Here is a 57,671-nt window from a genome sequence, read left to right as displayed (position 1 = left end):
CCGTGCCCGCCGGCATGGCTGCGGCCCGCTCCAGCGCAGCCGCCCAGGTCCGCTCCAGCACCGTCCACGCCGCACGAAGACCGTCGGGGTCAGCTGCGCGTCTTTCGGCGCGGCCGGGAAAGCGGCGGTTCAGTTCGGCCTCGACAAACGGGACGACGTCGACGCCGTTGACCAGCAGGGCGTCCCCGCCATCGAAGAGCCACGGCGCATCGATCTCCGCCCCGGCCACGTCCACCCCGCGCAGCACGGCGCCGGACAGGTCGGAGCGGACAAACCGGGCTCCGCGCAGGTTCACGTCGGTGAATTCTGCGCCCCGGAGGTCATCGGACTGACTGAAAGCTGCCATGGCAGCACTCTGCCACGCTTGGCCCAGCAGCGCAGCAGCAGCAGACGGCGTTGTCAGCCGCGACCACCTAATACCGTCTGCAAGTTACCGAACGACTCGGTCCCTCCGTTGCGGGGCAGGGCCGACGACGGCTTCCCGGTCGCCCGGGGGAGCATCGGGCGTGCTGACGGAAGCGGCGCGGCCGGCACGGCGGCCCTGCGCTCAGGACGTTGGCCGGGTGCCAGCCACCCATCTTCCGAAGGACTAAAGCGGTCCATAATGGCCACATAAGCTTCGGGGACCCCTCGCGCTGGTGACGGGGTGGCGCGGCGTTCAAGGGTCCCAGGTGGCCGCCCCGGCTGGGCGCAAGGGGCAGTCACGGCCTCCGGACAAGGATTCCGGAGACCGAAACCGGGGGGCAACGCCATCCCTGCGCTCATCAACGCACTGAAGGGAATCATCATGCTCAAGGATTCAAACATCGTGGCTGTCCTCCCCGCGAAGGACATCAACAGGGCGAAGGAGTTCTACCGGGACAAGCTGGGAATCGAACCCGACGAATCCATGGAGGACGGCAGCCTCAGGTACAGCTGCGGCCAAGGAACCCGCTTCCTCGTTTACCCGACGGATAATGCCGGGTCGGCCAAGAACACCCAGATGGGCTGGGAAACGGACAATCTCGAAGGCGAGTTGGAGGAACTGCGAGGCCGCGGTGTCGTCTTCGAAGACTACGATTTTCCCGGGCTGAAGACGGAGAACGGCATCGCGACGGGAACCTGGGGGAAGGCAGCCTGGTTCCTGGATAGCGAGGGCAACATTATCAACATCGCCCAGCGCGCGTAGGCCGGAGTCGGGCTCCGATCAACGACGCAGGGCATCGCAGCCGCCCGCAGCAAAGGCGAAGTGATCCGGCTTCCGCGACCCGGCCGGGAGCCGGATTCAGCTGGCTAAGAGAGACTGCGATGTCTAGGCCGCCGAGGTTGGGATGACGGGTCGGCCGGCCGTGAGCCAGGCGTCGGCGCTGGAGGGCGCTACCCGCACGCTGGTTCGTCTCTAGTTCCCGCCGCGCACGTGCCGGTGGTGCAGCTCGTAGCTGTCGAGCACATCGGAAGAAGTGGCTCCCGAATGGCCGAATTTGCCGCGCAGGACGTCCGCGAGTGCGTCCAGCGACGCGTGGAGCATCCGCCCGGCGAACTGGAGTTCAGAGCTCTCGCTGAGCTGCGCCTGGGACGCCAGTTCCTGGGCGTAGGCCACCGTGGCGGGTAGGGAGCCGCGGGGCTCGACTTCGCGAAAGTAATACGTTTCATGGAACGCCAGCAGATCGATGCTCACCGACGCCACGTTTCCGGCCATTGACTCCAGCAGCCCGGCAGCGTGCCGGGGTTCCAGCGACAAGACGCCACCCGGACCCGCAGCCTCCCTAAACAGGTTCAGCTGGTGGGCGAGGGTCCGGCGGCGGTTCAGCGCCGGGTACGTCTGCAGAATCCACGTCACCGTTGCCGTCAGCAACCCGAAACCGGTGACCGCCTGGAGTGCCACGACCAGGCGGAGCAGCGGATGCGCCGGGACGATGTCGCCGAACCCCACGGTGGAAAGGGTGACCAGCGAGATGTAGAGCGCTTCGGCGAAGTCGCTGTGCTCTGGAACCCCGGGCCCGGGCACAAAACCGTTCGGCAGGTGGGGCAGATAAATCAGGGCCCAGCCGATAGCCGCCAGGCTGGCCCACATGCCAATGACAGCGGCCATGGCCAGAGGTGCGGCTATGAAGGAACCCCGGCCCCGCAGTTTCCTGGACACCAGCCAGAATCCGCGCATGATCCCCCGGCCCACCGGACCAGTGCCGTGCGGGTAGAGGAGCGTACTGAAGACGTCGATAAGCATCAGCAGAATCAACCCGGCCCCCAAAACCGTCAACAGCATGCCTTCAAAGTCCATGCCTCATCTTAGGGGCGGCACCTTAAGGTGTCATTCGCCTCGACGCGCCAGATGCCCCCTCGTCGTTCGCGGTGGAAGCTTCAGTCAGCGAGAAGTCGTGGTTCTGGCGTCACCCGCTTCGTGTTCGGCCGCGGTGTCATCGTCGCAGCCCGGGAAGCATTCGCCGATGACCCAGACACGTTCCTCGAACGTCTGGCCGTTCCTGTAGAGGCTGGCGCCGAAGAGTGAGACGTGGACCAGAACCGAGCTCTTGCAGCCATGGAAGATGCCGCGAAGTTGACGGGCAACTGGATCGCAGGCAAGGCCAACACTGTCGGAGAAGGCGTCGCAACGAGCGCTGTGGTAGCGGGCGCCGTGGTGGTCGGTGGGCGGGTCTGAGGCCGGTAGCGAGGAACTGGTCGAGAAGTAACCCCGGAGGTTAGTGGGCTGCGGGTCGTCGGCTATCTCCTGACTAATCCGCTGCCTAAGTTCCGGTCGATGGTGCGCCACGGCGGGAGCGGACCTCCACGCAAGAGATGTCAGTCGGTTGCTATATGGTCTGTAAATGCCGCACTCAATCCTGTCCAAAGGTGGAAATTCGACTCTGCCAGCACACACCGGCGAAAGACTGTCAGTTGAGCTTAAATGGCAGTCTTTGAGTTCTAATTCTGATGTTGACCTTTTCCTGGTCATGGTCGACGCTGGTGGGCGCGTCCCTTCCAATGAGGCAGTCGTTTTCTACAATCAGCCGCGATATCTCGAGGGCGCGGTTGAATACCTCGGCAGGACATCTGCGCGGGCTGACAGCCAAGAACATTCAGCATCGATTTCGCTGGCCCAAATCCCTGCCGTTGTTCAGCGAATCGCAATAGCGGCCAGCTTGGATTCTCAGGAACAGGTCCTGGGCCAGTTGGGAGACCTGCGCCTGTTCATAAAGTCGCCTTCCGGCGTTTCCTTCGAAGTGCCGGCAGCGGATCTGTCGAATGAGAATGTGGCAGTAATAGGCGAAATTTACCGCAGGAACGGCGAGTGGAAGATCCGCAACGTCTCGCAAGGATGGACGGGTGGTCTCGAATCCTTCCTCGAACAGCATGGGGTGGCGCTGGGCGGTGAGGTTTCACCGGATCCCGCGCCCGATCACCCACGCCGGGAACCTGACAGCCACCGTATCAATGACCTCCATGACCTGGAACACCGGATACGCGAAAAGGAGGCGGTGCTGAGAGAACTCGAATCAGCGATTATCGAAACCCGGGAGATCAAGCTCCTCCAGGATCTAGGCATCTACGAGTTCGCGCACCCGCTGGATGACGCAGTTGAATATAAGGATCGCCTGAACCTGTTGCGCGCCAACGTGAAAGAAACCGCGAAGGAGCGGGGCGTGACGGGCGCTGCAAACTGGGCAGTTAACGGGAGCCTGCAAGACGGTGCCCGGATGGTTCGCGAGCAATGCCGGCTGATGCTGCGCGCCTACAATGCCGAAGCCGACAACTGCATCCGGACAGTCCGCAGCCACAACCTTGAGCCGGCCATGGCAAGGCTGACTCGGGCGAAAGAATCCATCCAAAAACTGGGCCGCAGCATGGCCATTCAGATCACAGGGGAGTATCACGAGCTCCGTCTCGCCGAAATCCAGCTCACAGCGGACTACCACCTGAAGGTCACCGAAGAGCGGGAGACTCAGAGGGCCATCCGCGAGGAACTCCGTGAACAGGAAAAGGTCGAGCGGGAGCTCCAAAAGGCCAGGGAAAAGTTCGAAAAGGAACGCGACCAATATGAAGCGGCCCTGCAGATAGCGATCAGTAGCGGGGATGCTTCGGCCATAGCCATGATGCAGTCGCGGCTCGAACAAGCCGAACACAACCTTCGTGATATCGAAAACCGGGAAGCCAATGCCAAGGCCGGCTACGTCTACGTCATTTCGAATCTCGGTGCCTTCGGCGACCAGATTGTGAAGATTGGCATGACCCGCCGCCTTGAGCCAACGGAGCGAATCCGTGAACTCAGCGGCGCGGGGGTCCCGTTCCTCTACGACGTTCATGTTCTATTCTTCAGTGACGACGCCGCCGGTCTGGAGGGGCAACTGCACCGCGAATTCGAGGATCGCCGCGTCAATCGCGTCAACCTGCGCAGGGAGTTCTTCTACGCCACTCCGCACGAGGTCCGTGAAGCGGTGCGACGCATTGTCGGGGCCACAACACTCGAATTCAGGGAAGAAGCCGAAGCCTCAGAGTTTCGGCGCAGCATTTCAATGTCCAAGGGGGACTAGTGGGATTTAGAAAGAGCACGTCGTTCAAGGTGATGCCCGGAGTGCGCGTCCGGGTCTCCACTCACGGAGTCGGCACCTACGTGGGCGGCCGCAAGATTTCGCCCAGAAAGGTCCCAGCTTCGCCAAGGACGGGTACTGCCAGAACGTCGACGACGGCTCCGGCGCAGGCGCCGGTCCGGCCAGGGATGTTCGCGCCGAAGGAGGAGAAGGCCCTTTTTGCCTTTCTCTCCCAGCCGGATGCCTTGAACCTAGAGGAGACCGTGCTGGCACACCCGCAATACGCATTGCTCGGAAACGCTTTGCTGGGCCTGCGGCACCTCATCCACGGACAGACGGACCGGGCTGTCGAGTATCTCCGTGCCGCGCTCTCCCTGGACGGAGAAGTGGAATCGCACGCATTCACCCGGAAGTATCTCTCCAGCTACCGGCTGACGCTCGGCATCGCCGGCGGCGTCTCAGTGGAGTTGCCACTTTCGCACGATGCCGTGACTCTCGCGCTTGCCGAAGGGCTGCAGATCCAGGGTCAGACCCGGACCGCTGTGTACTACGTCGAGGCTTTGGATCCGAGCTATCCCGCCTTGTTGAGCCTGGCTGACCTTTATGTCGAACTAGAAGACTGGCATGAGGTTCTTCGACTCACCAACGGCTTCGGCGTCGATTCCGAAATCACAGCCATGCTTGCCATCTTCCGGGCCAAATCACATCTGGCACTGGGTGAACTCGTCGCAGCCAAGGAATGCATCAAGCCGCTGACGGCGAGCAAGAAGTACGGGACCGGATTGCGCTTTCAGGCCTTGGCTATGCGCTCCGAGATCAGTCTGACAGAGGGAGCATTCGCGCGCGCCACGGCGGACCTGGAGAAGATTCTGGCCGAAGACTCCAGCCTCCCGGGCCTTCGCGAGGCGCTTGCCCGGATCCAGCGGCGCCAACAGGAAATCGAACAAGATAAATCCGATGCCATCCGGCAGAAGGCACGCGCTGCGGAGCAAAAGCGCGAGGAGGCCGAGCGTGCCAAGGAGGAGAAGCGCGCCGAAGCGGAGAGAGTCCGGGCAGAAAAAGCAGCCGCTAGAGATCGGTTGGCAGCCGAGCGGGCAGCCCCGAAGCCAGCCCTGCAGGCGGCCGTCATCGATCTGTCGTTCGATGAGGACGCCGACATTTCCGATGAGCCGGAATTAGCTCAGCCCGAAGCGGGGGGACTTGTGCCCGGCTTCTATCCCGACCCACAGGAAGTGGCGCCGTTCAGGTATTGGGACGGTTCAGCGTGGACGTCCCGAATCAGAATGAAACCGTAAGGAGTGTCGCCGGCCTGACGCGACCGGACTGACTGGCTGGCTTGCAAGGGCCGTCCACGTTCCTGAAGAAACGTGGACGGCCTTTTGCCTGCCTCGAGTTTCAGCCCCGCAGCACCCACGCCGCGTCGTTCCGCTGCAGCCAGCCGTCCTCGGTGAGGGGCGCGGCGCTGAGCAGCACGGAACCGGTGGGCAGCTGCACCGGTTCGCTCCCCATCGCGACGGCGACGAAGAAGTCCGCGCTGCGTTCGCAGATCAGCAGGTTTCCGGCCTCAACGCGCCAGGTGCCGCCGTCGTCCGGGCCGAAGACCTCGTTGTTCCACAGCAGCCGGCGCAGCCGTAGCGCGTTGGTGACCAAGGCAAGCGACGACGCCGGATCCTGCTGCTGGAGCTCGATCGCGTGCGTGCCCCATCCCGCCGGAATAGGCAGCCACGGCGTTGGTGACTTGACGGCCACAGTTTCGGCCCGCGAGAACCCGTGGCTCAGTGCCGCGTCCTCCGTCCACGGCAGCGGGACGCGGGCACCGTCGCGGGAGACCCCGCCGCGGGCCCACATCGGATCCACCCGGGATTCCATCGGGACGTCGACCTCAGGCAGTGCGAGCTCCTGCCCCTGGTAGAGATACGCCGGGCCGGGCAAACCCAGCAAAGCCACCAAAGCGGCCCTGGCCCGCAGGGCGCCAACATTCCCACCACCAAACCGGGTGACGGACCGGACGATGTCGTGGTTCTCCAGCGCCCACGTCGGCGTGGCGCCGTGCAGCAGGCGGGCAGCGTCGAGCTCGTTCCCGACGGCGGCCCACGCCTCCGGATCCCAGCCGAGCTTGACGAAGGCGAAGGCGAAGGCCTGCTGCATTTCATCGGCCCGGGTGTAGCGGGCGGCGCGGGCAGGTTCGAGGTTGACTTCGCCTACCAGCAGGCGGTGCGGTTGATACTTCTCGGCGAGGGTGCGCCAGCGGCGGTAGACCTCGTGGACTTCTTCCTGGTCCGAGACCTGCGGGTTGGACCGCAGCCCGTCCACCACTCCGCCGGTGGAGGGCGAGTCCGGCAGGCCGTCGGCCTTGAACAGGGCATGCGCGACGTCGATCCGGAGGCCGTCCACGCCCTTGTCGAACCAGAGGCGCAGCACGCCGTCGAAGTAGTCGCCGACGGCGGGGTTGCGCCAGTTCCAGTCCGGCTGCTCGGGGGAGAAGAGGTGCAGGTACCAGTCGGTGTCCGTCCCGGACCCTGGAACGGCTCGCCGTTGGGCCGCATGTGTGCTCTCGCGGCCGCCGATAGGCGTGGTCCCGGGAGAGGCCTACGACGGCGGCGCGTGGGTTCCAGCCGAAGGGACCCAGGAGCCGGAGTCAGCCGAGGTGAGCCCCCGCGTTCATCGGTAATCGGGTTTGTTGTGATCGGCCAGCACAGTGCTGCCGCCAGCCCACCTCGTGCCGCACGTCGGGCACTTGATGTACCACTCGTCGTTTCCGGGAAACTCGATCATCTCGCCCACGTCCTCACCGCTCGACGGGCACCACGCCTTCATGTCCTCCTCCTTTTGGAGGATCGCCTCTTGGATCATTATTAAGTCCAGGTCATCGTCGTCTCTGATCATGGTCGCGACCATACGCTGGGTGACCGACATCCAACCTCCGGGGCCGCCGCGGTCTGGACGGAACCGCCGAGGTGTCTGAGGTGGCTGCAGACTCCTGCCGGGAAGCGGACCCGCCCGGCGTGCCTGATTCCTTCCCGGCCCGCCGGGCTGACTAGCCAGCCACCGCCGCCTTCGCCGCCCGCGAGGCCTCCATCCACTCGCTCAGCCACGGGGCCCGGACGCTGGAGGTGATGCGGCAGTCGGCCACGAAGGTTCCCTTCGCGCCGGCATCGATCCAGTCCTGCAACGCGGACAGGTCCGCCAGCGAGCGGATGATCGCCGATTCGGCACCAAGCGCTCGAGCGACGCCGCTGAAGTCCACCTCGGGGATCAGCATGGGCTTGTCGGTCAGGCCCTGGGAGCCGTACTGGTGGATTTCGGCTCCATAGGCGGCATCGTTGTAGATCACGACGACGGCGCTGCTCGCCGCGCCAATCAGCGATTCGAGGTCGGACAGGCCCATCAGGAAACCGCCGTCGCCGGAGGCCAGCACCAGGGTGCGGCCGGCCTCCACCGCGCGGGCTGCCCCGACGGCGCTGGCGAGGCCCAGCCCGATGGTCTGGTAGGCGGTCCCCACCATCACCAGGTCCTGCGGCCGCGGGATGCGCCAGTACATGGGTGCCCAGCCGAGGAAGTGCCCGCCGTCCTGGACCACCGTGCGGCGCTCCGGCAGCACGTCCTCCAACGCGGTGGCCAGGGAACGCGGGTCCAGCCGGCCGTCCGCGGTCTCCTCGGAGCCCGGGTGGTGGGCCGGTCCTTCGGCCAGCCGTTTGCGGGCTTCCGCGCGCCACGCTCCGCCGCGGCCGGCGTCCGGCGAGGCCGCGCCCTCAAGCGTCCGCAGGAGGTGTCCGGCCGCGGACTTCGCGTCCGCGCTGACGAACGTGTCCACCCGCGGGTGCGTCGGCTGCAGGGCGGTGTCGATCTGAATGACGGTGCTGTCCGGGCCGAGCAGGTGCCCGAACCGCATGGTGAAGGCGCTCAGGCTTGCCCCGGCCACGAGGACCACATCGGCCTCACCCATAATCCCGGCTGCGGTGTCCGTGCCGAAGCCGCCCGCCACGCCGAGGTATCCCTCGCCTTCGAGGAGGTTGAGCGCCAGGGCGGTTCCGGCGGTCACGGCGCCGAGCCGGTCGGCGAGCTCCCGGAGCTCCGGGGCGGCTCCGGCGAGGTGCGCGCCGCGGCCGGCGAGGATCAGCGGCCGCTTCGCCCCGGCGAGCAGGCGGGCTACCTGCCCAAGGCCGCCGTCGACGTCGTCCGTCACCATCCGTGCCGAGGGTGCCGGAAGTTCCTCGTCCGCAGCCTCGAGGGCCGCGAGGTCGTAGGGGATGGCAATCACGACGGCGGTGCGCTTGGTGAGTGCGTACTCCACCGCCTGCCGGGTGATGGAACCCGCGGCCTCGCGGGTGACGGTGAACGTGGCGGCGCCGAGGCCTGCGGCGATGGCCGCCTGGTCCACGTCCCAAGGCCGGGCGCCGGTGGTGGGGGCGTCCCCGGTGACCAGCACGACGGGGATCTGCGCCTGGACCGACTCGGCGAGGGCGGTCAGTGCATTGGTGTAGCCGGGGCCGTAGGTGGTGGTGCCCGCGGCGAGACGTCCCGACGTCCGGTAGTAGGCGTCGGCCGCGGCGATGGCGGCGCCTTCATGGCGGACCGCGGAGAAGCGGAGGCCCAGCTTTTCCGCGGCGTCCAGGAAGTAGACGTTTCCGTTGCCCATGACGCCGAAGAGATCAGTGAGATAGCTGCTGAGAATCTGCGCCACGCGGCCGGACACGGTGAGAGTAGTCATGCAGGAATCTTGTGCGCTGGTCCCCAGATAGGCAAGGGGGTCAGGTTTGGCTAGGAGATTTGGCAGGCACCAGATGCTCAATTGAAAATATGACCAATTGTGCCCTGCGTCACCCGCACTTAGCCGGCAGCGCGGGGCTCCTGCTCGGAGAGCCGGCTCAGCAGTCCGTCGTAGCGGGGCGGCATGAGTTCCAGCACGGAAATGGCCGTGCTGGTCCGTTGAATCCCCTCGATTTCCAGGATCTGGTTGGTGATGCGATAGAGATCCGCCGTGCCGCGTGCCACCACCTTGGCCATGAGGTCCGCGTCGCCGGTCGTGGCGTGCACCTCAATGACCTCCGGGATCGCGGCGAGCCCGTCTTCCACCGCACCTGTCCGGGTCTGGCTGATGGACAGGGAGAGGAAGGCCATCAGTTCATAGCCGAGTGCAGCGGGATCCAGTCGACGGCTGAAGGAGCGGAGGGCGCCGCTGCGCTCGAGCCGTGCCAGCCGGGCGTGGACCGTGTTCCGTGCGACGCCGAGTGTCCGGGAGAGTGCCAGGGCGCTGGCCTCCGGATCCTTATCCAGGGCCAGGATGATCCTGCCGTCGAGTGAATCCAGGGTGCGGGGGTGCAGGATGGTCATATTTTCACCAGAGACAGTTGAAGTTGAGCAGAAGTCCCAATGGGTTGAGCGTACCTTGCATTGTGGGCGGAGTCACAACCATGATCAGTCCTCATGACCCGTGATCAGCTCCGCACCGCACCGGACACCGCACGCCCCACCCTTCGTGGCGCCGTGTCCGGCCTCCCGCCGTATGTCCCGGGCCGGCGCAGCGCAGGCACCGACATTGCTGCCCTTGCCAGCAACGAAAGCCACTACGAGCCGCTGCCCGCTGCCGCCGCCGCGGTGGCCGCAGCGGCCGGTACCATGAACCGCTACCCCGACAGTGCCGCCGTCGAACTCCGTGAACGGATCGCCAGGCACTTCGGCGTCACCGCCGGAGAGGTCGCGGTGGGACCCGGCAGCGTGGGCGTCCTCCAGCAGATCATCACCGGCTTGTGCGATGCCGGGGATGAAGTGATCTTCGCGTGGCGCTCCTTCGAGGCGTACCCCATCCTGGTGGAGCTGGCCGGCGCCCGGCCGGTCCGCGTTCCGCTGGACACCTTTGAGGGCCACGACCTCGAGGCCATGGCCGCAGCCGTCACCGCCCGCACGAAGGTGATCCTGCTCTGCACCCCCAACAACCCGACCGGCGTGCCGATCAGCCACGAGCGCATCGAGGCCTTCCTGCGCTCTGTCCGTTCCGACATCCTTGTGGTGGTCGACGAGGCCTACGTGGAGTACGCCGAAGCGGGCAGCGGCCCCGATTCCCTGGCGCTCTACCGCCGGTTCCCGAACGTCTGCATCCTGCGCACCTTCTCGAAGGCCTACGGCCTCGCCGGCCTGCGCGTGGGCTACGCCGTGGCGGCGCCGGCCATCGCCGAGGGACTGCGCCGCACCGCCCTTCCCTTTTCGGTGAGTGCGCTGGCCCAGAAGGCTGCGATCGCGTCGCTGGACGCCGGGGACGAGATGGAAGCGCGCGTGGCGGCGGTCAAGCAGGAGCGCGCCCGGATGGCCGCGCAGCTCGAAGCCCAGGGCTGGAAGCTGCCGCCGAGCCAGGGCAACTTCCTGTGGATCCGTGCGGATGAGAGCCTCCAGGCAAGGCTTGTGGATGCGTTTGACCGCGCGGGAATCATGGTCCGGGCCTACCAGGGTGACGGGGTGCGGATCACCGTTGCCGGCCCCGCCGCCAACAACCGCGTGCTCCGGGTGTTGGAAGCCCACGCAGCCTAGGAACTTATCGACCCTTATCAATCCGTTCCACAACCAGAGGATTCCCCATGGAACAACAGACAAAGACGTCTGGCCGCCCGCTCGGCGCCGCACTCAAACCCCGCCAGCTCACGATGATGGGCCTGGGAAGCGCCATCGGTGCGGGACTGTTCATCGGCTCCGGGGCCGGCATCCAGGCCGCCGGACCGGCCGTGCTGATCTCCTACCTGGTGGCCGGCACTCTCATCATCCTGGTGATGTGGGCCCTCGGCGAGATGGCCGCAGCCAACCCGGACAGCGGAGCCTTCTCCGTCTATACCGCCAAGGCCTACGGGCCGGTGGCCGGTGCCACGGTGGGCTGGCTCTGGTGGCTGCAGCTCGTGGTGGTCATCGCCGCCGAAGCGCTCGGCGCGGCAGGCCTGCTGGCCACCATCTTCCCGGTCCTGCCGGTGTGGCTGATGGCCTTCGTGTTCATCGTGCTGCTCACCGCCGTGAACCTCACCAGTGTGAAGAACTTCGGCGAGTTTGAGTTCTGGTTCGCCCTGCTCAAGGTGGCAGCAATCGTCGGGTTCCTTCTGGTGGGCGCAGCCCTGCTCTTCGGCTGGCTGCCGGGAGTGCAGTCGCCGGGCCTGTCCAACTTCACCGGTGCCGGCTTCGCACCCAGCGGTTTCGCCGGGATTGCCACAGCACTGTTCGTGGTGGCCTTCGCGTTCGGCGGCACCGAGATTGTCTCCGTGGCGGCAGCTGAGACCGCCGAGCCGGCCCACAGCGTGAAGAAAGCGGTCCGCACAGTGCTGTGGCGCATCCTGGTTTTCTACATCGCTTCCATCTTCATTATTGCGGCAGTGGTCCCCGTGGGTTCGGCAGGGCTGAAGAGTCCGTTCGCGGCGGTACTGGACGCCGCCGGCATGCCCGGCGCAGCCACCGCCATCACCCTGGTGGCCGTGGCGGCACTGCTCTCCGCGCTCAACGCCAACCTCTACGGCGCCTCCCGGATGGCGTTCTCCCTCGCCGAGCGGGGCGACGCGCCGCGCCTGCTCGCCTCGGTGTCCAAGGCACGGGTCCCGGTTATCGCAGTCCTGGCCAGCGTCGCCTTCGGCGTTGTCACGGTCGGGCTGGAGCTGGCGTTCCCCGATCAAGTCCTTCCCGTCCTGCTCAACATTGTGGGCTCGACCTGCCTGCTGGTGTGGACGTCCGCGCTCCTGGCCCAGCTCGCGCTGCGGCTCCGCGCCGACCGCGAGGGGACGGAGCTTCCCCTGCGGATGCCCGGCTTCCCGGGGCTCACGGTGTTTGGCCTGGTGATCCTCGCGGCGATCTTCACGGTGGGCTTCATCGGCGAGGATTCCCGTCCGCAGCTCCTGAGCACGTTCGCACTCGTGGCGCTGCTGGCGGTGGCGAACTGGCTGCACCAGCGGAGGAAGGCTCCGGTTTTTGTTGACGCTTCAGAGGATGACAAGCAGCCGGCGCTCGTCGACTAGTTCACTCGCCTGAACCGACACGCGGCTTCGGGGCACTTAACGGCGCGTCCGGTCTTGCCGGGCGCGCCCTTCATCGAGGAACGGAGGGCCCCCACTTCCCCGTTGCGGTATCACTTATGGGCGTTCTGAGCCTTTAGAGCAGCTACAAGTGATAGCGCAACGCGGTTCGTGGACGGCACTTCGGGCGGCCGGTCAGCTCAGTCGCGTAGCACCCACGCGGCGTTGTTCGGCTGCAGCCAGCCGTCCTGTTCCAAGGGCGCGGCGCTGAGCAGCACGGTTCCGGCCGGCAGTTGCACCGGTTCGCTGCCCATCGCGACGGCGACGAAGAAATGTTCGCCGCGTGTGCAGATCAGCAGATTCCCGGCTTCGACGCGCCAGGTGCCGCCGTCGTCCGCGGTGAAAACGTCGTCTGCCCAAAGTTTTCGGCGCAGCTGTAGCGCGTTGGTGACCAGCGCCAGCGACGACGCCGGGTCCTGCTGCTGACGTTGGATCGCGTGGATGCCCCAGTCCGCGGGGACCGGAAGCCAGGGCGCTGATGTCTGAACCGCCGCGGCCGGTTCAGCCAGCGAGAAGCCGTGGTTCAGTGCCGAGTCCGCGGTCCAGGGCAACGGGACGCGGGCCCCGTCGCGGCAGACGCCGCCGCGGGCCCACATCGGATCCACCCGGGATTCCATCGGGACGTCGACCTCAGGCAGTGCGAGCTCCTGGCCCTGGTAGAGATACGCAGGGCCAGGCAAACCCAGCAAAGCCACCAAAGCGGCCCGGGCCCGCAGGGCGCCAACATTCCCACCACCAAACCGGGTGACGGACCGGACGATGTCGTGGTTCTCCAGCGCCCACGTCGGCGTGGCGCCGTGCAGCTGGCGTGCGGCTTCGAGGTCGTTCCCGACGGCGGCCCACGCCGCCGGATCCCAGCCGAGTTTTACAAACGCGAAGGCAAAGGCCTGCTGCATCTCGTCTGCCCGGGTGTAGCGGGCGGCGCGGGCAGGTTCGAGGTTGACCTCGCCCACCAGCAGGCGGTGCGGCTCGTACTTTTCGGCCAAGGTGCGCCAGCGGCGGTAGACCTCGTGGACTTCCTCCTGGTCCGAGACCTGCGGGTTGGACCGCAGCCCGTCCACCACCCCGCCGGTGGAGGGCGAGTCGGGCAGGCCGTCGGCCTTGAACAGGGCATGCGCGACGTCGATCCGGAGGCCGTCCACGCCCTTGTCGAACCAGAAGCGCAGCACACCGTCGAAGTAGTCACCGACGGCGGGGTTGCGCCAGTTCCAGTCCGGCTGTTCGGGTGAGAAGAGGTGCAGGTACCAGTCCGTGTCCGTCGCCGAGCCGGGGGTGGCGCGGCTCCACGCGCGGCCGCCAAAGACGCTCTGCCAGTTGTTCGGCGGGATGTCGCCGGCGACGTTACCGCCGCCGTCGGACATGCCCTCCGCACCGGGGACAAAGTGGAACATGTCCCGTTCCGGGGAACCCGGGCCGGCCGCGAGGGCTGCCTGGAACAGCGGATGCTCGGCGGAGCAGTGGTTGGGGACGACGTCGAGCAGTACCCGCAGGCCCAGCGCGTGCGCCAGTTCCAGCAAAGTATCGAACTGGTCCATGGTGCCGAACAGCGGGTCCACGCCGCAGTAGTCGGACACGTCGTAGCCCTGGTCCACCTGCGGGGAGGGCTGGAACGGGGTCATCCAGATCCCGTCGACCCCGAGGGAGGCGATGTACGGCAGCCGGGCAATTAGCCCGGCGAGGTCGCCCACGCCGTCGCCGTCGCCGTCGGCGAAGGAGCGCGGATAGACCTGGTAGATCACGGCGGACCGCCACCAGTCGGCGGCAGGCGCCAAAGCGGCCCCCTCGGCAGGGCTCATTTGCTCGCGCCCGCGGTGAGGCCCTCGACGATCCGCCGCTGGAAGATCAGCACCATAATGACCAACGGTACGGTGACGATCACGCCGGCGGCCATCTGTTCGCCGAAGGGCGCCTGGAATTCGGTGGCGCCGGTGAACTTGGAGATGGCCACCGTGGCGGTCTGGATCTTCGGGTCGTTGATCATGGACAGGGCGATAATGAACTCGTTCCAGCTGTGGATGAACGTCAGGATCGCGGTGGTGAAGACGCCCGGCGCGGCGAGCGGCAGCAGCACCCGGCGGAACGCCTGCCACTTGGTGCAGCCGTCGATCATGGCGGCCTCTTCGAGGTCGAACGGCAGGGCCTTCATAAACGTGGTGAGGTTCCAGACCGCCAGCGGGATCGCGAAGGACAGGTTCGGCACGATCATCGCCTGGTAGGTGTTGATCCAGCCGATGTCCGTAAAGAGGCGCAGCAGCGGCACCACCACGGAGATGCCGGGGAACATCGACGTCGCGATGATAACGCCCAGGATCACCGACTTGAAGCGGAAGTTCAGCCGGGAGATTGCGTAGGCGGCGAACACGCCCAGGACCAGCGCGAACGTGGTGGTGGTGCCGGCGACGATCAGCGAGTTCAGCAGGGCCTGGCCGAACATCGTGGAGCCGTCGAACACCTTGGTGTAGTTCTCCAGCGAGAACTGCGCCGGCAGCAGGGTGTTGTCGAAGATGTCCGCGGTGCGGCGCAGGCTGGAGACCAGCATCCAGTAGAACGGGGCCAGGCAGTAGGCGAAGATCAGGGCCAGGCCGGCGTACACGCTGTAGGAGCGCCAGGTGCGCTTGGCTTTGGGTTTGCCGGGTACGACGGCGGTGCGTGCGCCGGGGACGGTGGCGCCGGAGTCGCTAGCTGCGTTGCGGAGGTCGGAGATGGTCATCGGGTGGCCTCGGCCTTCTTCTGTTCGGAGTTGGCCAGGGAGCGGGACTTCTTCGCGCTTTTCTTGGACAGCAGCTTCAGTTCCTTGGCGCCGGTGACGTCGGCGCCGAGCACCTTCACAAACACGATCGCGACGACGGCGACGTAGAGGAAGAGCATGACGGCGAACGCGGATGCGGAGCCGTAGCGGAGCTGGTTGGATTCGTCCCAGGCCAGCATGGAGAGGGTCTCCACCGATTCCTTGCCGGGGCCGATCAGCACAAACGGCAGGTCGAACATGCGCAGCGCGTCGAGCATACGGAACAGCACTGCGACCAGGAGGGTGGGCTTGACCAGCGGGAGCGTGATGGAGCCGAGCTGGCGCCACCAGCCGGCGCCGTCGATCTTGGCGGCCTCGTACACTTCGCCGGGGATGACCTGCATGCCGGCAAGGACCAGCAGGCCGATGAACGGGGCGGTCTTCCAGACTTCGGCGATGATGACGGCGACCTTGGAGGCGTTGCCTTCGGCGGTCCAGAGGATTTCGCTGCCCAGCAGGGTGTTGGCGATGCCGTCGGACTGGAAGATCCAGCGCCACAGCAGGCCGGAGACGGCGGTGGGCACGGCCCACGGCACCAGGATGCTGGCGCGCAGGAAGGATCGGCCGCGGAAGGCCCGGTTCATGGCGAGGGCCAGGGCAAGGCCCAGGACGGTTTCGAGGAACACCGTGGTGACGGTGAAGAAGGTGGTGTTGGCGAAGGCGTTCAGGAAGCGCCGGCCGGATTCGCCGACGAACAGGTCGGCGTAGTTGGCCAGGCCCACGAAGGATTCCACGTCGGAGACGAAGCCGTCCGCGTCCAGCCCGGATTCGGCGCGGAACAGGGACTGGTGCACCGCGGAGAGCAGCGGGTACACAATCACCAGGGCTAGCACCAGGATGGTGGGGGAGAGCAGCATCGCGGCCATCCGGCCTTCACCGGGGGAGCGGTTGCCGCGTCTGCGCGGGCTGCCTGGTCGGGGCGTACCGGTCTGCGCGCCGGAGGGCGGGGCGGTCGTCGTCGTCATGCGGGGTACCTAACTGGAGTTGCAGCGTGCCTGGCCGGCCGGGGTGGACCGGCCGGCCAGGCGTGTGGTCTTAACTGCGGGCTGAGTTACTTGGACAGCTCGGTGAGCTTGGCCTGCATGTCCTTCAGGGCCGTGTCCGTGTCCTTCGCGCCGGTGATGGCCGCGTAGGCCTCTTCCTGGATGGCCTTGGTGGTGGCGCCGTACTGGACCACCTTGGGGCGCGGCTGGGCGTTGTTCAGCGAGGTCAGCAGGGTGGGGAAGAACGGGCGCTTGGCGACGACGGCGGGGTCCTCGAAGAGGGAGGCGTAGACCGGGGCGCGGGAGGACAGGGCGAGGCGCTTCTTGGCCTGCTCCTCGCTGGTGAAGAACTTGACGAACTCCAGCGCCGTGGCCTTGTTCGGGGTGAACGGGGAGATGGCCAGGCTGCGGCCGCCCAGGGTGGAGACGCCGGGGCCGTCGGTGCCGGGGATGGAGGTGATGCTGAACTTGCCGTTCACCTTGCTGGAGCCGTCGGTGGCGCTCAGGGAGGCGTGCAGGAAGGGCCAGTTGCGCATAAAGACGAGCTTGCCGTCCTGGAACGCACGGCGGCCCTGCTCCTCGAGGTAGGTGATGGCGTCGGACGGGAAGAGCCCGTCCTTGAAGCCGTCCACCAGCAGGTTCAGGCCTTCCTTGGCCTCGGGGGTGTTGACGGTGGGCTTGCCCTCGGCGTCGACGATCGAGCCGCCGGCTGAGGCCACTACCTCGGAGAAGTTGACCGTGAGGGCCTCATTCTTGTCGAACTGGCCGGTGTAGCAGGACATGCCGGCGGCTTCGGGGAGCGCCAGGACGGACTTGCAGGCGGTCTTCATCTCGTCCCAGGTCTTGGGCGGGGCGGCGATGCCGGCGGCCTTCAGCAGGTCGGAGCGGAAGTAGAACAGGGCGCCGTCGGTGTAGTACGGGGCGCCGACCAGGGTGTCCCGGTACGTCGCGGCGTTGACGGTGGCGGGGATCATCTTGTCGGTGGGGACGGCGTCCGCGGGCAGCGGCAGGATCCACTTGTTGGCGGCGAACTCGGAGGTCCAGACGACGTCGAGGTTCAGCACGCTGAAGGTGTCGGACTTGATCTGCGCGTTCTGGATGAGCTGCTGGCGCTGCTGGTCGGCAGAGTCGGGCAGTTCGATGAACGTGACCTTCTCCTCCGGGTGAGCGGCGTTCCACTCCTCGATGCTCTTGTTCGCGGCACCGGAGGCGTCGCGGTTGGAGACGTAGTTGATGGGGCCCTTGCCCTCGAAGGACGCGGCGGCGGCCTTCGGGGTGCTCTTCGCTTCGGTGGCGGTCCCGCCGCAGCCGGTGAGGGCGACGGCGGCGACGGTCAGGGTTGCGGTGGTGGCGAGAAGAGTCTGCCAGGTGCGGCGGCGCTGCCTCATGTGTTGCTCCTTGTTCATTGGGGTGATGCGAGTCGGGTGGTGCGGGTGGTTTGGTGCATGCGGAAAGCGGCGGCTGCCTTGTTTGTGGCACGGGGGAGTGGCGGCTGCCGCCGGTGGGATGGTCTGTGTGGGGTTAGCTGGCGGGTTCTTGGCTGCCAGGGGATGGTGAGTTGGGTGGCGCGGTGGAGCCGCGCTCGATCAGCCGGTGCGGCATGATCTTCGGCCCCAGGTCGCGGGAGCGGAGCAGCTTCTTCACGGCCATCCGCCCCATCTCCTCCAGCGGCTGGGCCATGGTGCTCAGCGGCGGGTTCACGTGCAGGGAGGTGGAGGTGCCGTCGAAGCCCAGGACGGAGACGTCCTCCGGCACCCGGAGCCCGCGCCGCTGCAGTTCGTTGACGACGGCGGCGCCCATCTCGTCGCTCATCGCGAAGATGGCGGTGAGGCCGGGTTCCTGCAGCAGCAGGTCGTCGACGCCGGGGGCGCCGCTTTCGTAGAAGAAGCTGCCGGTGGCGGTCACCGGGGTGCAGTTCGCTTCGGCCATGGCGCGGAGGTAGCCGCGTTTCCGGGGCTGGGCGACGTGGATCGATGCCGGGTCGCCGGTCAGGAGGCCGATGCGCCGGTGCCCGAGGCGCAGCAGGTGGCGGGTCGCGTCGTAGGCTGCTTGCTCGTCGTCGATGGCCACGCTGGGGGAGCCGGACTTGTCGCTGATGGCGACGGAGATGATGGGGACGTTGGGACCCAGCAGCTGCCTGGTCTCCGGCGTGATCACCGCGGAGATGAGGATGACGCCGGCGGCCCGGTAGGTGCGCAGGGTCCTGAGGTAGCCGGCGATGTAGGCGGACTTGGCGCCGGTGCGGCCCAGCATCACGGCGTAGCCGCGCTCCTGGGCTTCCTCCTCCACGCCCTGCATGACCTGGGAGGCGAGGGCGTCGGAGACCATGGGGGCGAGGAGCCCGATCACGGACGTCTGCCGGGTCTTGAGGCCCCGGGCGAGGTAGTCCGTTTCGTAGCTGAGGCTCTTGACCGCAGTCTCGACCCGTTCCCGGGTCTCGTCGGAGTAGCCCACCAGCCCGTTGACAACCCGGGAGACGGTGGCCGGGGAGACGCCGGCGTGCTTGGCGACATCGCGGATGGTGACCACTGTTCCTCCTCCCTGAGGGTGTCTGTGTTGTCTGCTTCTCGCGATACGTAATCGGTTTCGGAAAACGGTTTACGTAAACGGTTTCGTTGGGTGCAGGATCAACAGTAAGGGGTGGGTGCGGGATCACGTTACGTTTCGTAAACGGGCGATCCAGCTCTTAAGCGTGCTGACGGAGCGCACAGAAATCCGTAGCAATCTGTGCCGGCGGCGACAGGCCCGGCTTCTCGGGGCACATCAATGCTCAGGAACTGCACCGCTCGAGTCGACTGGCCGCACACGGTAGCGACGAACTGACACAGGTCCCCGGTGACGGCGGCATCAGTTCTTGAACTCGCAGCTAGAATCTTCATGCGACATCGGCCGCGGGTCGCTTGGAACTGTTGATCGATTGGCCAGCGCCGCTCGTGATCGTGTCAGGAGTCTCTCCCCTGATTGAGCGCAGGTGCAGTCTCGAGGCCAAGCCACTCCCGGACTTCCTGCTCAGTGTCAGGAGATTTGCTGATCAGACCATTAAGCTCACCCATCGAGAGAATTCGATCGAGCAGAATGTGGCGGAGGTCATTCGCGTTGGTCGCTGGCAGAATCCGTCCGGCTCGGTTCGCCGCCTGCAGCACGTAGGTTGCGTGCGGGCGTACAACCAACTGACCGCGCTTCTCGGCATCAGAGCGTGCCTGACGAGCCAGGGTGTCGATCTCCGACGCGGAGAGGTTGCTCGCGGGGGCATGACCCAGCTCGAGGGATTGCAACACGTTCGCGACCGCCACGATCACCTGGTCGACCCTCTCGGGGCCAATGAGGGGCAGCGCTTTGTCATAAGTTCGGAGTTCTCGCGTTATCTCTGGTACGACTCCGGTACCCGTGTCCTCCGTCGTCCATCCTTCAGGGATCGGCGTATTCGGAGGATGAATATACCCGGGGGCTGGCCCAGACAACTCAGCCTCCGGAACTACAGACTCGAGGAAGCGTTTAAATCCTCCGAAGTTCGCCCACACACGGGTGATCTCCGTGCCGAACACGAGCGTCAGTTGCTGGGACAAGGCAGCCAGCGCCAGAGGCTTTCTTAGTCCGCGAACCGCAACCGCCGTCTCACTTATGAGCGCGGCCTCTATCTCCGCGTCTCGATCCCGTTTCGGAACTCCGCCAGTCCCGTCAATCAATGACGATCCGGATGCGCCCTCACCCGGAGTAGGTATGACTACTGCGTCGGGCCCACTCGCGACGAAGGCGACCGCTACTTCGGACGGCTGAGGATCAACTGCGCGCACCGAGCGTTGCGCCTCGACGTCTAGGCCGGTGCGGAGATCCTGAGCGATGTTATCTACGGCAGCCAACAGTTCCGCCATGCGAAGTGACATTCCTACGATCCACTCCGGCACAGTGGAACCCGGCTTGTAAGTGTCCTCGTGAGTCAATTCGCCCCAACCATCTTGGAGCAGTGTTCGCGCTTGAACCTCGACCCGAACGCGCCGGTTTCCCTTCATATGCGGAACGGGCACGACAAGATTTACGTGGTAGGCGCGGTAGCCCGACGGCTTCGGACTGGCGAAGTAGTCGCGATGCGAATCATGCTCCACTGCGAGTGACTGAGCTACTGTGGGACTCTCGATCGGCAGTTCGCCGATGATCTCTTGGAAAGTGTTTATGTCCGACAGGTTGTTGCAGATGAGTCGCAGGCCCACCAAATCGTCAATCGCTCCGGGCACGTCATCCAGGGCATTGATTTGGCTTACATATTTCTCGCGATTTAGCTTGGCGAAAGATCGTTGCGCTGACTTGACTCGACTTGTGGAGATGCGAAAGCGTCCGCGGTCAACTGAGTCGATGCGATGGTCAAGCAGCTCCTCGACAAGCCGCAGTGCTGTGGCCAGCGCTGGCTTAAGAAACCCCTTTTGTGCGGTCTCGTGCCAGTCCAGGTACTCCTCGTATCGCAGTTCAAACACGTCGTCCCCCGATTCGCCGTTGGCGCGCTCCTAGTCTGCGGCCCTGCTATCAAAAGATAGCGCATCCTGAACAATTAGCTTTGCCTTCTGCATAGGAGCGGGCCCAGCATCTTCGTACTTTCCCGAGTGATCCTAGTCAGTTCCCATTGACGGTCGCGATTCTAACTACTTTTATCCCCCCCAGACTGGAGCTATGTTGTTGCTCATAGTCATCGGCGTCGGAACATGGTGGAGTTCCGCTTCAATGTATAGCCGACGAGTGGGCTGTGACGGGCGTTGATCCTCAGTGCAACATAGCCGGTTTCACCAGCACACGTCCGCTAACCCTACGGCCGGCAGCGAGGAAGCAGTGGAAAAGTAGCCGGGAAAGCAGAGGATTTTGGCTGTGGCCGTCCACGTTCCATAAGAAACGTGAACGGCCCTTTTCGTGTGACGGTGTGACGGTGTGACGGGTCCCGTCAGTCCCGGAGGACCCAGGCGGCGTTGTTCGGCTGCAGCCAGCCATCCTCAGCCAGCGGCTAGGCGCTGAGCAGCACGGATCCCGCCGGCAGCTGCACCGGCTCGGTTCCCATTGCGACGGCGACCAAGAAGTCGGGGCTCCGCTCACAGATCAGCAGGTTGCCGGCCTCGACGCGCCACGAACCGCCGTCGTTCGCGACAGAGACTTCCGTCTTCCACAGCAGCCGGCGCAGCTCCAGAGCCTTGGTCACCAGCGCCAGCGAGGACTCTGGGTCCTGCTGCTGGAGTTCGATCGCGTGCGTGCCCCAGTCCACCGGGATCGGCAGCCAGGGTTCCGCGGCACGTTCCGCCAAACGAGAAGCCGTGGCTCAGCGCCGCGTCCGCGGTCCAGGGCAGCGGCACTCGGGCGCCGTCGCGGCAGACCCCGCCGCGGGCCCACATGGGATCCACCCGGGACTCTAGCGGGACGTCGACCTCGGGCAGCCCGAGCTCCTGCCCCTGGTACAGGTACGCCGGGCCAGGCAAACCCAGCAAAGCCACCAAAGAGGCCCGGGCCCGCAGTGCGCCGACCTCCCCACCACCAAACCGGGTGACGGAACGGACGATGTCGCGGTTTTCCAGCGCCCACGTCGGCGTCGCGCCGTGCAGTTGCCTGGCGGCTTCGAGGTCGTTCCCGACGGCGGCCCACGCCTCCGGATCCCAGCCGAGCTTCACAAACGCGAAGGCAAAGGCCTGCTGCATTTCATCGGCCCGGGTGTAGCGGGCGGCGCGGGCCGGTTCCAGGTTGACCTCGCCTACCAGCAGGCGGTGCGGCTCATACTTCTCCGCCAGGGTGCGCCAGCGGCGGTACACCTCGTGGACTTCCTCCTGGTCCGAGACCTGCGGGTTGGACCGCAGCCCGTCCACCACCCCGCCGGTCGAGGGCGAGTCCGGCAGGCCGTCGGCCTTGAACAGGGTGGGTCGTCCCCCAAACACCGACAGACTGTTGGCGGCTTCTTCGGCCGAGGGTGCGCAGTCAATCCACAACATAATGACCGTTATGGTGTGGGTGAGTGAGTTACGGATTCACTCCACAGCACTGCACCGAACACGAACCCGAAGCGATACGCCATGCTACTCATGAGCCAACCGCACAGATCGCCGGGCCCACGGAAAAGCGCCGTGCCCGCGCGACAGATATATGAAGACTTATAGTTTGAGATTCCCGCCGAGGGGTCCTCGATCCACGCCGAGTTTATGTCGACTGTGCAGACTTGCCATGGGCTGGGGGGCCTTCCTCTTGCGGCCCACGCCCGCCTCCAGCAATGGCCCGATGTCACAGCGAACAAGCAAACCACCGTGGCTCGAGTCAACATCCGAAACTAGGTAATGCCTTTTCGCCGAGTAAGCGGTACCGAAAAAGAATACGAACATGTCCGGGGAGTCGTCAGGTCGTGCGGGTGACGTATTGAGACATACTCAAACCACGGCCGTCTGAGAAACTCGTACTTTTCGATAACAACGGACGCCATCTTGGATGTCATGGAGGGTATGCAAATGGACGGTGTTGATGTACTGCTGCTGTGCGCGGTGCCAATCGAGTGGGAATGCCTTAAGGAGTTGATCCTCGATCCGGTCGAGGATCCGGTTCTCAGTGATCCTGCAATCCGAGGGCGCATTGAGTATGACGGTCGCGCTCTGACCGCGGCGCTTGTAGAAGTCGGGATGGGGCTGTCCCCTTCTGCGATGGCCACGCTCAAGGCGATAGACAAGTACCAACCCGCGCTTGTCGCTTTTGTCGGTATCGCGGGCGGCATAAAGGACGTCAAAGTTGGCGACGTCATAATTGCAGACAAGGTCTACTCGTATGAAGTTGGGAAGGTCAAAGAGGGACAATTCCAGTCACGGTCCGACACACGTGTTGTCTCCTCAGAACTCGACGGCATCGCGCGGAGGCTTCGCGCAAGCCACATCCCGAATGAATATCGGCTTTTTGTAGGTGCGATCGCGAGCGGAGAGAAGGTCGTAGCGGACGTTGATGCCGAAGAACTAAAGCGAATCCAGGCCCTCGGTGGAGACTCGCTTGCCGTCGAGATGGAAGGCGCTTCGGTTCTCGGTGCAATTGATCGCGCAGACGCGACCCCCGACTATTTCTTGGTCCGCGGTATCTCAGATCTCATCCACAACAAGTCAGAGGCGGACGCTGACGGCGGCCAAGAACGCGCCATTAAGAATGCCCGCGAGATTGCCATGCAACTCATCAAGGCGTGGGACGTCAACGTGGAGGCAAGCTTCCCTGCTGAACAGACGAAGCCCGACCTTCTCGCTGCGGGACTTCCACTGCCATCGCCCACAGAGTGTTTTGTTCTCATTGCCACGCCAAGCTCACCTTATGCCGAGGCTGTTGTCAAAAGCGGATTTCCCGTCGCAATGATCGTTGACCTGGATCCCCGCTCAGAAATCGATGGACTTCTTGCCAGCGCGCGCGCAGCCCTTGAAGACCGTCGAGCGGTTCACCTTGGCGCACCGCTTAGCCCTCCACCGTTCGGTACGAGCTCCACTGCGTGGTTGCGAGTTCAAGGTTTTGATGACCCGGTCGTGGACATCCAACGCTGGACACGCACGGTCCGTCGTTCATGGCGTTCAATGCTATCGACGTTTGCCTCGTCAATAGGTGGGCGCCACGTCGTCCTCTTGGTGACGGATGACGGCGATAGCGGCTGGGACTCATGGCGCGTACCACTCGTCGACGACCTACTAACGGAGTTTGGGGAACGGGCTCTCGTGGGCATACTCGGGTCAGGTCGGTCGATCAACTCAGACTTCCGACTCGCCTTACGTCCGGACGAGCTAGCAGGGGCATTGACCGGGATGATGCCGCCGGAATTGGCCTCCGACACCCGCAGGCTGCCGGGCGTGGATGGCCCCGTTGAGATCTCCGCAGCCGATGCGGGCTGGATAGGCGAGGATGCGACCGTCTACTGGTCCGCGGAACCCGACACCAGCGGCGCCGAGGCGGAAGCACTTGACTTCCTAAGGGGCGGAGAAATCACGCTCGCAGCGCTCGGAGTCGACGCCGATGTCACACGGACTGAGACTGACACAATCCAGAAGCAACTGCTCGGCATGCTTTCGAACCGCCGCACACTTCGACTCAACCTGTTCCACGCGCCCGGCTCAGGTGGGACGACATTGGCGCGAAGAATTGGTTTCAACATTCGCACACGATTTCCGGTCATGCTCCTGCACCAGATCCGGGCGGGCGAAACTATTCAACGGATTGAGGCCGTCAGCCGTCAGACAAAAAACACCGTACTGGTTGTCGCCGAGGCGGCAGACGTTCGTGACGACCAGATCGCGGCACTCATCGACGAGCTACACGCCGTATCGCTGCCCGCCGTCGTGTTCGCCGTCTCACGCGCATACACCCCGCCCTCCGCGCACTCGTCGTCGCCCTACATTCCCGAGGTCCTCGGAGACGTCGAAGCTGAGGCATTCGTGGACGCTTACAGCGCGCGGGCCTACGCGGCTCGAGGGGCTTTGCAAACAATTGCGGGCTATCACGATCATCGCCGTAACGCCTTCTTCTTCGGGCTCGTCGCTTTCGAAGAGGACTTCCGAGGCATTGAAGCCTATGTGCGAGGTCGCTTGGCGGGTGTCGAGGGTCCACAGCGACAGGTGATGCTCGTCTGCAGTATCGCCCATTTCTTCGGGCAATCGTCGATCCCCGAGTACGCCCTAGCGCGCCTCGTGGGACTTCCGTCATCTCGTGCCGGCGGCTTCGCGCGCATTCTCGCAGCTGAACTAAGGGGTCTTCTTTGGCGCTCGGCGGAAGGCGAGTGGCGGACTACCCACCCCCTCGTGGCGGAGGAAATTCTGCGCCAGCTTGGCGGCGGCAATGATCTATGGACTCAAGCCTTGTCTGGCTGGGGTCGCCTGTTCGCCGATTTCTGCCTCGAGGCTGAGGACGACGATGCCATGCGAAAACTCCTCGAGAGCGTGTTTGTTGAACGCGACGACGACTTTGCCCAGTCCGGACCGAGCCGGGAGAGTTTCGCCCGTCTCATCGAGAAGATTCCATCCCTGGACGGCGCCGCGCAGTTGTTGGCTTACGTCGCCGAGCGCCAGTCGGACCATCCGCACGTTTGGGCACATGCGGCGCGCTACTACGCGTTTCGCATGGTTGACTTCGAAACCGCGGAGACCTACGCGAAGCGGGCGAGTGCCCTTTCGCCGGACAGTTCTACACTGCATCACATCCTCGGCATGGTTTATCGAGCACGCGTGTACGACGGTCTCGGCCGCCATGTCTCTCTTGACGAACTGTCTCCGTGGGTGGATGACGCGGCAGCAGAGTTTGCGATCTCTCGCGAACTCGCAGCCAGCACCAAGGACCACGGCTTTGTCAGCGAAATCCAGATGCGTGTCAAACTCGTGGAGTACGCGATCCGTGACACCACGCTCGCGAATTATCTGAAGGGCGCACCGCACCGGCTGGTGGTCTCAAGCCTAGAAAAAGCGGAGGACTTGATCTCAACATTGCGTTACCGCGGGGACCCGCGAAAGCCGAGCAGTTTCGAGCAGACGGAGCGAGCGAAACTTAGGCGGGTCTACGGGGACTACGGCACCTCCCTTCAGCTCCTAGACGCATTGCTCGTGAGGGGCACCGTCCCGTTGCCGATCGTTCGTCGACAGTTAGTCTGGACTTACTTGGCTCGTGTTGACCGGGACTGGCGAGCCCTCGCTCAGAAGGACGTCAATCGCGTTGTATCGCTGTTGGACGAAAACATGGCCGTCGATGGCTACTCGTCGTCGGACGCACTGGCGTGGTGGCGGGCGGTCCGAATGAAGACTCCGCCGGTATCGCACGAGAGAATCAAGGAAGTCTTGGCGTACTGGCGGTCCTCCAACCCGACTCTCGATGCGGAGTACTGCTCGTTCGTGGCATATGCGCTCGATGTCCTGGACAAGCTCCCCCAGTCCGTACCTGAAGCAGCAAAGCACGCCCGTAAGAGTGCGGAAATGGCCCGGAATGAGGGCACGCGAACGCGGTCCGTCGACTGGTACGGAGACGGCCATGGAATGGCATCCTTGGTGCACCACTCGGAACTGGGAAAGTGGGATCCTGGCTTAGACTTCTGGGCCGACACAAGGCGACTGCGTACCGTCGAGGCACGCGTGACGAAGATTCGCGGACCACAGGCCGGAGTTGCCGAAGTTCGGGGCATGGAAGCCTTCTTCGTGCCTCAGCGCGCGGGAGTCGTCCGTGGCCGGCATGAAAACGAATATATCCGTGGATTCTTGGCTTTTACCCACGATGGCCTCCGGATTTGGGAGCCGACTTTGATTGAGCGGCGCATCGAAAATCGTGGCAATATTTGATGGCATGAGGAAGCAGAAGCAGCAGTCGGCCCGGATCCTCGCCATGCGGGCAGCCCGTTACACGTGTCCGAAGAGCCGAACCTGCAGCCAGGGGCCGGTCGGCGGGAGAGGCCAAGGGAACTAGCCTCGAGCGCAGCTTAACGCCGAGAACTAAAAAGCGGTCATGGGCGAGAGTCCCTTGAAGCTCCGCTAGAAAAGCTGTTGGCGACCAGCTGACATACATGATCCTCGCAAGGTCATGGCTGTCGGATGGTCGCTCGTCGAGGCAAGAAGACCCCGCTTTTCTTGTATTACGGGGGAAGCGGGGCGTTCGATTTGGCGGAAGCGGTGCGATGTGGACCCATCGGCGCGGCAGGAGCGACATCTTTACTTCCACATACATGAGGTCTTCAACCGCAGCGTTCACTCGGCCCTGGACTGTCGCCGAACCCCGCATATATCCCGCGGATTCGCTGACAACAGACGAAAGCGAATGACAGCAGAAAACAGCCCCGACCTGCGCTGATCGAAGATGACGGTAGCCCGCATAAACCCCCGAAAAATCCGTACTCTTACTCGAAAGTTCCGCGTCCGCTGTGGTCCTACCCTGTCGACTCTTTTCATTCTGGGCGCGTCCACCGTGAGAGTTCTGTTACCGCTGCATTACCTCAAAGCCCGTCACGGGCGAAGCAAAGGCCGATGCTTCCCTTGTAAACAAAAGGAAGCGGGGGCCTCGCTACCTGGCGGTGACGGTAAGATTTGAACTCGTGCGTGCGGACGACGCTAAGCGCGTCCCCGTGCACCGGGGATATTGCGATCCAGCCGCATCTGGCCATTGCAGAGCTCGCAGCCTGGCGCGAGACTGCGACTGCCATCGCCGCCGCCCCGGCGAGAAAACCGTGGGATGGCTCGAGAACCTCTCGGAAGCCGTTGAACGTCCCTAAAGGTGCGGCGTAAATCGATGAAAGTTGAGCGAGCGCAGAACAGTCGGATGCGGAGCCTTGGCGGTGGTTGACCCCTCTGGAATGATGAACGCAACGGGCAGAGAGGGGCGAGCCGATGTCCGCATGTTAAGAACCCCGGACCCCCAGGGAACAAACCATTCGACAGATACGAAGCAATATCCGGGCGGCCCAACTCCGGGTTGCTCCAGACGAGGTCCGGGGACGGCACACGCCTCCCGAAGTCGTACGCCTGGCGCAGCTGACGATGCCGCCGCTGCCCTCGCCCATGGATGCTTTGAGATCGCCGCACGCGAAGTTTCGGACGCATCCGGCATCATGGGGAGAACGAGCGGGCACGCCCAGTCGCGCGGCGATTTGCTCCTGGGTGAGTCCGCGAGCGAGTCGAATGTTGGGTTTCCGGAGTCGGTAACCTGATCATCGCTGTCAACGGGTCAGTGCATGCGTTGAAGACCGACGCCACGGTCTGGGGTTGGCGTTCCAATAGCCTCGGCCAGTTGAGGGATGGGACGACCAAGTGTGGCCGTCCAAGTAACTGGCCTCTTCGCTGTGCAGAGGATTGCTGCCGCCATAAACTCACCCGCATACGCGGTGAAAACGGATAGCACAGTTCTTGCCTGGCGACCTCCGTACTACAGCGAAAACGGCAACGGAAGTAATTTACCTAGGCCAATTTAGTCTGACGTAGCAAACGGTGGCCCTCCGATGAAGAAGGTCCGGCCTCCTTCATCGGCCCGCGCCAGACGATCATTGGACACCGCCCAGCGTGCGCTGTGCGGGGGGCTCCGCCTGCCCCTAGTGGGCACAACCGGGAAGAGGGCCCTGGCTGCGACCTATGAGGATGCCTCCGCACCAATCCAAGGGACTCGATACGGAGGCTCCCGGTTCTCCAAGCTGGGGGACTGGAAAACCACTCTGAGGGTACTAGGCGGGGTGGCGTCCTGGCCGGCGGCCGGTTGGAAGGCGCGCACTTTTGAGGTCACCGCCCGCGAGGGCGGCCCCTGGTCCTCCCGGTCCGCCACCCGGGAACGGTGTCGTCCAGGAGCTTGGCCTTCGCAGGGTCGAGGTCGCCGCGGCGGTGTTTGTACCGCTGGGTGTGGATCCACACGCCGAGGGTGTGTTCCCGCTCAGAGTCGCAGCCCTTGTGGCGGGGCCAGTCGTAGCCCTCGTGTCGGAAGTCCTCCAGCTGGGCCAGGCGGTGATGCCAGCGGGCCTCGTCCTCGGCGTCCCTGCGGTTTCCCATCCACCCGGGGACTTGGGTCAGGCCGTCACTGTAGGCCGGGTCCAGGGTCCGCTCGGCCGCTTCGCGTCGGCGTGCCGCCAGCCACCGCGCCAACGCCCGTTCGCTCCGTTGCCCGGAGCGATCACGGGGGAGCCGGCCTTCGGCCTTGACCCAGGCGATGAGCTCGTCCAAGCGGGCGAGGTCCGTGGGGGAGGGGTGGGGAACGGGTGCGGCGCCGGCTGCGGCCTGGTGTTCGGCCTCGAGACCGGGGTCCTGGCGGCGGGCAACGACCAGGTGGTATGCGACGGCGGAGGGCCCGGCGCGCACGAGGGCAGCGATGCGTTGCCGACTCAGGCCGAGTCGGTACATCAGCACCCATTCCGCGTCAGGAGCGCGCCGCAACTGCCTGTCCATGATTGACATCCTGCCACGGACTCTGCATGAGTCGGGCGTTCACCGCGGGTCACGCACAACGCTTTCGGGCCTCCGCTGGGCCGGCCGGCTGTGGGGTCCAGTGCTGTCAGTCGCAGGGCTTCGGCTGTCCTGGCCCTGTTTTACGTCTTCGACGATGCTCCTATACGAAGTGATTCTGGCCTTCCGATCGCAGGAAAGAACCTGGGGTGAACAAGGGACTGCGAACGGGCGTGAAGGCGCGTAGCTAGCTGCCGTCGAGCGTCGAAATAAGCTCGTCCAAATTTCGTGCAGTGACACTCGCGTCCAAGTAATCTTGGTACTGATTCCGGGCGTTTTCGATGAGGGCGTCGTAGAGACGATAACTGCCGTTGCTTGACTCAAAAACGCTCCGATAATACGACTCTGCGTTCGCGGCTATGCCCATACCTTGAGTACCTGGTTTGCGTCCCAGAACAAAGATCACCTGGATGCCGGGGATTTCGTTGTCACGCTGTTGTTGGCGAAGTATGTCGGCCAGAGCGGACGCGTACTTCACCCCCTGTTCGGCCAGGGTACGGGCATCCACTGTAAGGTCATACCGCTTCAGTTCAACGATGACGTGACGACCGCTGACCGTTCTGTATCGAATATCGATTCTCCCGGTTATCTCCTTTTGCTCGTCATCCATGGCGAACAGGCCAGGTTCGATTCTTCGGAGATTCTCTTCCATCCTCGAACTGCCTGTGGCGCGTTCCCAGGACGCATCCAAAAGCCAGAGGTGCTCGAAGAGATGACGCTGCAAGACAGCTTCCTTCTGATTCGAATCAGTTAGGCCTTGTAGCTGCTCGATGGCTTCCACGCGTGATCGGAGGATGTCTGACCACAGGCCCGCTTCATACGCATCTTGCTGACCAAGCAGGGGCAAAAGGTCTTGGGCGGTCACGTTGCTCAGCAAAGCAAGGTCATCTGAAGATTGCCTCAATCCCACTCGCGCAAAGGCGAGCACACCCGAGCGAAAAAGCGCAGATCTGTCCCGAGCCTCATTTTTCTTCTCGAAGTCCAGGCTTGCGATTGTCCCTACCATTGCTTCCGCGCTTGGTCGCTGCCACTCGGGTAGATCTGCTACCCAAGCCTTCAGCTTGGGATAGCGGGCAAGGGCATCGACAGCTTCTCGTTTCGGTCGGGCCTCACTCCACTGCTCGGCAGCTTTAAGGAAAGCACTCCGCAGGAAGCCCTGTAGTGCTAGTACGCGTTCATCATCTTCAATGAGACGCTGACGGTCACTTGTTGCTATGTCCTCATATTCGGGATCGTCCAGGTCTAGGAAATCGGCCTCCACTTGACCCGTTACGTAGTTACCAAACAGTTTGCTAAAGTCGAGCTTTTCGATAATGCCTTCCTGTATGGGACGCTTGCGGGCCAACACGATGATGTTCTTCAGCGATCCAGCTTCTAGGTCATCTATTAGATCTGTAGGCGTTTTTGAAGTTCCGAACCAGCCTCCAACCTTCCATCCCTTGTCAGCATCAACAAATGCGGTTGGGAGGACAAAGCGTTGGATCCCCGTTGGAAGGACATCATTTGAAAGCGTCTGAGTGCCAAATTCCCATAGAAATTCAAGCTTTTTAAGTTCCTGTCTGTCCTTCCACGTCACGCGCTCGTCATTGATAACCAAGTGAAACCCGCCGTTATCCGGTGTTCGTGGATCGAGGACGTCGAAGCGGCGCGCGAGGCGCTTCCGGAGGGCGCTAGCGGTTAAATTGGCGCGCTTACTCTTAAGCTCGCTCATTATGATTGTCGTGCCCTTCTTGTTGTACTTTGCAGGCACGGAGATGGGAGCGGGATGATACGGCAGGCGTTCTTGGATGCTTTCTTCTAGGTCCTCCACGCGAATGCGGAAGCCATGTGCCTCGCCGGTTTCTGTTTTACTAAACACTTCCACGGTCCGGCCGAGGGAGAACACGGAGAGCTTTCCGATGCCCTTCCGACCCATGTAGGGCCGATTCTTCGTCGGAGAGACGGTACCCTCCTCGGAGCGTTTCTTGTATCCAGCCGTGAGGAAGCGTTGGTTTAGCTGTTCCACGTTCATGCCGACACCATCGTCGGAGACAATTACCTCGAGCAGGACCGCCTGTCCGCTTTGATCTTCCGCTTCACCTTCGGGGGCCCTCGGCTGCCATTTGATGTCAACGACGCCTGCATCAGCGTCATAAGCGTTGGCGACAAGTTCGGACAGGACAGCGGCAGCGTTGCTATAAAGGTTTATCCCTAGTGACTCCAGTACGGAAAGCTCGACGGTCATGGTGTATGTCTTGTCCACTTGGGGGTTCTCTCCAGTCATATCTGGGGACGCCTCGATACCGTCCGTTGATACGTCGGTCATGTCGACTTCTTGTCACGATTGAACATGTGGCTCATCTTTCGGGAATTAGCCGCCGCCTGATGACAGCAGATCTCAGCCTAGCTGTTTCCTTCCCCGAAAACTGGCTGAACTAGTGCTTGCGGAGGCATCCGTAGGCCCTTGTCACTTGCCGCTTTTCGAGTCCCCTTGCTCTTCGTCTTTCAGGGCTGCGATCATAGCCATTGTCTCCATGTGTCGATCAATGCCGCTGGGGGTAGGGGACGGGTAGCCAGGGGATCCCCTCTCCGTCGGCCAGGCGCTGCACCAGAGCTTCGGCCTCCGACGTTCGATATGCCTTCCGGGGCGACCCGCGCTCTGCGATGAGGAATACGGTGGGGTTGGCTTCGATGCCCCCTCCCAGTTAAGCCATCCTAGACTTTTCAACTGGTCCAGGAAGTCCACCAAATGCTGTTTGCGGTGCGTCCTGCACGGCTCACGTGCGGCCACTGGTGACTCTTCCGACGGCGAATTTTGGTTCCAGCGCTGGTTCTACTTTTGGCTGTGTTCACGTCGATTGTAGTCGCGGGACTTTATGGATCAGCGCGGCCAGCGTCGGCGGCGCGAGACTTCAATTGCGGGTATTTCGACGGGCTCCGGTGGGCGATGTGGAACGGAACGGATGTTGTACGGAGTGATGCGTTCGCCTTCGTGCTCTTTCTCGATGGCTGCGGCGGTGCTCTCGTTGAACTGGCGGATGCAGTCTACGGACCAAGCCAGCAGGGCGTCCAGATGATTGACCTCCGCTTCTGCAGCGAAGAGCCGCTCGTGGGCAGTTACGGAACGGTACCCGCACCACTGGCGGAGAAGCTCATGCATCGGTTCCTCCAGCGGAGGTAGCAGTCGTATTCATACCGGGGGGAGGTTTCTATGGGAATTCTGGTGTCCCAGTCCTTGTCTGTGCCGCCTCTCTTGGATTCTTCTCGAGCTTTGGCCTCTTCGGCCCATATCAGCTCGAGAATCGGAGCCGGATTGGTTTGGCATGCCATTTCCGCGATGGAGGGTAGCGAGGGGTGAAAAGCAAGCCTTGCTCTTGTGGATGATCCAGGAATGGTCTGCAGGGAGCCGGTGAGGGATTCAAGAGCAAGTTGATCGTGGACGACGAGGGCATCGTTCACCGGCGTGAGATGCAACTCGGCAACGTCCGAAGGTATGAGCAGTTCAAGAGCTGCCCACATGGCCGAGGATTCGTTTTTGGCGATGGCCTCGTCCCTCACACGCTTCCAACCTTCCATGGTGATGTCGTACTGGGGTGCCAGGTCCCATGGCACCTTGAGCCTTCTGCGGGGCACATTCTCTTGCCTTCCGGAGGCATTCCCATCCAGATGTCGTATTTCAACCCGAAATCGGCGCGACTCTTGGTGAAGCGCCAGCACTTGAACCCTTTCGGATGGCGAGTCATCACGCAAAAGCCTCGTAGCCCGGTGCCCAGAATCGGCGCGGACGCAAACGCGGTTCGTTCCCAGGTCATGCCATCAGGGCCAGGTCCAGAAGTCCCCTCCATCCGGTCCTTCAAAAGAGCGATTTGAGCCATGGTCTCGTTGTAGCGATCAAGCCACCGGGTAAGGGACGGGTATCCAGGGAATGCCTGCCTTGTCGGCAATGCGCTGTGCCAGGGCTTCGGCTTCCCAAGTCCGGTACCTGGTTGGGGGAGAGCCGCGCTCGGCGATGAGGAATAGGGTGGGGCTGTCTTCATTGCGCCATTCCCAATCGATCCATCCCCGCTTCTGCAATAGGTCTAAGAAGTCGCCCAGGTGCTGCTGGCGGTGGGTTCTGTACGGCTCACGTGCGGCCAAGAGTGATTCTTCCTATGGGCAGGTTCTAGTGCCAGTTTCACCCTACCTCTGCTGTCGGCGGGCTTCCGCCAGGTTTGCATTGTCCCTAGAGCGCCCTGCATCCGCGTAGCGCCGGAGGTTGATGAGGAAGCCGTTATCGCCGTGCCTTGGCAGGGGAGCGCCGGGTCGTGGTGCTCATTAATTCTGGGCACGTCGACTTCGCTTGTAGTCCCGGGACTTCTTGTTGTGAACGGCTTTGCAGTCATCACAGCGGCATCCGGAGTCGTAACTCAGCGCTGTCCCGTGGCTGCCCAGCATGCGGCCCTCGCGGCGGACGCGTTCCATGTAAGCGTAGTGGGACTTGCGGTTTGCTTCTCGGCAGCGGTCGCAGCGGCAACCGAGGTTGCCATATCCGTTGGGAGTGCCATGCCGCGGGTCATCGTCGGAGAGAACGTCCATTCGGATATCATAGGGCGCCAAGAGCGTATTTCTTTCTGCAACCTGAACTCCTGTGTCAGGTGCACCTTTTAGCGACAGCGAGGATGAGTTCCGTGGCAGCGATTGGTAGTCATGATCCCGGGGACCTGCACCGCTGGGCACGTTTCGCGCGGTCAAGACACGAGACGCAGTGGCCCGGACGCGTGACGGATGGCCCTACTTCGAGATAAATTTCCAGGGCTTTAGCCCTGGCGGCGAACTACTGTACGAGATCCGCTTCGGTGACGGCGAATGGATGTTAGCCGTCGACGACGACCTGGTCCCCATTGCGTCATAGAGCGTCGTCGTCTTCCCCGCTGTCAGGGGCCTCGCTGAGTACAGAACCGACAAGCTGGCTCACGTTGATGGAATCAGGCGTTGGCATGGGTCGCCCCTCAGCAACGGCTAGACGCTGAGCAGACAGGAAGGCAAGTCGGACGGCCTGCACGACCAGCACCCGGCGGAGGCCTACCGTGACTTTTCCACGCTCACGGACTACGTCGGCTAGCCGTGAGACCGTTTCGGCTCTGCGGGCGATGCGGATGTCCGCGTGGCCTCGTTCGACCTTGTGCAGATCTGTGATGAGTGACTTTCTGAACGACTGGGGGAGAGCGACGGGCTCAGAGACGGGTGGAATCTTCTCGTTGAGAATCGCCTTGAATCGACTGTCCTCAATCGCCTTCAGGTAAGCGGAGTACTCGTAGGCATCGAGCAGGCGCGCCAGCTCCTTTTTCTCCTCCGTGGTTGTCGCGCGGCGGGCCAACTCGTCGAATTCCCAGAGGGGCCACACTTGCACTTCCGCGACTTCCAAAGGATCCAAGACCCGCATCGCCACAGCATCTGTCCTTTGATTGGTCAGATGGCGACCGACACGCCCGGACAGCTTTTCGCGTGTTTGACCGACATAGATCGGTTCTCCGTCGTAGTCATAGAACGCGTAGATGCCGAATTTGGCTGTGCCTATTCTTCGGCCTGCTTCATCGAGGCTTTCCATGAACGCCTTGAGCTCGACACGAAACTGTCGGACGTCTTCTGCGGGCAAGGACTCTATGGGGACTGCCGGCCCGCTGCCGGGCAGCGCTGCATCACCGCGGGAGGACACTAACCAGCCACCCGTTCTAGCCGTGCAGGCTGCCGGAGTTCGCCCCGGATAAGGGGTGCCAGGTAGTTTTCCCCGACCCATTGGACAGCGGGGACGACTACGGCGTCGCCGAATCCGAAAAGAATCTGGCTGTCTCTGAGGCCGCTCAGGTTGTAGTCTCCGGCTCCCATGAGGCGCGCGTATTCGACCGGGGTCATCCAACGAACGGCGGTTCTTCCTCGCCCGGCCATCACTACCGCTTGCTTGGAAGACCCTCCGCGCGCTGTGCGCAAGCACCCTGAGACCTCATCGGCCCGGATCTCCCAAACGGGCACACCGGACCGCGTTCGCCGATAAGCCGTCCGATACGTCACGTGCTGGGATGCCTTCATAGCGTCCAGGCGTTCGCGTTGGACCACAGAGAGGGAGGTGAGGAATTTATCCTTGCGCTCCGCATCCCACCAGCGGCTGTCACGTGCCCCCATCGTTTCGACCACGTCGGACAGACCGACGGTCAACATCTCTGGAGGCTCAGGGAGGGCTGCACGATGAGTTATCACGGTTGGGTCCTGGAAAACGCCTTGCAACCATTCGGGCCGCAGTGTTGACACTTCCTTTGTATCTTCCACTGGGACGTCCATGCTGCCGACGATAAAGATGCGGGGCCGGGACTGCGCGACGAACCGCCGGCCATCCAGAGCCAGGACGTCCACGCTGTAGCCGAGGCCGTTCAGTTCTCTGGCGAGGGCTGCCATGTCGTCGCCGCCGTGCGAAGTCGCCAAACCGTTGACGTTCTCCAAAGCGATAACTCGGGGCTTTTTGTCCTCAAGTTCATCCATGATGCGGGTGAAGTGGAAGAAAGTGCCAGACTGCTTCCCCGCGAGCCCACGCCTGTCGCCGGCGAGTGACAAGTCAGTGCAAGGGAAGCTGGCCCAGGCGAAATCCAGGTCTTCGGGGAGGGCCGCGCTTTTGACCTTGGCTATGTCTCCTAGTGCGAAGTCGTGATCAGATCCAAAGTTCCCCTCGTACATCTCCTTTTTCGCCGGCTCGTAGTCGTTGGCCCAGACGATTTCAAAGCCTGCGGGTTCGAGGCCTGCACGTACCAAACCGATGCCGGCGAAGAACTCAGCCGCGCGCAACGGCGCGCGCGAAAGAGGGGGAAGAGATTGGACTTGATTCATGGGCATAACGCTACTTCCGCGCGGATGCCTAATGCCAATTTCCCGGCTGCTTGGAAGCCGTGTCTTTGCTTACCTTGAAGCGGGCTGGTTCGGAAGGCTAAGGCGGCATAGGTTGGCAGAGTGGAAGATTCTTGGGCCACAACGCCTGCCACCAGGAAGGCGATGCAGGGTAACCGTTCCCGCGATACGAAGCCGGAACTGGCAGTTCGACGCATCCTTCACGCCGCAGGCCTGCGATACAGAGTGAACTTTCGGCTACTTCCGGGACTCCGAAGAACCGCCGATATAGCCTTCACTCGTGCCCGCATCGCCGTCTTCATCGATGGGTGTTTCTGGCATGGTTGCCCGGTCCATTACCGCGCGCCCAGATCAAACGTTTCGTACTGGAGTGCGAAGGTCGCCCGAAATCGTGAGCGGGACCTAGAAACGACAGAACACCTTGTCTCCGCAGGATGGACCGTCCTCCGGTTCTGGTCTCACGATGATCCGCTGATGGTGGCTCATCAGATTATGGACGCGCTCAGAGGCCTCTGACCGATTTCCCGACAATCGAACATGGCAGCGGCCACTTGGGGCTGCCTCCACTTCTCTGGAAGGATGTGTCCGTTCGAGCATGCGTTGGCTGCACAACGGCTAGGTTCTAGTACCCGACATGGGGCAGCGCGCCAAGCCAACAAAGTGCGTGGGCTGGAACGATGCGCCATCGATTTGGACCACAGTGTGCGTCCTTGCACACATTTGTCCGTATTCACAAGATAATGAGCAAGCAACGTGATCAATTGGGGGAGGGACATGATTCTGGTTCAGGGTGCCCGCGTCACCGCTGAGAGGCGACAAGTGTGAGTGCCGAGACAGCTGCGCCATGCCGTCACGTCGGGGCACCGCCACCAGCCGTTGTCGAGCGCGTGAGTTTAGCGATCCAAGGTCTGGCGGAAGACGCGAGCTTTCTAGCCAAACATGGGATCTCGCCGGCTGAGTACGAGATGGCTCTTCCGTCCGCGGTCGAGTCGTTGCGCGGCAGCATGAGCGCAAGCAACGCAGATCGTCGCCAGTTTCTTGGCCGGCTCTTCGAGCGTTTGGTGGGGGAGGGGCTGGTGACTAGCGTCACGACACCTTCTTACGGATCAGACACCGTTTACCGGCTTGCGGTTCCAGGGGTCGGCTTAGTTGCGGTGATTCAGAAGGGCTGCCCGGATGGGGCACACAGCAGCGTTCGCTGGACAGTGCCTGACTGGGCCGATGAAACGTATCTCTGGTGGCTGTGCTCCAGCACGAAGGCGCACCCTGGCGAGCACATTTCAAAGGGGGTGAATCGTCTGCGTCAGCGTTTCTTCTCCGAGGTGCGTGATGTGCTCGACGGCGTCATCTTTCACAACGAGTTGTGCGGGGGATCAGGTCGGCCCTGCCCAAAGCAGGCCAAGTCCGTCGACCTTGCGGGCGTTCCGACGCCGCCGCCGTGCATATACGTGATGCCTCAGCGGGGAGATGACTTGGACGACGACTGGAATTGGAGCGGAACGCGCCGCACGGCGTTCCCGTCGGTGCTCCTGCAGGCGTTCGGCATCGCACCGCCAGAGGTGGACTCGTACGTTGGCTATGTCGGCTTTCAGCGTCGAGGAAACGGTAATCTCCGGACAACCATCACTTCAAGATTTGGAGCCGGGCGCTCCACGACGTTTAGGAACTAAAGAATGACCAATCCATTCCTTGATCAGGAACGAGCCAACTTCATCGAGGCGAGGGCACTACTCGGTCGCGTCCACGTTCCCGCATGGCCCCGTCAGTCGAAGGAACTCGACCTTGTGGAACTCGAGGCCGACTGGGTTCGCTTCTCCACGATGAACCACCGGACGAGAGCCGAACAGCTGCGTGAGATCGCCAAGACCGGGAGGTCCGACCTTTTCACCGCAGATCCCCTTGGGCCGACAGCTCAGGACGCCCAGTACGCGATCCTTCGGGGCCAAGAAGGATTCCCGGAGCTAAAGCAAGATCTCCGAGATCGCGGGCAGCAAGATCCTGCCATCACCACGGCCGACGGCGTGCTCATCAACGGCAACCGACGCACCGCCGCGCTCAGGAGCCTGTTCACGGATGATGATGTTCCCGGCGCTCGCTACGTGAAGTGCTTGGTCTTGCCGGCCGACGCGACACCAGCCGAGCTGGTTGACCTTGAGACCGAGTTGCAGGTTGCGCGGGATTTTAAGCAGGAATATGCCTGGATCAACGAGGCTCTCCTCATCGAAGAGCTGTACGAAAGAGAAAATAAGGACTTCGGCCGCGTCGCGACCCGGATGCATAGAGAGATTGCTGACGTTCGATCCCTCTACGAGAAGCTGCAGCACGTCCATCAGCTCGTGGGCCTCTCCAAGGGGGCGAGGCTGCACATCGACTTCAACGTGAACGAGTCCGCGTTCGACGAGCTGGCGAAGCATGTCAAGAACAAGGCACCGGCGGAAGCAGAGTCCGTCCGATCGGTCTACTTCCTCGGAACGCTCGCAAACGTAAATTACCGGAAGTTGCGCAATCTGCGACGTGCCGACGCCGCCCAGCTTGTTAGCCGGGAACTGGAGTCCGACCCGTCACTCATTCAGCTCATCAGGACCGTCGGCGACAGCCTTCCGACCACGGGGGCGGACATCTTCGACGATGTCTTGGGTGAGGCTCCCACCCCTGGGCCGCTGAACGGCTTGCTTTCCTTTCTCGCTCAGAAGCGCCCTGAAGACACGGTGACCCTTGAAGGTGCGGGTTCGGTCGCCGCTCAAGCGATCCTGGAGACGGTTCGGAGTGCGATCACCGCGGCAGCCGATGAGGCCGAAGAGGATCAGAGAGACCAAACGGCGATCACGGCCCCTGTCTCCCGGACCGAGAAAGCGATTGCGGAGCTCCAGCGGGCATTGAGCGCATTGCCCAAGGCCCGCTCCTTCGTAGAGTTCGACGAGAACGCGATGGGATTGCGGATCAAGCAAGTGCGAGCCCTTGTTGAGGAATACGAGGGCAGCATTTGATCTCCATCGAGCTCCTTGACACGGAACGTCCGACCATCGTCATCGCGCGGGACTCATCACCGGGTGGAGGCGCCTGGGCGCACCTTCAAACACTCCTTTCGCGGGGCGTGGTCGGTGGTTCGAAGGACTCCATCGAAGTTCGCGCCGAAGTATTCCTGGCCGAGCTATCTGGCGTGCGGGAGGTCAGGATCTTCTTCGGCGAACAACTTGTGATTCAGCCTCGGCTCACAGCACAGTTACAGTCCCTGGCCGCTGACCGCAGGGCCCGGGAGAGGGCCATTGAGGAGCCGGTCTCGGCAGAGTCAGCCTCGGCACTCGCCCAGGAGTTGCGAGAAAGCGGCTTTAAGCGTGAGCTGCGGGCGTTCCAATTGGACAACTTAGCTTCAATACTTCGCCTTCCGCACGGTGCCGACTTCTCAGTTCCCGGAGCCGGCAAGACGACGGTTGCGCTTGCCGGACACACCCTTCACCGAGCAAGGGGAGAGGTGAGTCGCCTGCTCGTCATCGCCCCCATCGCAGCGTTTCAAGCATGGAAGGATGACTCTCGGGAGTGCATCGAAGTAGCCCCACACATAGCGGTCCACGGCGGACCAGGCTCTGTAGTTCCCGTAAACACGGACATCCTTCTGACCAACTACAATCGCGTGGCGGCCGACTACGACCGCATCCGCGACTTTGTTTCCAAGGCTCCAACTCACGTCATTCTCGACGAAGCTCATCGCATCAAGCGTGGTTCCCTCGGGGTCCATGGCCGGGCGGTACTGGACCTGGCCTATGTCGCCAAGCGACGGGATGTGCTCACCGGTACCCCTGCACCGCAAGGAGCCTTTGACCTAGTAGCGCCCATGCGCTTTCTCTACCCAGGACAGGATCGACAGATTCTTCCTGCTGACGCCTATGTCGAGCAGAGGGGACGTGACGAGGACGTTCTGGTGGAGACGAGCGCTGCCATCGCGAAGTACTTCGTGCGGACGCCCAAGTCGAGTCTGGGACTCCCTGACCCAGTCTTCAATGTTGTGCAGGAGCCGATGGGGAGAATCCAGAGCGCGATCTATGACGCCCTCGTTGGCCGGTACCGCGGCACTTTTGCGCTAGCGAAGGAGTCTAGACGCGAGTTCAACCGGATCGGGCGTATCACCATGTATCTGCTGGAAGCGGCGGCGAATCCAGCTCTGCTCGTTGCCGGATCCGATTCCGCTGATGAGGACGGATTCACCCATCCGCCCCTTCCAGTTCAGGGCGACGAAGCCCTTGGCCACCTTCTCGCGGAGTATCGCGAGTTTGAGAAGCCGTGGAAGTACGCCTATGTGAGGGACACGGTACAGAAGGCAGCGGCGGCCGGTGAGAAGGTGTTGGTGTGGTCCACCTTCGTTCGTAACATCCGGGCGCTGGCCCGTGAGTTGGGCGACTTCAACCCGGCCGTTGTCCACGGGGGCGTTCCCACGGAGGACGGGGCACCGCCTGATGTGGTGACTCGTGAGGCTGAGCTTGACAGGTTCCGGAACGACCCGGACTGCAGCGTACTGCTGGCCAACCCCGCTGCCTGCGGTGAAGGTATCAGCCTGCATCACTGGTGTCATCACGCCATCTACCTCGACCGGACATTCAACGCTGGCCACTTTCTGCAGAGCCAGGACCGCATTCATCGCCTGGGGCTGTCGAAAGACGTCGAGACGCGTTTCACGCTGCTTTTGAGCGAGAACACTATCGATCAGACTGTGGATGAACGTCTTCGAGACAAGGTGCGGGCGCTTTCGAAGCTCATGAACGATCCCGGCCTGGTTCGTGTCGCGTTGCCAGAATCAGACGAGGTCCACGACGAACGCCCCGCATTCGAAGACGACCTTTCTGCGGTGGCTGCTCATCTGAGTCGTGGCGGTGCGTAGTGCTTCCCACGCACGGCGCGGCTTCAGGCATCTTCCTTCTGGCTAACGCAGCAAGGCATCGGAGTCACCCCGATGTTGACGCATGGACTGCTGCCGCTCGGGGCCGGAGCTCATTTATGGCGGGGGCAGTAGATCTCGACGGGTGTGCACAGGGAATCCTCCGGTTGGGCCTGGTCAAGATCTCAGACACAGTTCGGCTCGATCAGGTGTTGTCTGCCCTGTCAGAACGAGCGGACCGCCCCACATTGATCGCCATTTCTTCTTTGTTGCTCAGATTGGATCCACCACCATGGATATCGCTGGCCGTGCGGGGCGGGACGGTGTTTCGTGAATATATTCCGTCGGATGACCTCCGTGACTTGGAGTGGCTGGAACCATATCTGGACCAGCTGCTCGTCGAGGCGGCTTCAGGGCTGGCTAGGCACTATCTGGAACCCTTGCGCGAGGCATTGGGCAGGGCAGGAGAGCTAGTCGTTTTAGCCGCGGCTGCGGAGGCTGGTTATTTTGCGCTGCATGTTGCTGATGTCTCGAACGCCTACGGCTACGACATTGAGATTCATACGCCGTCCAAGCAGAGACTTGAGGTTAAGAGCACGACAAGCGCGAGTGAGGGCACGTTCCACCTAAGTCGCAATGAATTTAACAAGTGCCGTCAGTACGGGCGTGAATGGCGTCTGGTTCAAGTGACCTTCGATTCGTCGGTCTTCACCGATGAGTCGATATCTGCTTCGCATGTCTTGGGCATTAGGGAGCTCGGTGGGAGAGAATTGTTAACTCTCGTCCCTCCCGACAGCGCCACTTTTCGATGGACAGACAGCGCGGTCATCCATCCACCTATAGACTCCTGGAGGCCGTCCGAACTCCAAGTTCCGGTGAGTCTCCGATTGCCGGGCATCAGAGAACTTGCAGGGAGCCGCGGCAGCCAGCCGGCGACGAACTGAGAACCTCGCTCGATCTCCCGCGCGGCCGCCGAGGCAAGTAAAAGCAACCGAAGAATAGCGCCCTGGAGCGGATTTCTCCACGGAAGGGAGGGCCCATTGATTCGTCTAGCTGTACTGAGCCATTAGGTTGGTGACACTCGGTTGACGGGGGAAGCCTTTGGTCGCGCAAGTTCAGTTCCCAATCATGAGCTTCTTCTATGCTGTCGCATTAGATCCATCCAAGCTCGCATGCAGCGAGCCACTGATTGACGACTGCTATTTGTTCTACCTTCATAACGGTCGGGCTACCCCGCTACTACATGGGCTTTCTCCGCGGCGCAAAGAATGTCCATCAGCTCATCGGGATCGCACCCTCCAACCACGGCACCGAAGGCGTGATCGTCCCGCAGCCGGGCGCCGTCCCTGATCCCAACTACACCGGCGCGGGCTGTGCCGCCTGCGCCGACCAGCAGGCGGGGTCGCCCTTCATGCAGAAGCTCAACTCCATCGGCGACACCGTGGCGGGACCCTCCTATACCGTCATCTCCACGGTGCACGACGAAGTGGTCATTCCCTACAACAGCCAGTTCCTCAGCGGGCCGGCGCGGCAGGTCACCAACATCACCATCCAGGACAAATGCCCGGCCGACGCCTTCGAACATGACCAGACGCCCAACAACCCCGTGGTGCACCAGCTTGTGGCCCACGCACTGGGCAGGGTGTCCGGGCCCGCTGATCCCGCCTACCAGCCCACATGCATCTAGTCGTGATTGGCGTCGGGCCGGGGGACTGCCGCTACTGCAGCCCCGGCACCCCGTCCCGAATCGCGAACGAAGCCTTCGTGCTGACCGGGGCTCCCGGCGTCGTGACGTAGTCCAGCGTCCGGAAGTCCGCGGTCATGGCGTCCTTGGTGATTCGGGTGTTCACGTAGCCGCGGTTGTCGTTGTAGAACTTCAGGTGCGGGTTCCAGGCCATGGTCGCGTCCGTCGTGGAGCCTGAGCCATTACCGGTGGACGAGATCGACGTGCACACCAGCTCCGAACCCACCACGGGTGACGCCGGGTCCTTGTAGTCCACCTTGACGTCGTTGGCCCAGTTGCGGTGCACGTCGCCGGTGAGGACCACGGCGTTGCGCACCTTGGCGTCCACCCAGCCCTGGGTGATCCGGCGGCGCGACGCGGCGTAGCCGTCCCACCCGTCCATGGAGACGTCGTCGATCTCCGGCGCCTTGTCCCGGTCCCGCTCGGCGAAGAACACCTGCTGGCCCAGGACGTCCCAGCGCTGGGTGGAGTTCTTGAACCCGTCCAGCAGCCACTTCTCCTGCTCCGCGCCGGTGATGGTGCGGTCCTCGGCCAGGCGCCCGGCGATGTTCTTCTGCCAGCCGTCGCCGGCGAGCTGGTCGTCCCGGTACTGCCGGGTGTCCATCATGTGGAAGTTCGCCAGCTGGCCCCACTGCAGCTTCCGGTAGATCTTCATGTCGGCACCCGCCGGCACGGAGGAGGCCCGCAGCGGCATGTTCTCGTAGTACGCCTGGAACGCTGCGGCGCGGCGCTGGCGGAAATGTTCGGTGGTGTCGTTCAGCTGACCGGCATCTTGGTTCTCCGGGACCTCGTCCGCCCAGTTGTTATCCACCTCATGGTCATCCCACACCACCAGCCACGGCGCCACCGCGTGCGCGGCCTGCAGATCGGCGTCGGCCTTGTACTGGGCGTGCCGCTGCCGGTAGCCGGCCAGGTTGACGGTCTCCGGGCCCGCATGGTCGCGCGGGTTGCCGCCGCCGATCACATAGCTGTCCTTCTTGTACTCGTACAGGTAATCGCCCAGGTGCAGGACCAGGTCCGGGTGGTCCTGCGCCAGCCGCGCGTAGGCGGTGAAGTAGCCGTGCTCGTACTGGGCGCAGCTAGCGAACGCCATGGCCAGCGCCGCCGGCGTCTCGTGCGGCGCCGGGCTGGTGAGCGTGCGGCCCACCGCGCTGACGTGCCGGCCGGTGCGGAACCGGTAGAAGTATTCGCGCCCCGGGCGCAGGCCCTTCAGCTCCACGTGCACCGAGTGCGCGGTCTCGATCCGGGCGTGCTCGACGCCGCGGGCTACCACTTTGCGCATGCCCGCGTCCTCCGCCACTTCCCAGGCCACCGCGACGTTGCGCGACGGCATGCCGCCCAGACCGTCCCCAGCGATGGGGTCCAGCGCCAGCCGGGTCCAGATCACGAAGCCGTCCGGCCACGGCTCGCCGGAGGCGATGCCCAGCTGGAACGGATCGGTGCGGAGGCCGGCGTCGTCCGCGGTGGAAACGGCGACGGCGGCACCCGGCCAGGCGGCGACGAGCCCGGCCCCGAGGCCGGCGGAAAGAACGGATCTGCGTGAAATGTTGTCCATGCCTCCGACCGTACGGAGGGTGGTTGGACAAGTCTTGTGGACCATGTGAATGACTAGTTAACTGTGTGACAAAACCTGTTGACCCGTTGCCCTCCGCTAAGCGGGCTTGGGACTGCTCCCGCACAAAGGCGAAGTCTCGGCCCCCGCGGTCCTTCCGGCTAGGATCGGCGCTATGGGGATCAGCGAGGACATCTTCGAAGGGCAGCCCGCCGACATGCCGGAGCCGATGCCGCGGCGCACCGCACTGTACCGGCCAGGACCGGGCCCGGCCGTTGTCCGGCACCTGGGCGGGTACGCCCCGTTTATGGAGTTCAGCACCGCGCAGGGAATGCGGCCCGAGGAGCTGGCGTCCGACCCGGAGCGGCTCATCGGGTTCCTGCGCACGTTCGGCTCCGGGATTGCCATCGACAGCACGCTCCAGGCGGCGGCGGCCATCTTCGCCGGGAACACCATCGCCGCGCTCCGGCCGGACGCGCAGTGGAACGCCTACGAAGGGGCCGCTCCTACGGTCGGAAACCGGGACCGGCAGTACGAGGTTTCCCGCCTGCTCGAGGGGCTGCGCGGCGCCGACGACGATGCGGTCCGCGGGCTCATCGCCGCCCTGCTGGACTGGGCCCGGGACGATCCGGACGAGCCGCCGGCACGCCCGCCCGTACCGGTATCCCTTGCAGCGGGGCAGCCCTGCTACGTCCGGCCGGACCTGCCGGTGACCACCTACTACTCCAGTGACGGGACGCCGATTCCGTACGGCCGGCACTGGGGTGCTGACGGACCCGACCAGGATACGTACAGCGTGGACAGCCACCCGGAGCGTTTCGCCGGGCTTCACACCGTCGCCCGTGCGTTGATCGAGCATCTCACCGCCGTGTACGACGTCGACGCCCAGGACGATCCGGCCCATGCCGGGGAGCTGCTGATGCAGGGGCCGAGCGTCCTGCAGGCCGTCAAAATCATCCCGCGGGATCCCGACGCCGCGTCCCTGACCTTCGTGTTCACCGGGTACCCGGGTGTGATGGTGCATGCCGGGGTGCTGCATGACTTCCCGTTTCCGGTGTGCGGCTGTGATGCCTGCGACGAAACAGTGGAAACAACAGCGGACCGTCTGGAGCGGCTGGTGCTCACGGTCGCGGCCGGCGGATACAGCGAACGCTACCCGGTGGGCCGCCAGCGGTGGAGCGAATACGCCCTGACTGCGTGGGACGGGTCCGGTTCCGAAAGTGGACGGGGCGAACCCGGCCCGGCCGCCGAAGATCGCCTGCGCGACGCCGAGGTCCGGCTGCGGGAGGTGGCCGGCGGATGGAGCCCGTGGCCGCTGCGCGACGGGAGCGCGACCCCGCCAATATAACGAACTGGTAACGTAGAGTGAATGCTTTCGAAGTCTGGTCAAACACGAGTCACCCAACTGGACGGCCTCCGGGGGATCGCCGCCCTGCTAGTAGTCGCCTGCCACGTGGTGTCCACACTGCCGGGAATCGGGGGCGTCTTCAGCAACCGGGCCGTGGATCTCAACACCGCCGAGACGTGGGCGGTCTTCTCTCCGCTGCATATCCTCTGGAACGGAACACCGGCGGTGCACGTCTTTTTTGTCCTCTCCGGCTTTGTCCTGGTGCTGCCGTTCACCAGGCCCGGCGCGGTCCCAAGCTGGGCGCAGTACTACGCCAAGCGGTTCTTCCGCCTCTACCTGCCGGCCTGGGCGTCGCTGGCCGCAGCCGTGGCGTTGATTGCGATGATTCCCCGCACTGCGTCACCCCTGCAGAGTGCCTGGGCGGACATGTACGTGGTCAACCCCACGGTGGTGCAGGTCCTCAAGGACGGTCTGCTGATGCTGAACGCAAGCACCATCAACACCCCGCTGTGGTCGCTCAAATGGGAGGTCGCGTTCTCCCTGCTGCTGCCGGCCTACGTCTTCCTCGCCCTGCGCTGGCGGCGCGTGTGGTTCGTGAAAATCGGCCTGGCCTTGCTGCTGGCCGCGGTAGGCGGCGTGCACCACATGGACGCGCTGATCTACCTCCCGATCTTCGCCGTCGGGGCCGTCCTCGGCGTGGAACGGGAGCGGATCCGGAACCTGACCCGGTCCTGGCCGCGCGCCGCCTGGTTCCTGGTGGCCGCCGTCGGCCTCTTCCTGGCCAACGCGGAATGGGTCAGCCGCGAGGAACCGATCCCCGGCGTCGAGGCCCTGGTGACCGTCGGCGCGGCGCTGATCGTCCTGCTCTTCGTCTCCTGCGGCGCGGCGAAACGGCTCGGCGACTCGGCCGCGGCCCAGTGGCTGGGACGGGTGTCCTTCAGCCTTTACCTGGTGCACCTGCCGATCATCCTGGCCGGTGTCACCTTGTTCCGCTCCGTCTCGCTTCCCCTGGCGCTCGCGATCTCCGTGGCCGCCTCGTTTGCGGCGGCCGAGCTCTTCTACCGGTACGTGGAACAGCCCGCCCACCGGCTTTCGATGGCCGTGGGACGCGCCGTCGGACGCCGGATCCGTCAGAACGACGACGGCCGGGACGCCGCGAGCCGGGTGCCCACGCCGGCTGGCACCCGCGCTGGGGCCATGGCCGAGGCGGCGCCGGGCCGCCGCCGGTAGGGGAGGGGTTAGGCAGCCTGGTTGAAACGCACCATGTTTCCGGACGGGTCCCGGAACGCGCAGTCGCGCGGGCCCCACGGCTGGACGATGGGTTCCTGGAGCACTTCGGCACCGGCGGCCCGGACCGACTCGAACGTAGCGTCCAGATCGTCCGTGCGGAACACCAGGATCGGGAGGGCGCCCTTAACGAGCAGTTGCTGGAGGGCGTCGCCGTCGTCCTGGGAGCGGCCGGCGTGCGGGACGGACAGCACAAGCTCCAGATCGGGCTGGGCGGCGCTGCCGAGAGTGACCCAGCGCTGCCCGTCCGAGCCGACGTCGTTCCTGACGTCCAGGCCGAGGACGTCCCGGTAGAAGGCGAGGGACCCATCGAGGTCGTTGACGGTGATCTGTGCGTATTGCAAGGAAATGTTCATGCCTCCCACGCTAGGGGAGCGGCTGCGGCGGCGCTTCTTCAATCCTGCTCGGTTTGCACTCTCTGCTTCCGGGCGGGCCGCGTGCGCAGCCGGGCGATGCACAATGGCATGGCCTGCACCGCGTCGTGCTGCCGGGAACGATACTCACTCGGGGGCATGCCGACGATCTCGGTGAACCGCGAGCTGAACGATCCCAATGAGGTACAGCCCACCTCCATGCAGGCATCCGTCACGCTGGCGCCGGCCCGCAACAACGCCATGGCCCGTTCGATCCGCCGGGTCATCAGGTAGTTGTACGGCGTCTCGCCGTAGGCGGCCTTGAACCGGCGGGAGAAATGCGCCGGGGACATCAGGGCACCGGCGGCCATGGTGGGCACATCCAGCGGCCGGGCGTAGTGGCGGTCGATCAGGTCCCGCGCCCGGCGCAGCTGCGCCAGGTTGGCCAGCTCCTGCGGTGTCATGCGGTCATTCTAGTCGCGCAGGCCCAGGGGATGAGGGTTTTCCGGCGGGCTCCGCTGGCCTCCGTGCGCGCCATCCATCCGCCCTTCTGCGGGTGACTATTGGGCGTCCACGGCTTCGATTCCGTCCAGGATGAGACGAAGGCCGAACTCAAACTCCGCCCCGAAGTCATAGCCCGGTTTGAGGAACCTTGGGGCGGCAACTCCCGACCGTTCCTGAACTCCTTCAGTGCTCCGCTCGGCGCCGAGAGCCAAGGAACGCCTTAGAGCAGTTTTACGACGCGGAAACGTTCGAGCACTATCTCCGTGCCGTCGTCCACAACGAACGAAGCATCGCCGAGGTAGCTGCGCATCTCCGCGCAGTCCCAGAAGCTTTGATGTTCGGCCCGCCACTCGGCCAGGGACGAATATCCTTCGCCTTCGTCGCGGGCATGCTCCCATGAAACGGCGGCCAGCGGGACGACTTGGACATCTGTTATTTCGATTACCGCAACGGCTTTCTCAGCCGAATCGATGACCACGTGCCGGGCACCAACCTCCGGCAACGGTTCGTCATCCACCCGGTACTCCGCCGCCAGGGCCGCCGTCGTGGTTTTACTGCCATCGACGACGGCGGATACGAGCAGTTCGCGTAACGGCCCAGGGAAGGCGAACTCAGCGCGGGGCAGGTCATTGAATTCGTTCACGTCGTCATTGTGTCCGCCCCGCCTGCAGCCGGCAAGTCCTGCCAGCGGCCCTGGCAACTTCCCTGCCGGACCTCGCCCGAATCACTGCCGGGGCAAGCCTCGGATGAGGCGATCCGCCGATGAAGGGTCCACGGAACCCTGCCGTTCCCATAGGCATCCGGCTACGGAACTCCGTCTTGAAGTGGTGCAGGTGCCCGTTTCCGATGTGGACCGGGCCAAGGCCTTTTACACGGACCACTTCGGTTTTCACTTGGACCATTGGGGCCCCATTGAGGCGTGCATCGCCAGCAGGGTCAGCTGGATTTCCCCACCATACCGATGTGAGCTGCCAAACGTGGGGAGATTCAGCGGGCGGCAGCTGCATCACCGGCGCGTGGCCGGCTCGGGACGCCTGCGGTCATCGGTCCGTCCCGGAATGCCGGAGACTGGAAGCCTCAACCAGTAAAGGCGGAACCCCCTTGATCAATCTCCAACAGGACGTAGACGGCTTCATTCGGATGCCGCGGCACTTCCCGGACAGCGTCGCCATCACCATCACGTTTGCGGACGGCACCGCTGAGGCGTTCTCCGGGGCGCAGTTGAACCAGGCCTATGACGCTGCTTTGGCTGACTATCGGGCCAAGAACAACCTGGACGCCAAGGGCTTCTCGCGGGCGCCCCGGACCAAAACGAACACCGGGAACAAGATTGAGTTTGTGCCCGTCCGGCCCGGCATGGGCTCCGCGCAATAAAACAGCGCTCAGCCGAACAAGTACGTCCCCGCGCACCGCGACCATCGTGGCCACGCCCCGCTCGGGGCCTGCGATGCCCCGGACGCCCATCCGGTCGGGTTGACGGTGGACCTACCCGTCAGGTGCGGGCCGGCATGGAAGTGGGACCACTGTGGGAGGTGCAACCATCGCAGAACCTGCGCCCGCATTCGTAACGCGGGTATGACAGGAAGCGAACCGGCGCCGGCGCACCCCTGGGGGTAGGCGCGCGGGGAAGTTGGCTAGCGGGTCCGTTCCTCGAGCAGCTCCAGCACATGCTGGTACTCGCTGCCGGTGGCCCGTGTTATGCCGAGCTCACACGTCCGGTTACAGGATGCGTGTGCCATGGCGCCCGTCGCAGCCACCTCGAAGGCCTGCTTCCGGGTGGCCGACGCTGTCAGCTCCGGGTGCAGCATGCCGCGGTCACCGGCGAAAGCGCAGCAGCCCCAAGTCTCCGGGACCTCCACCCGTCCGGCGACGGCCCCGGCCACGGCGGTCAGGGCCGGGCCCAGGCCCAGCCTGGTCGAGGAACACGTGGGATGCAGGGCCCGGGATTCCAGTTTCTGGTAGTGCGGCAGCTGGGGCAGGATCCGCTCGGCCGCGAACGCGACGGCGTCGAGCACGCGGGGAGCTGGTTTGACGCGGACACCAGCATCTCCTTCGATCGTGTGACGGGAGCCACCCCAGCCTAGGGCGGTTCCCGGGTACTTTGCGCCGGGTGTTCTCACCACGTGATAATCCGTCTTGGCTTGGCGGCCGCAGCCAGACAGACTATTGGGGTACCGCACTGTAATCGTGCCCCCGAGCCGGAAGGCAAAAAGCGAATGATCTTCATCGTCGTCAAATTCAAGGTCAAGCCCGACTGGACCGACCGCTGGCTGGACCTGACCCGCGACTTTACCGATGCCACCCGCCAGGAACCCGGCAACCTCTGGTTCGACTGGTCCCGCAGCGTGGAAGACCCGAACGAGTTCATTCTCGTCGAGGCGTTTAAGGACGACGCCGCGGGGGAGCACGTCAACAGTGCGCACTTCACCAAGGCCATGGCGGACATGCCGCAGGCCCTGATGGAGACCCCGGAAATCATTAGCGAGAAGATCGAATCCAACGGCTGGGGCCGGATGGGCGAACTCACCGTCAACTAGCCGGCGTCCACGCCCGCGGGATCAGCCCGCATGGGCTGGCCGAAAGGTGGTTCCGCCGTCTGTGGAGCGAACCAGGCCGGCAGAGGTGGCGGCCCAGACCTGGAGGGTCCCGTCCGCTGCAGCGGCTGCGGCAACGGCGTGGACCTGGCCGGTGGGTGTTCCCCGCTGCTGCCAGGAAACACCTTCGTCGGGGGAGTAGTACACAGTCCCGCCAGGGGCGACGCCGACTGCCTCACCGGTGTTGGCGAACGCGGCGAACTGGATCACCGGGGCCGTGGTGCCCGCCGTCCAGGTGCTCCCGCCGTCGGTGGAACGCTGGATACCTTCTTCTGTGGTGGCCAAAACAGTGTCGCTATTGGGATTGCCGGCGAGGGCAAACGGACTAAAGTCTGCGCCGACGGTCCGCCACGCAATGCCATCGGTGCTGGTCCGAAGCGTCCCGTCATAGGCGACGATTCCGGACTTCGTGGCGGCCAGGGCATGGAAGTCTGACTCATTCTGTCGCGAGAGTTGCTGCCACGTCCTGCCGCCGTCCGTGGTCTTGATCAGGCCGAGCGGGCTGGGCAGGTCCGAGCCGGCTTGCGGGTGCCCGGAGGCGTAAAACACGCCCGGGTCTGAGGCCTTGGTGTAACCCATCAGGTCATGCGAGGGCCCAATCTTCGCGGCAGGAATGCTGGAGACGTCGAACAGGCCATCATGTGTGGCCAGCAACACTTGGCCGGTGTCGCCGTCGACGCTCAGGCCATGAACGTGCGCGTCCGGAAGCCCGGATGCGGCACCGCTGGCAGCGGACCGCGGCGCGTCGGGCGGGGTGGACGTGCAGGCGGTCAGGACAAGGATCACGGTTGCTGCCGCGACTGTGGCGGCGGACGTCCGGATACGGGCGAGGGAGGGGGTGGTCATCAAAAAACTCCAGTCAGCAGGAACTCAAGAGTGGGCGGACGGCGACGCCGGTCCTTGGCAGGGGGCCGACGCCACCGGATCCTGCTTAGATGCCGCCCAGCAGGGACTGCATCTCCTGGATCTCTGCCTCCTGGGACGAGGCGATGTTCTTGCCCAGGGCCAGCGCGTCAGGGTTTTGGCCCTCCGCCATCTGAGTTTTGGCCATTGCCACGGCTCCCTCATGGTGGGCGATCATCTGCGTCAGGAACAGCCGGGCTGCCTCAGGTCCCTGCGCGGCCTTGAGCTTGTCCAGCTCTTCTCCACTCATCATGCCGTTCATGCTGTGTCCTGCGGCCATCTCCGAGGGTTCGTTCCACGCCGACAACCAGCCGGTCATCGTGCTGATCTCCGGGGCCTGCGCCGCCTTGATTTTGGTGGCCAAGGCAGTGACCCGAGGGTCGATGTCCTGCTTGCCGAGGATGATGTCACTCATCTCCACGGCCTGGCTGTGATGCGGGATCATGCCTTGGACAAACATGGTGTCTTCCGCGTTATGAGCCGCGGTGTCCATCGGGGCCGCGCTGCCCGGCATATCGGACGCGCTGTGGCTCATCTCCGGCATGGTGCTTCCGGCAGTTCCGGAACCGGAAGTTCCGGAAGCGCAACCTGCCAGGGCCACTGTGGTTGCAACCAGGGCAGCGGAAAGTGTCAGTGATTTTTTCATGGGAATTGGGGTCCTTCAAGATCGTTGTGGGAACAACGCTGGGCGGAACAGTCGCCGGCCAGCAGTACAGGCCCGATCAAGGGGCCTACGGCAAAGGGGTCCGCGCCGGTGAAGCAGTCGCGGGGCAGTGCCTTTACGTCCGGCTGATGCAGAGGTCCCCGGGCGAAGGAGCCCCGGGCAGATACACGTGGCGGCAGGCGGACCCCTGGTACGGTGGGCCGGCGTCGCCGAAGACGGTGGTGCCCGGCAGCGGGGCCGCGAGCGAGGCCTGGCCCGGCAGCGGAATACAAGCCGGGTCCATACCCGACATTTCGGCGCACCCGCCCGGTCCGAAGCAGGAGGCCTCCTGGCAGCCTGAGTCGTGACCAGCCGCGGTGCGGGATGCGGCCATGTGCGACGGCGGCTGTTCCGCGCTCGGTGTCGCGCCGGCGTCGTGGCCGGTATGGCTCCCCGCCGGTGTTGGGGCTGAACGGAGTTCCGCGGTGTGGGTGGAGTCGGATGCGGCCATGGAGTGGGGGCCAGCCATAAGGTGCATCCCGAAGATCCCGGCCAGGAGGGCCAGCAGGCCCGCCATCATGCCTGCGCGCCGAAGGAAGCCCGAAGTTCGGCCTAGCAATGCGGTGAACATGGGGATTCCTCCTTCCGGTCCGAATCGCGGTTATGTACTACTGCAACAACACCGAAGCAGCGCCGGTCAGCAGCGCCGGTCACGCCCCACGATGATACCCCGGCGGGGTATGGCTCGGCAATCGGCGGCGCCGTGCCGGGCGCGGAGCGTGGACGCTTTGCCTGGATGCCTTGGCGTGGGCGCGAAGCACGGTTGCCATCGGCACGCGGTATCGCTTCGGGCCCGGCAGGCTCTGCTCACGTAGGGTGGCGCTTATGGAACTCCGTCTTGAAGTGGTGCAGGTGCCCGTGTCCGACGTGGACCGGGCCAAGGCCTTCTATGTTGACCAGCTTGGCTTCGGCCTGGACCACGATGTTGAGCACATCCCGGGAATGCGGGTGGTGCAATTGACCCCGCCGGGTTCGTCCTGCTCCATTGTGATCGGCACCGGCATGACCGGTATGGTCCCGGGCAGCCTTGAGGGCCTCCAGCTCACGGTGCCGGACATGGCGGCGACCCGCACCGAACTGCTCCGCCGCGGAGCCCCCGTCAGTGATGTCCAGGACCTGGGCGGATTCGCGTTCGCCTATTTCAGCGACCCGGACGGAAACCGCTGGGTGATCCAGGAAATCCGGCCCCAACACGGCGCCTAGCAGCCCGCCGCGCCCGTCGCCGGAGCGCGGTATGCCCCGGCGGGCGTGGAGGGTGCCAGTCTGCCCGCGAGCCTCAGCGCGCCGCGATGTGCTCCGCGATGAAGGCGGCGTCCCGGCCCACGCCGGAGAGCAGCGCCGAACCATGCCCGGTGAGCCAGGGCAGCCCCACCGCATACAGCCCGGGGTACTCAGTGACACCGCGGTGATGCCGCGGATAGCCCCACTCATCCAGGACAGGGAGATCCAGAATACTGAGGTCCAGCCGGTACCCGGTGGCCCACAGCACACTCGTGATGCCCTCGGCGGCGAGGTTGAGCCGGCTGTGGGCGGGAGGGAGCCAGTCATCGGCGGCCCGGGGTTCGGCGGCGGGCGCCTGGATTCGGGCCGCCGTGATGTAGGCGTCGATCATCGGCTGGAACCGCTGGCCGAATGCTGCCTCCACCTGCGCCAGGCGCTCGGCAAGGTCATCGCTGACGACGAGGTCGCCGTCGTCGACTCCTTCCAGATGCCCGTGCAGTCGGACCCCGCGCCGGCCCAGTTCGCGCAGGTGCAGGTCGTGGCCGCCGTCGACTCCCGAGACCAGCGGATTGCACGCAAACCTGGCCTTCGGGGAGGGCAGTTGCTCCACCTGGAGACCGTTCAGGCCGACGTCGGGGCCGTGCCGGGCCAGCTCCATCAGCCAGCGGATCACGTCCTGGCCGCGGTACCGGCGCGGCGCCTCCGGGCAGGTGGACACGGCAAGATGGACCAGCCGGCCGGCGGCAAGCAGCTCCTCGGCGATTTGTCCGCCGGACTGCCCGGTCCCAACGATCAGCACCGCGCCTGCGGGCAGCTGCTGCGGATTCCGGTACTGATGGGTGTGAAGCTGCCGGACGTGCCCGGGGATGTCCTTGGCCAGTGCCGGGATTCGGGGGACCTGGTAGGCGCCGGTGGCCAGCACAACGTTCTCAGCCCGCCACGGCCCGGCGCTGGTCTCCACGTGGAAGCCGCCGCGATCGGGCGCGATGCGGGTAACGGCGGTGCCGGTGCGGACCGGAACGCCGGCGGCCTGCGCGTAACGCCGGAGGTACCCGATCACCTCGTCCCGGGGCAGGAACGCCTCCGGATGAGGGCCCCCGTACGGCATTCCCGGCAGGTCCACCGAAAAATTCGGCGTATTCAGGAAAAATCCGTCCCACCGGTCCTGCCAGGCGCCGCCGAGTTCCGCGCGCTGCTCCAGCAGTTGATGCCCGACGCCGGCCCGGCCCAGGCAGTAGCTGATGGCCAGCCCCGCCTGCCCGCCGCCGACCACCAGGGTATTTACATTGCGGTTCGGCTCCCCGGCAGTCGCGGTCGCGATATCTGCGGCCTGGACCGGCACGGCCTGGACCGGCACGGCAGTTCCGCCGCCTAGTTCCGGGCCCGCGGGGGCTTTGGCGGTTTCGGCGGCAACCCGGAGACGTGGGAATATGCCTTCGCCACCCACACTCCGGTGCTGTCGCCGTCGTCCTGCCAAGCTTCGGGCAAGCCGCTGTAGTCACGCATCGGCCGTTCCGGGGGTCCGTAGGGCACTGTGCGCTGGTTCGCCTCGAGTTCGGCGCGGTCGGGCGCTGACAGCTTTACGCCCAGGACCGGGCCGAACAACCCCGCGAACATGTTGCCGTTGACGAATGCGCCCAGGTTCCCGAACATGGGCCGCACCACGACGTCGGGGTGCGGCGGCAGCACGGAGCGGAAGCGCTCCTTGTCATTCTCGGACGGTTTGGGCATCTGCATGTGAACTCCCGGTCGCCTCGGGCTCCGCGTTTCAGGCGGGACGTCCCTGCAGGATATGCCCGTTCCGGAACGCGGTCGAGGCCTCCGGGCAAGGTCGGGGCCACCTTCCCGGGACGTGCTGTTGGCCGTGGTGGTAATCCGTCGCGGAAATCTCCTGTAAGGTTGTTCTTGTTGTTGTGTTTATGCAGTTCGTAGTTCAGGCAGTACGCAAGGTTGTAAGACCTTGTTCTTCTGAAGCAGCGGTTTTGAGCACCCCACACAGGAGGACCCGAAAGTCGGGACTTTTCCTCCACCTTCACGAAGGACAAAAAATAATGGCTACTGGTACCGTCAAATGGTTTAACGCTGAAAAGGGCTTCGGCTTCATTTCCCCCGATGACTCCTCACAGGACGTCTTCGCACACTACTCCGCGATCGCCTCTTCCGGCTTCCGCTCCCTCGAAGAGAACCAGAAGGTCTCCTTCGAAACCGAGCAGGGCCCCAAGGGTCCCCAGGCCGTAAACATCCAGGCTCTCTAAGACTTAGCTTTTAGCTAACTCTTCACGAGTCCGGAACCGTAAGGTTTCTAGCAGGGTCCGTCATTGACGGGCCCTGCTTTTGTTTAACCCGGGTGTGCCGCATCCCAACTGACTCGCAGCAGGTGTCGTTTTGAGCCCCCAAAACGACACCTGCTGCGAGTCAGTTGGGGGCCACCGGGGGAGCGGACTGCCGCCGTCACAAACGGGCCCTCCCGCCGCAGCTTAGCGCTGCAGGGAAGGGCCCGTCCGGGTGTAGCCGCTCCAGGCTGCGGCTACGGCGTCGGCAGTCCGCCGTTGACGTTCAGGGTTTCACCGATCACATAGCTGGACTCAGCCGAGGCGAGGAACACATACGCCGGGGCCAGCTCGGCCGGCTGGCCGGCGCGGCCCAGCGGGGTTTCCTTGCCGAACTCCGGCAGATCCTCGGTGAGCTGCCCGCCGCTGGGCTGCAACGGTGTCCAGATCGGCCCCGGCGCCACGGCGTTGACCCGGATGCCCTGGGATGCGAGCTGCTGGGCCAGGCCCTTGGTGAAGTTGTTGATCGCAGCCTTGGTGGAGGCATAGTCCACCAGGGTCTCCGAGGGGCTGTAGGCCTGGATCGAGGTGGTGTTGATGATACTCGACCCGGCCGGCAGGTGCGGCAGGGCCTCTTTGGTCAGCCAGAACATGGCATAGACATTCGTTTTGTAGGTGTGGTCGAACTCGACGTCGGTGATGTCGCCGAGCGCCTTCTGCGCCACTTGCTTGCCGGCGTTGTTGACCAGGATGTCCAGGCCGCCGAGTTCCTGCACGGCAGTAGCCACCAGATCACGGCAGGTGGCGGAGTCCTTGAGGTCCCCCGGGACCTTGACCGCCTTGCGCCCTGCCTTTTCGATCAGCTCAGCGATCCGGCTGGCGTCTTCCTCCTCTTCGGGCAGGTAGGACATTACGACGTCGGCGCCTTCGCGGGCGAACGCGATGGCCGTGGCGGCGCCGATGCCGGAGTCCGCGCCGGTGATGAGCGCCTTGCGGCCCTCCAGCCGGCCGGTGCCGCGGTAGCTGTCCTCGCCGAGGTCGGCCTTAGGCGTCATCCGGGCGTCCAGGCCGGGTGCAGGCTGGCTCTGCTCGGGCGCAGTGAGCGTCTCGTAGGCTGTTACCGGGTTTTTGAAGGTGTACTGGTCAGTCATGATGCTCCTCCGGATGGCGGGTCCCAGCTGGGGTGTTTCCGCTGCTTGTCTCCTGGCGCGGACGCTTGCACGCCGCGCACATGCTAAGCATGCTTAGCATCAACCCTAGCCAAGGCGTCGGTTTCGGCGCAACGCCCGCCCCGGCCACGTCGCCCCGGGCCGCCGTCGGGAGCGACGGTCGTGCCGCTCCGGAAAAACAAAGGCCGGCGCGTCCTTGCGTCGTCCGGCGGCAAGATGATCGACGGCGGCCGGCCCCGGTGGGGCTGCCCCGCCGAGCCGACGGCTTCCCCGGCCGAGGAGTCCACCGCGTTGATAACGGATCTTGTGGTCCGCTGGCTGCTTGACGGATCGACGCCGCCGTGGGCACTGCGGGCCCGGATCATCGCGGACATGCTGGCCGGGGCTGACCGGGGCGGGATTGACCGGGGCGGGGTTCCGGGTAGAGGACGGCAGTCCGGTCCCGTGGACGTTCCCCGCCACCTCTATGCCAATGTCAGTTGGATGTTCGATAACCTGCAGCTGGAAGTTCCGGAACGCACGCTCAGTGGGTCGCCGTACGTGACCGACGGCGGCCCGAAGATCCTGCCGCAGGTCCAGCGGCTGCTCGTCGGCGGGTGAGGCCCGGGCAGGTCCGCCGCGTGGTGTGACCCGGTACACAGGGGTGGATTTCCGGGCTGTGGGTGCTGGACGCGGCCGCAGGGGGCTTGGGTTGCCCGCCGTGGCGGGGTTTTTGGGGGTGTGGGGGTGGTGTGGGGGGTGGATTTGTGTGGGGGTCTGGTGGCGTGTAGAGTAATTCGAGTCGCCGCCGCTGTTGCGGAGAGTTTGCGACCGACCCCCTGATAAACGGCCTGTGAATATGGTGCTTTTTTGAGTGCGTGTTGCGGGTGGGGACCTTCCGGAGTGTTTGTGGATCGCAGGATTGCTGATTTGCAAAGGGTTCCGGTTTCGGGTAAGTTTGAAAAGTTGCTCCGGAGCGATCCATGGCTGTTTTGGTTGTGGTGGTGCCGGGTGTGTCTGTTGTTTGAGAACTCAATAGTGTGCCAAGTTTGTTGATACCAATTTATTGTATTGAATTGGTTGA

At 64.0% G+C, this 57,671-nt stretch carries 50 protein-coding genes and 1 pseudogene (1 of these 51 running past the window's edge); 20 read left to right on the top strand and 31 right to left on the bottom strand.

Going from position 1 to position 57,671, the window contains the following annotated elements; genetic code table 11:
* Positions 1-346: the 5' portion of a DinB family protein gene (locus tag QMG72_RS10790; RefSeq protein WP_283480492.1), read on the bottom strand. 443 nt of this gene lie to the left of the window's left edge; the window shows 346 of its 789 coding nt (coding positions 1-346); its start codon is at positions 344-346; the stop codon falls past the left edge of the window.
* A gap of 441 nt (positions 347-787) precedes the next feature.
* Here QMG72_RS10790 and QMG72_RS10785 point away from each other — a divergent pair, with 441 nt between their 5' ends.
* Positions 788-1,168, top strand: a complete 381-nt coding sequence (locus tag QMG72_RS10785) for a VOC family protein (protein WP_283480491.1) — start codon at positions 788-790, stop codon at positions 1,166-1,168.
* A 210-nt stretch (positions 1,169-1,378) separates the two neighbouring features.
* Here QMG72_RS10785 and QMG72_RS10780 read toward each other — a convergent pair whose 3' ends face one another.
* Entirely contained in the window at positions 1,379-2,260 is an 882-nt protein-coding gene (locus QMG72_RS10780; RefSeq protein WP_283480490.1) for a potassium channel family protein, read from the bottom strand.
* An 84-nt stretch (positions 2,261-2,344) separates the two neighbouring features.
* Positions 2,345-2,749 carry a hypothetical protein gene (locus QMG72_RS10775; protein WP_283480489.1) on the bottom strand — a complete coding sequence of 135 codons (405 nt, stop codon included), beginning with the start codon at positions 2,747-2,749 and terminating at the stop codon, positions 2,345-2,347.
* Between the two features lie 55 nt (positions 2,750-2,804).
* Between QMG72_RS10775 and QMG72_RS10770 the strand changes: the two genes are divergently transcribed.
* The gene (locus tag QMG72_RS10770; RefSeq protein ID WP_283480487.1) at positions 2,805-4,508 is read left to right on the top strand and encodes an SNIPE associated domain-containing protein; all 1,704 of its coding nucleotides are present in this window, start codon (positions 2,805-2,807) and stop codon (positions 4,506-4,508) included.
* Positions 4,508-5,800 (top strand): DUF2510 domain-containing protein, encoded by a 1,293-nt coding sequence (locus QMG72_RS10765; protein WP_283480486.1) that lies wholly within the window; start codon positions 4,508-4,510, stop codon positions 5,798-5,800. Before QMG72_RS10770 ends, QMG72_RS10765 begins: the two co-directional genes overlap by 1 nt.
* Before the next feature lie 100 nt (positions 5,801-5,900).
* On the opposite strand, the gene QMG72_RS10760 is transcribed toward QMG72_RS10765, so the two are convergent.
* From QMG72_RS10760 to QMG72_RS10745, 4 genes are all read right to left on the bottom strand, one after another.
* Positions 5,901-6,998, bottom strand: a complete 1,098-nt coding sequence (locus QMG72_RS10760; protein WP_502934661.1) for an alpha-amylase family glycosyl hydrolase — start codon at positions 6,996-6,998, stop codon at positions 5,901-5,903.
* A 168-nt stretch (positions 6,999-7,166) separates the two neighbouring features.
* A complete protein-coding gene (locus QMG72_RS10755; RefSeq protein WP_226774082.1) occupies positions 7,167-7,391 on the bottom strand; it encodes a hypothetical protein in 225 nt (74 codons plus the stop codon).
* Between the two features lie 151 nt (positions 7,392-7,542).
* Complete coding sequence (locus tag QMG72_RS10750; protein ID WP_283480485.1) at positions 7,543-9,216, bottom strand: thiamine pyrophosphate-binding protein; 1,674 nt, start codon at positions 9,214-9,216, stop codon at positions 7,543-7,545.
* Between the two features lie 119 nt (positions 9,217-9,335).
* The gene (locus QMG72_RS10745; RefSeq protein WP_282360157.1) at positions 9,336-9,839 is read right to left on the bottom strand and encodes an Lrp/AsnC family transcriptional regulator; all 504 of its coding nucleotides are present in this window, start codon (positions 9,837-9,839) and stop codon (positions 9,336-9,338) included.
* A 93-nt stretch (positions 9,840-9,932) separates the two neighbouring features.
* Here QMG72_RS10745 and hisC point away from each other — a divergent pair, with 93 nt between their 5' ends.
* The gene (gene hisC, locus QMG72_RS10740) at positions 9,933-11,030 is read left to right on the top strand and encodes a histidinol-phosphate transaminase (RefSeq protein WP_283480484.1); all 1,098 of its coding nucleotides are present in this window, start codon (positions 9,933-9,935) and stop codon (positions 11,028-11,030) included.
* 47 nt (positions 11,031-11,077) lie between these two features.
* A complete protein-coding gene (locus QMG72_RS10735; RefSeq protein WP_283480482.1) occupies positions 11,078-12,487 on the top strand; it encodes an amino acid permease in 1,410 nt (469 codons plus the stop codon).
* Between the two features lie 197 nt (positions 12,488-12,684).
* Here the strand turns inward: QMG72_RS10735 and QMG72_RS10730 are convergent, their stop codons facing one another.
* From QMG72_RS10730 to QMG72_RS10700, 7 genes are all read right to left on the bottom strand, one after another.
* Positions 12,685-14,340 (bottom strand): alpha-amylase family glycosyl hydrolase, encoded by a 1,656-nt coding sequence (locus QMG72_RS10730; RefSeq protein ID WP_283480481.1) that lies wholly within the window; start codon positions 14,338-14,340, stop codon positions 12,685-12,687.
* Positions 14,337-15,254: a carbohydrate ABC transporter permease gene (locus QMG72_RS10725; protein ID WP_283480480.1), complete on the bottom strand. Its 918-nt coding sequence runs from the start codon at positions 15,252-15,254 to the stop codon at positions 14,337-14,339. Before QMG72_RS10725 ends, QMG72_RS10730 begins: the two co-directional genes overlap by 4 nt.
* Entirely contained in the window at positions 15,251-16,297 is a 1,047-nt protein-coding gene (locus tag QMG72_RS10720; RefSeq protein WP_283480478.1) for a carbohydrate ABC transporter permease, read from the bottom strand. Before QMG72_RS10720 ends, QMG72_RS10725 begins: the two co-directional genes overlap by 4 nt.
* Before the next feature lie 86 nt (positions 16,298-16,383).
* A complete protein-coding gene (locus QMG72_RS10715; protein ID WP_283480477.1) occupies positions 16,384-17,703 on the bottom strand; it encodes an ABC transporter substrate-binding protein in 1,320 nt (439 codons plus the stop codon).
* A 133-nt stretch (positions 17,704-17,836) separates the two neighbouring features.
* A complete protein-coding gene (locus tag QMG72_RS10710) occupies positions 17,837-18,844 on the bottom strand; it encodes a LacI family DNA-binding transcriptional regulator (protein ID WP_283480476.1) in 1,008 nt (335 codons plus the stop codon).
* 413 nt (positions 18,845-19,257) lie between these two features.
* A complete protein-coding gene (locus tag QMG72_RS10705; protein WP_282360165.1) occupies positions 19,258-20,784 on the bottom strand; it encodes a GTP pyrophosphokinase in 1,527 nt (508 codons plus the stop codon).
* 603 nt (positions 20,785-21,387) lie between these two features.
* Positions 21,388-22,272: an alpha-amylase family glycosyl hydrolase gene (locus tag QMG72_RS10700; RefSeq protein WP_282360166.1), complete on the bottom strand. Its 885-nt coding sequence runs from the start codon at positions 22,270-22,272 to the stop codon at positions 21,388-21,390.
* Between the two features lie 507 nt (positions 22,273-22,779).
* Between QMG72_RS10700 and QMG72_RS10695 the strand changes: the two genes are divergently transcribed.
* Positions 22,780-26,604: a 5'-methylthioadenosine/S-adenosylhomocysteine nucleosidase family protein gene (locus QMG72_RS10695; RefSeq protein WP_282360167.1), complete on the top strand. Its 3,825-nt coding sequence runs from the start codon at positions 22,780-22,782 to the stop codon at positions 26,602-26,604.
* A gap of 1,920 nt (positions 26,605-28,524) precedes the next feature.
* Here the strand turns inward: QMG72_RS10695 and QMG72_RS10690 are convergent.
* The 6 genes from QMG72_RS10690 to QMG72_RS10665 form a co-directional block, all read right to left on the bottom strand.
* Positions 28,525-29,181: a helicase associated domain-containing protein gene (locus QMG72_RS10690; protein ID WP_282360168.1), complete on the bottom strand. Its 657-nt coding sequence runs from the start codon at positions 29,179-29,181 to the stop codon at positions 28,525-28,527.
* A gap of 244 nt (positions 29,182-29,425) precedes the next feature.
* Complete coding sequence (locus QMG72_RS10685; protein WP_282360169.1) at positions 29,426-31,543, bottom strand: BbrUII/HgiDII family restriction enzyme; 2,118 nt, start codon at positions 31,541-31,543, stop codon at positions 29,426-29,428.
* Positions 31,544-32,098: 555 nt separating this feature from the next.
* Positions 32,099-32,377 (bottom strand): hypothetical protein, encoded by a 279-nt coding sequence (locus QMG72_RS10680; RefSeq protein ID WP_282360170.1) that lies wholly within the window; start codon positions 32,375-32,377, stop codon positions 32,099-32,101.
* Positions 32,335-32,829, bottom strand: coding sequence for a hypothetical protein (locus QMG72_RS10675; RefSeq protein ID WP_282360171.1), 495 nt, complete (start codon positions 32,827-32,829; stop codon positions 32,335-32,337). Before QMG72_RS10675 ends, QMG72_RS10680 begins: the two co-directional genes overlap by 43 nt.
* 1,273 nt (positions 32,830-34,102) lie before the next feature.
* Entirely contained in the window at positions 34,103-34,804 is a 702-nt protein-coding gene (locus tag QMG72_RS10670; protein WP_282360172.1) for a GIY-YIG nuclease family protein, read from the bottom strand.
* A gap of 107 nt (positions 34,805-34,911) precedes the next feature.
* Positions 34,912-36,072 (bottom strand): DNA cytosine methyltransferase, encoded by a 1,161-nt coding sequence (locus tag QMG72_RS10665; RefSeq protein ID WP_282360173.1) that lies wholly within the window; start codon positions 36,070-36,072, stop codon positions 34,912-34,914.
* Positions 36,073-36,192: 120 nt separating this feature from the next.
* On the opposite strand from QMG72_RS10665, the gene QMG72_RS10660 reads away from it, so the two are divergent.
* The 6 genes from QMG72_RS10660 to QMG72_RS10635 all read left to right on the top strand — a co-directional run bounded on the left by QMG72_RS10660 (position 36,193) and on the right by QMG72_RS10635 (position 42,647).
* The gene (locus tag QMG72_RS10660) at positions 36,193-36,606 is read left to right on the top strand and encodes a very short patch repair endonuclease (protein ID WP_282360174.1); all 414 of its coding nucleotides are present in this window, start codon (positions 36,193-36,195) and stop codon (positions 36,604-36,606) included.
* A gap of 371 nt (positions 36,607-36,977) precedes the next feature.
* On the top strand, positions 36,978-37,760 hold the full coding sequence (locus QMG72_RS10655; protein ID WP_282360175.1) for a hypothetical protein: 783 nt from the start codon (positions 36,978-36,980) through the stop codon (positions 37,758-37,760).
* 3 nt (positions 37,761-37,763) lie between these two features.
* The gene (locus tag QMG72_RS10650; RefSeq protein ID WP_282360176.1) at positions 37,764-39,077 is read left to right on the top strand and encodes a ParB N-terminal domain-containing protein; all 1,314 of its coding nucleotides are present in this window, start codon (positions 37,764-37,766) and stop codon (positions 39,075-39,077) included.
* Positions 39,074-40,963 carry a DEAD/DEAH box helicase gene (locus QMG72_RS10645; protein ID WP_282360177.1) on the top strand — a complete coding sequence of 630 codons (1,890 nt, stop codon included), beginning with the start codon at positions 39,074-39,076 and terminating at the stop codon, positions 40,961-40,963. The genes QMG72_RS10650 and QMG72_RS10645 overlap by 4 nt, the downstream gene beginning before the upstream one ends.
* 116 nt (positions 40,964-41,079) lie before the next feature.
* The gene (locus QMG72_RS10640; protein ID WP_282360178.1) at positions 41,080-41,904 is read left to right on the top strand and encodes a protein NO VEIN domain-containing protein; all 825 of its coding nucleotides are present in this window, start codon (positions 41,080-41,082) and stop codon (positions 41,902-41,904) included.
* Between the two features lie 299 nt (positions 41,905-42,203).
* A complete protein-coding gene (locus tag QMG72_RS10635) occupies positions 42,204-42,647 on the top strand; it encodes an alpha/beta hydrolase family protein (protein ID WP_282360179.1) in 444 nt (147 codons plus the stop codon).
* 31 nt (positions 42,648-42,678) lie between these two features.
* Here the strand turns inward: QMG72_RS10635 and QMG72_RS10630 are convergent, their stop codons facing one another.
* Positions 42,679-44,259 (bottom strand): alkaline phosphatase D family protein, encoded by a 1,581-nt coding sequence (locus tag QMG72_RS10630; protein WP_282360180.1) that lies wholly within the window; start codon positions 44,257-44,259, stop codon positions 42,679-42,681.
* Between the two features lie 172 nt (positions 44,260-44,431).
* On the opposite strand from QMG72_RS10630, the gene QMG72_RS10625 reads away from it, so the two are divergent.
* Positions 44,432-45,604, top strand: a complete 1,173-nt coding sequence (locus tag QMG72_RS10625; RefSeq protein WP_282360181.1) for a DUF6226 family protein — start codon at positions 44,432-44,434, stop codon at positions 45,602-45,604.
* Between the two features lie 21 nt (positions 45,605-45,625).
* Positions 45,626-46,834, top strand: coding sequence for an acyltransferase family protein (locus QMG72_RS10620; protein ID WP_283480472.1), 1,209 nt, complete (start codon positions 45,626-45,628; stop codon positions 46,832-46,834).
* Between the two features lie 8 nt (positions 46,835-46,842).
* Here QMG72_RS10620 and QMG72_RS10615 read toward each other — a convergent pair whose 3' ends face one another.
* From QMG72_RS10615 to QMG72_RS10605, 3 genes are all read right to left on the bottom strand, one after another.
* Entirely contained in the window at positions 46,843-47,247 is a 405-nt protein-coding gene (locus tag QMG72_RS10615) for a VOC family protein (protein WP_283480471.1), read from the bottom strand.
* Positions 47,248-47,285: 38 nt separating this feature from the next.
* Positions 47,286-47,708 carry a helix-turn-helix transcriptional regulator gene (locus QMG72_RS10610; protein ID WP_283480469.1) on the bottom strand — a complete coding sequence of 141 codons (423 nt, stop codon included), beginning with the start codon at positions 47,706-47,708 and terminating at the stop codon, positions 47,286-47,288.
* A gap of 260 nt (positions 47,709-47,968) precedes the next feature.
* Positions 47,969-48,391 (bottom strand): ASCH domain-containing protein, encoded by a 423-nt coding sequence (locus QMG72_RS10605; protein WP_282360185.1) that lies wholly within the window; start codon positions 48,389-48,391, stop codon positions 47,969-47,971.
* Between the two features lie 103 nt (positions 48,392-48,494).
* On the opposite strand from QMG72_RS10605, the gene QMG72_RS17845 reads away from it, so the two are divergent.
* Complete coding sequence (locus tag QMG72_RS17845) at positions 48,495-48,836, top strand: VOC family protein (RefSeq protein ID WP_396021275.1); 342 nt, start codon at positions 48,495-48,497, stop codon at positions 48,834-48,836.
* Positions 48,837-48,849: 13 nt separating this feature from the next.
* A complete protein-coding gene (locus tag QMG72_RS10595; protein WP_226774997.1) occupies positions 48,850-49,122 on the top strand; it encodes a hypothetical protein in 273 nt (90 codons plus the stop codon).
* A 260-nt stretch (positions 49,123-49,382) separates the two neighbouring features.
* Here QMG72_RS10595 and QMG72_RS10590 read toward each other — a convergent pair.
* Positions 49,383-49,769, bottom strand: a pseudogene (locus QMG72_RS10590) (FAD-binding oxidoreductase); the annotation flags it as partial.
* A gap of 195 nt (positions 49,770-49,964) precedes the next feature.
* Here QMG72_RS10590 and QMG72_RS10585 point away from each other — a divergent pair.
* Positions 49,965-50,285 (top strand): putative quinol monooxygenase, encoded by a 321-nt coding sequence (locus QMG72_RS10585; protein ID WP_226774996.1) that lies wholly within the window; start codon positions 49,965-49,967, stop codon positions 50,283-50,285.
* 21 nt (positions 50,286-50,306) lie between these two features.
* Here the strand turns inward: QMG72_RS10585 and QMG72_RS10580 are convergent, their stop codons facing one another.
* From QMG72_RS10580 to QMG72_RS10570, 3 genes are all read right to left on the bottom strand, one after another.
* Positions 50,307-51,188: a F510_1955 family glycosylhydrolase gene (locus QMG72_RS10580; protein ID WP_283480468.1), complete on the bottom strand. Its 882-nt coding sequence runs from the start codon at positions 51,186-51,188 to the stop codon at positions 50,307-50,309.
* Between the two features lie 85 nt (positions 51,189-51,273).
* Complete coding sequence (locus QMG72_RS10575; protein WP_283480467.1) at positions 51,274-51,891, bottom strand: DUF305 domain-containing protein; 618 nt, start codon at positions 51,889-51,891, stop codon at positions 51,274-51,276.
* A 133-nt stretch (positions 51,892-52,024) separates the two neighbouring features.
* The gene (locus QMG72_RS10570) at positions 52,025-52,519 is read right to left on the bottom strand and encodes a hypothetical protein (RefSeq protein WP_282360189.1); all 495 of its coding nucleotides are present in this window, start codon (positions 52,517-52,519) and stop codon (positions 52,025-52,027) included.
* A 254-nt stretch (positions 52,520-52,773) separates the two neighbouring features.
* Between QMG72_RS10570 and QMG72_RS10565 the strand changes: the two genes are divergently transcribed.
* Positions 52,774-53,151: a VOC family protein gene (locus QMG72_RS10565; protein ID WP_282360190.1), complete on the top strand. Its 378-nt coding sequence runs from the start codon at positions 52,774-52,776 to the stop codon at positions 53,149-53,151.
* 73 nt (positions 53,152-53,224) lie between these two features.
* Here QMG72_RS10565 and QMG72_RS10560 read toward each other — a convergent pair whose 3' ends face one another.
* Positions 53,225-54,490 (bottom strand): flavin-containing monooxygenase, encoded by a 1,266-nt coding sequence (locus QMG72_RS10560; protein ID WP_283480583.1) that lies wholly within the window; start codon positions 54,488-54,490, stop codon positions 53,225-53,227.
* A 50-nt stretch (positions 54,491-54,540) separates the two neighbouring features.
* Positions 54,541-54,906 carry a TfoX/Sxy family protein gene (locus QMG72_RS10555; protein WP_226774991.1) on the bottom strand — a complete coding sequence of 122 codons (366 nt, stop codon included), beginning with the start codon at positions 54,904-54,906 and terminating at the stop codon, positions 54,541-54,543.
* Between the two features lie 314 nt (positions 54,907-55,220).
* On the opposite strand from QMG72_RS10555, the gene QMG72_RS10550 reads away from it, so the two are divergent.
* A complete protein-coding gene (locus tag QMG72_RS10550; RefSeq protein ID WP_024365339.1) occupies positions 55,221-55,424 on the top strand; it encodes a cold-shock protein in 204 nt (67 codons plus the stop codon).
* Between the two features lie 272 nt (positions 55,425-55,696).
* Here QMG72_RS10550 and QMG72_RS10545 read toward each other — a convergent pair whose 3' ends face one another.
* Positions 55,697-56,590 carry a glucose 1-dehydrogenase gene (locus QMG72_RS10545; protein WP_283480464.1) on the bottom strand — a complete coding sequence of 298 codons (894 nt, stop codon included), beginning with the start codon at positions 56,588-56,590 and terminating at the stop codon, positions 55,697-55,699.
* A gap of 180 nt (positions 56,591-56,770) precedes the next feature.
* Between QMG72_RS10545 and QMG72_RS10540 the strand changes: the two genes are divergently transcribed.
* Positions 56,771-57,208, top strand: coding sequence for a hypothetical protein (locus tag QMG72_RS10540; protein WP_283480463.1), 438 nt, complete (start codon positions 56,771-56,773; stop codon positions 57,206-57,208).
* The last annotated feature ends 463 nt before the right edge of the window (positions 57,209-57,671 follow it).

This window comes from Pseudarthrobacter sp. PH31-O2 (genome assembly GCF_030063265.1).
GTDB lineage: Bacteria > Actinomycetota > Actinomycetes > Actinomycetales > Micrococcaceae > Arthrobacter.
Note: the sequence above shows the minus strand (reverse complement) of the source record. Positions and strands in the feature narration are given on the sequence as shown.

Excerpts from the sequence above, each read along its gene's own strand:
- QMG72_RS10785 (WP_283480491.1), top strand. The coding sequence starts at position 788 with ATGCTCAAGGATTCAAACATCGTGGCTGTCCTCCCCGCGAAGGACATC.
- QMG72_RS10780 (WP_283480490.1), bottom strand. The coding sequence starts at position 2,260 with ATGGACTTTGAAGGCATGCTGTTGACGGTTTTGGGGGCCGGGTTGATT.
- QMG72_RS10770 (WP_283480487.1), top strand. The coding sequence starts at position 2,805 with ATGCCGCACTCAATCCTGTCCAAAGGTGGAAATTCGACTCTGCCAGCA.
- QMG72_RS10755 (WP_226774082.1), bottom strand. The coding sequence starts at position 7,391 with ATGATCAGAGACGACGATGACCTGGACTTAATAATGATCCAAGAGGCG.
- QMG72_RS10750 (WP_283480485.1), bottom strand. The coding sequence starts at position 9,216 with ATGACTACTCTCACCGTGTCCGGCCGCGTGGCGCAGATTCTCAGCAGC.
- QMG72_RS10745 (WP_282360157.1), bottom strand. The coding sequence starts at position 9,839 with ATGACCATCCTGCACCCCCGCACCCTGGATTCACTCGACGGCAGGATC.
- hisC (WP_283480484.1), top strand. The coding sequence starts at position 9,933 with ATGACCCGTGATCAGCTCCGCACCGCACCGGACACCGCACGCCCCACC.
- QMG72_RS10735 (WP_283480482.1), top strand. The coding sequence starts at position 11,078 with ATGGAACAACAGACAAAGACGTCTGGCCGCCCGCTCGGCGCCGCACTC.
- QMG72_RS10730 (WP_283480481.1), bottom strand. The coding sequence starts at position 14,340 with ATGAGCCCTGCCGAGGGGGCCGCTTTGGCGCCTGCCGCCGACTGGTGG.
- QMG72_RS10725 (WP_283480480.1), bottom strand. The coding sequence starts at position 15,254 with ATGACCATCTCCGACCTCCGCAACGCAGCTAGCGACTCCGGCGCCACC.
- QMG72_RS10720 (WP_283480478.1), bottom strand. The coding sequence starts at position 16,297 with ATGACGACGACGACCGCCCCGCCCTCCGGCGCGCAGACCGGTACGCCC.
- QMG72_RS10715 (WP_283480477.1), bottom strand. The coding sequence starts at position 17,703 with ATGAGGCAGCGCCGCCGCACCTGGCAGACTCTTCTCGCCACCACCGCA.
- QMG72_RS10700 (WP_282360166.1), bottom strand. The coding sequence starts at position 22,272 with ATGTTGTGGATTGACTGCGCACCCTCGGCCGAAGAAGCCGCCAACAGT.
- QMG72_RS10695 (WP_282360167.1), top strand. The coding sequence starts at position 22,780 with ATGGACGGTGTTGATGTACTGCTGCTGTGCGCGGTGCCAATCGAGTGG.
- QMG72_RS10690 (WP_282360168.1), bottom strand. The coding sequence starts at position 29,181 with ATGGACAGGCAGTTGCGGCGCGCTCCTGACGCGGAATGGGTGCTGATG.
- QMG72_RS10685 (WP_282360169.1), bottom strand. The coding sequence starts at position 31,543 with ATGACCGACGTATCAACGGACGGTATCGAGGCGTCCCCAGATATGACT.
- QMG72_RS10680 (WP_282360170.1), bottom strand. The coding sequence starts at position 32,377 with ATGCATGAGCTTCTCCGCCAGTGGTGCGGGTACCGTTCCGTAACTGCC.
- QMG72_RS10670 (WP_282360172.1), bottom strand. The coding sequence starts at position 34,804 with ATGGAAAGCCTCGATGAAGCAGGCCGAAGAATAGGCACAGCCAAATTC.
- QMG72_RS10665 (WP_282360173.1), bottom strand. The coding sequence starts at position 36,072 with ATGAATCAAGTCCAATCTCTTCCCCCTCTTTCGCGCGCGCCGTTGCGC.
- QMG72_RS10650 (WP_282360176.1), top strand. The coding sequence starts at position 37,764 with ATGACCAATCCATTCCTTGATCAGGAACGAGCCAACTTCATCGAGGCG.
- QMG72_RS10640 (WP_282360178.1), top strand. The coding sequence starts at position 41,080 with ATGGCGGGGGCAGTAGATCTCGACGGGTGTGCACAGGGAATCCTCCGG.
- QMG72_RS10635 (WP_282360179.1), top strand. The coding sequence starts at position 42,204 with ATGGGCTTTCTCCGCGGCGCAAAGAATGTCCATCAGCTCATCGGGATC.
- QMG72_RS10630 (WP_282360180.1), bottom strand. The coding sequence starts at position 44,259 with ATGGACAACATTTCACGCAGATCCGTTCTTTCCGCCGGCCTCGGGGCC.
- QMG72_RS10625 (WP_282360181.1), top strand. The coding sequence starts at position 44,432 with ATGGGGATCAGCGAGGACATCTTCGAAGGGCAGCCCGCCGACATGCCG.
- QMG72_RS10620 (WP_283480472.1), top strand. The coding sequence starts at position 45,626 with ATGCTTTCGAAGTCTGGTCAAACACGAGTCACCCAACTGGACGGCCTC.
- QMG72_RS10615 (WP_283480471.1), bottom strand. The coding sequence starts at position 47,247 with ATGAACATTTCCTTGCAATACGCACAGATCACCGTCAACGACCTCGAT.
- QMG72_RS10610 (WP_283480469.1), bottom strand. The coding sequence starts at position 47,708 with ATGACACCGCAGGAGCTGGCCAACCTGGCGCAGCTGCGCCGGGCGCGG.
- QMG72_RS17845 (WP_396021275.1), top strand. The coding sequence starts at position 48,495 with ATGAGGCGATCCGCCGATGAAGGGTCCACGGAACCCTGCCGTTCCCAT.
- QMG72_RS10585 (WP_226774996.1), top strand. The coding sequence starts at position 49,965 with ATGATCTTCATCGTCGTCAAATTCAAGGTCAAGCCCGACTGGACCGAC.
- QMG72_RS10580 (WP_283480468.1), bottom strand. The coding sequence starts at position 51,188 with ATGACCACCCCCTCCCTCGCCCGTATCCGGACGTCCGCCGCCACAGTC.
- QMG72_RS10575 (WP_283480467.1), bottom strand. The coding sequence starts at position 51,891 with ATGAAAAAATCACTGACACTTTCCGCTGCCCTGGTTGCAACCACAGTG.
- QMG72_RS10570 (WP_282360189.1), bottom strand. The coding sequence starts at position 52,519 with ATGTTCACCGCATTGCTAGGCCGAACTTCGGGCTTCCTTCGGCGCGCA.
- QMG72_RS10565 (WP_282360190.1), top strand. The coding sequence starts at position 52,774 with ATGGAACTCCGTCTTGAAGTGGTGCAGGTGCCCGTGTCCGACGTGGAC.
- QMG72_RS10555 (WP_226774991.1), bottom strand. The coding sequence starts at position 54,906 with ATGCAGATGCCCAAACCGTCCGAGAATGACAAGGAGCGCTTCCGCTCC.
- QMG72_RS10550 (WP_024365339.1), top strand. The coding sequence starts at position 55,221 with ATGGCTACTGGTACCGTCAAATGGTTTAACGCTGAAAAGGGCTTCGGC.
- QMG72_RS10545 (WP_283480464.1), bottom strand. The coding sequence starts at position 56,590 with ATGACTGACCAGTACACCTTCAAAAACCCGGTAACAGCCTACGAGACG.